Raw genomic sequence first — 46,881 nt, forward strand, 5'->3', positions numbered from 1 at the left:
AAGAGCATACTGAGCGGCTGCTGCCGTGTCAGTGAGGTCGCATTATAGAGATATAGATCACATTGGCAAGCGTTAATTACAATAAATATTAAAAAAACAGAATGAGATCAAAAAGCGAACAATCTAGGTGTATACCAGACAAAAACAAATGAAACCCGTTAATAATCAGTTTAAATGCTGTCTATTACTACAAAAGAGTATTCAGTAAACAAAAATAAGAGACATTTTTAAATTATCGGTATTAACGAATAAGAAGAAAGTTATTTTCAACATCAGAAAAAAATCTAGGAGGAATTAGGAATTAGGAATTAGGAATTAGGAATTAGGAATTAGGAATTAGGAATTAGGAATTAGGAATTAGGAATTATTCAGATGATAATTAAGAGCAATAAAAAAGCCAGAGCGTGAGCTCTGGCTTCTAATACTATTCTTCGTCAGCAGCTTCAACAGCTGGACGATCTACTAGTTCGATGTAAGCCATAGGAGCTTTATCGCCAGTACGTAGACCACATTTTAAGATTCGAGTATAACCGCCTGAACGGTTTTCGAAACGTGGGCCTAATTCTTTAAATAGTTTACCTACAACTTCATCGCTGCGGGTACGAGCAAATGCTAGACGACGGTTAGCTACGCTATCCGTTTTAGCAAGTGTAATTAGAGGCTCAACTACACGACGTAATTCTTTAGCTTTAGGCAGAGTCGTTTTAATGATCTCGTGGCTAACTAAAGAACATGCCATATTACGGAACATAGCCTGACGGTGGCTACTGTTACGATTTAGTTGACGACCACTCTTACGATGGCGCATGAACTTATCCTTCTTACAAAAATCTTTTGACTAGTGTTTACTATTCGTCCGCAATACTTGCAGGCGGCCAGTTTTCTAGGCGCATACCTAGAGAAAGACCACGTGAAGCTAGAACATCTTTAATTTCAGTTAAAGATTTCTTACCAAGGTTAGGCGTTTTAAGTAACTCAACCTCAGTACGCTGAACAAGATCACCAATATAGTGAATCGCTTCTGCTTTTAGGCAGTTAGCTGAACGAACAGTAAGTTCTAAATCATCAACAGGACGTAGCAGTATCGGATCGAACTCTGGTTTCTCTTCTTTCTGCTCTGGTTCCGTTACATCACGAAGATCAACGAAAGCATCAAGCTGTTCAGCCAGAATTGTAGCAGAACGACGAATAGCTTCTTCAGGATCTAATGTTCCATCAGTTTCCATATCGATTACTAACTTATCAAGGTTAGTACGTTGCTCTACACGAGCAGATTCAACATTGTAAGCGATACGGCTTACAGGGCTGAATGCAGCATCAACAAGCAAACGACCGATAGGGCGCTCTTCATCATCAGCATGAACACGTGCAGAAGCAGGTACGTAACCACGACCTTTTGCAACACGAATACGCATACTGATATCTGCTTGACCGGTTAAATTACAAATCACGTGTTCTGGATTTATAATCTCAACATCACCATCATGTGTGATGTCACCTGCCAATACAGGACCTGTACCTGACTTAGTTAACGTTAATAGCGCTTCGTCTTTGCCTTCAAGTTTGATTGCAAGACCTTTCAAGTTAAGAAGAATTTCAAGAACATCTTCTTGAACACCTTCTTTACTACTGTACTCGTGGAGTACGCCATCGATCTCAACTTCTGTTACAGCACAACCTGGCATAGAAGAAAGTAGAATACGACGTAAAGCGTTACCAAGAGTGTGACCAAAGCCACGCTCTAACGGTTCAAGTGTTACCTTGGCACGTGTTGAGCTAATTTGCTCAATATCAACAAGTCTTGGTCTTAGAAATTCTGTTACAGAACCCTGCATGTATGTCCTCTCTTATGAAGTTAACCTTACTTAGAGTAAAGTTCAACAATAAGCTGTTCGTTGATGTCTGCAGACAGATCAGAACGTTCAGGAACACGTTTGAAAACGCCTTCAAGTGTCTTACTGTCAACTTCAACCCAAGATGCTTTCTCACGCTGCTCTGAAATTTCAAGAGCTGAAGCGATACGAGCTTGCTTCTTAGCCTTCTCGCGAATGCTAACTGTATCGTTAACTTTCACTTTGTAAGAAGGGATATTTACAACTTTACCGTTTACAACGATTGCTTTGTGGCTTACTAACTGGCGCGATTCCGCACGAGTTGAACCAAAGCCCATACGATAAACAACGTTATCTAGACGGCCTTCTAATAAAGCAAGTAGGTTTTCACCAGTGTTGCCTTTCAGACGAGCAGCTTCTTTATATAAGTTACGGAATTGCTTTTCAAGTACACCGTACATACGACGAACTTTTTGCTTTTCACGTAGTTGTAAACCGTAGTCAGATAGACGAGGTTTACGAGCACCGTGTACACCAGGTGCGTTATCAATTTTACACTTAGATTCAATCGCACGTACGCCACTTTTCAAGAAAAGATCTGTACCTTCACGACGACTAAGCTTGAGCTTTGGGCCCAAATATCTAGCCATGTTCTTTCTCCAATATTCCTAAAAACGTTATACGCGACGCTTTTTAGGTGGACGACAACCATTGTGAGGGATTGGTGTAACATCAGTGATGTTAGTAATTTTATAACCAATCGCATTCAATGCACGAATAGAAGATTCACGACCAGGACCAGGGCCCTTAACCATAACTTCTAAGTTTTTCAGACCGTACTCTTTAGCCATTTCACCAGCACGCTCAGCAGCAACCTGCGCAGCGAATGGAGTTGACTTACGAGAACCACGGAAGCCTGAGCCGCCTGCAGTTGCCCAAGATAAAGCATTACCTTGGCGATCTGTGATTGTCACAATAGTGTTATTGAAAGAAGCATGAACGTGTGCAATACCGTCAGCAACTTGCTTTTTAACGCGCTTACGAGCGCGAGTTGGGGTTTTAGCCATTACTCGTCAGCTCCTATTTCTTGATAGCTTTACGCGGACCTTTACGGGTGCGCGCATTTGTTTTAGTGCGTTGACCACGTAGAGGTAAGCTGCGACGGTGACGAATACCACGGTAACAACCGAGGTCCATCAGACGCTTGATATTCATACTTACTTCACGACGTAGGTCACCTTCTACAGTGTATTTACCTACTTCTTCGCGAAGAAGTTCTAGTTGAGCTTCTTCTAGCTCTCTGATCTTAGCTGTTTCAGCGATACCAGTTGCAGCACAGATTGCTTTCGCACGTGTTGCACCAATACCGAAAACACCAGTCAGGGCAATGACTGTATGCTTTTGATCAGGAATGTTAATGCCGGCTATACGGGCCACTATACCACTCCACTTAAGGGTTTAAAAAAAAATTTTGCTCTCTTCGAAAAGCCCGTAAGGATACTCAGAAGAGAGATGTATTGCAATAGAAACTTGGGAATAGATTAACAAATCTAGCCCAAGCTTCTAAAACTGTTTAACCTTGGCGTTGTTTATGCTTTGGTTCAACACAGATTATACGAATTACACCGTGACGTTTGATCACTTTGCAATTACGACAAATCTTTTTAACAGATGCACGAACTTTCATTTCTTACTCCGTAACTGTTATAGGACATGCTCAAACTAATTTAGCGACCGTAGCCTTTTAAATTAGCTTTCTTAAGTACGTCACCATATTGATGAGACATCATATGGGTCTGAACTTGAGCCATAAAGTCCATGATTACCACAACCATAATAAGTAATGACGTTCCACCGAAATAGAACTGCACACCCATAGCTTGTGTCATGAACAATGGTACAAGACAAATGAATGTAATATACAAAGAACCCGCTAGAGTTAATCGTGACATTACTTTGTCTATATACCTTGAAGTTTGTTCGCCTGGTCTAATACCTGGGATGAACGCCCCGCTCTTCTTCAAGTTATCTGCCGTTTCACGTGGGTTAAATACCAACGCAGTATAGAAGAAACAGAAGAAGATAATTGCTGCTGCATAAAGCATTACATACAAAGGTTGTCCTGGCTGTAGAGCCAAGGAAATGTCAGTAAGAAAAGATAAACCTTCATTCTGACCGAACCATTGTGCAAGCGTTCCAGGAAACAAAATTATACTCGAAGCAAAAATAGCTGGAATAACACCGGCCATATTAAGCTTTAACGGTAAATGCGTGCTTTGAGCTGCAAAAACACGTCGTCCTTGTTGGCGTTTTGCGTAGTTTACCACAATTCTACGCTGACCGCGCTCTACAAATACAACAAAGTATGTAACAGCAAAAACAACACCAGCTAACACTAACAATAACAGACCGTGAAGGTTACCATCGATAACCTGCTCAACCGTTTGTCCGATAGCTGGCGGCATACCAGCAACAATACCTGCAAAAATTAATATTGAGATACCATTACCAATACCGCGTTCGGTAATTTGTTCACCTAACCACATTAAGAACATAGTACCAGTTACTAAACTTACTACTGCAGTAAAGTAAAAACTTAACCCTGGATTGTGGACAAGTCCATCAACCATGTTAGGTAAGCCTTTTGCAATACCAATAGCTTGGAAAGTACCTAAGAACAATGTTCCATAACGGGTATACTGGCTAATTTTACGTCGTCCTGCATCGCCGTCTTTTTTCAATTCGGCAAGTGTAGGATTAACAACAGTTAATAACTGAATGATAATAGAGGCCGAAATATACGGCATAATACCCAACGCAAAAATAGACGCTCGCTCAAGCGCACCACCAGAGAACATGTTAAACATTTCTAAGATGGTACCCTTTTGCGAATCAAACAGCGTAGCAAGTACAGAGGCATCAATACCAGGAATAGGAACAAAAGATCCTGCGCGGAAGACAATAATTGCCCCTAACACGAACCATAAACGACTTTTCAATTCTGATAAGCCACCTTGCGATTTATTCGTATCCAATCCTGGTTTTTTAGCCATTTGTACTATCCTTCGATTTGACCGCCTGCAGCAACAATCGCTTCAACAGCACCTTTCGTAGCTTTAATGCCACGAATAGTAACTGGTCGAGTGATTTCACCAGATAAAACAACTTTAACAAACTGGATGTTTTTAGTAACAAGACCAGCTGCTTTAAGCGTGTTTAAATCAACAACATCACCTTCAACTTTAGCGATTTCATTTAAACGTACTTCAGCTGTTACTAGCTGCTTACGTGAAGTGAAACCGAATTTAGGTAGACGTTGTTTCAAAGGCATTTGACCGCCTTCAAAACCAGGTCGAATACCGCCGCCTGAGCGAGATTTTTGACCTTTGTGACCACGACCACAAGTTTTGCCTAGACCAGAACCGATACCGCGGCCTACACGTTTAGCGCTTGGCTTAGAACCAGCTGCTGGAGATAAAGTATTTAAAAACATTACGCTTCCTCCACTTTAATCATGTAAGCTACTTTATTAATCATACCACGTACACATGCTGTATCTTCCAATTCAACAGTGTGGTTGATTTTACGAAGGCCTAAACCAACAAGTGTCGCACGGTGTTTAGGTAAACGACCGATTGCACTTTTAGTTTGAGTTACTTTAATTTTAGCCATGGTTTATTACCCCAGAATTTCTTTAACAGGTAGACCACGTTTAGCTGCGATTTGTTCTGGTGATGACATACCAGTAAGCGCGCCAATTGTAGCTCGTACAACGTTAATTGGGTTAGTAGAACCGTAACATTTAGAAAGTACGTCATGGATGCCTACAACTTCTAGTACTGCACGCATTGCACCGCCGGCAATGATACCTGTACCAGCTGATGCTGGACGCATGAATACTTTAGAACCAGAATGACGACCCTTAACTGGATGTTGAAGAGTCACACCATTTAGCTCAATGCTTACGATATTGCGTTTCGCTTTTTCCATTGCTTTTTGAATAGCAGCTGGAACTTCACGTGCTTTACCATAACCAAAACCAACGCGACCGTTACCGTCACCCACTACTGTAAGAGCAGTGAAACTGAAGATACGACCACCTTTAACAACTTTTGAAACACGGTTTACTGCAATTAATTTCTCTTGCAGATCACCGGTTTGGTTTTCAACTTTAGACATTTCCTACTCCTGCCTTAGAACTGAAGGCCAGCTTCACGAGCGGCGTCAGCTAGTGCTGCAACACGACCGTGATATTGGAAACCTGAACGATCGAAAGCAATTTTAGTAACGCCTTTTTCGATAGCTCGCTCAGCAATCAGTTTACCGATTACTTTAGCTGCTTCAACGTTACCACCATAGCTGATCATTTCACGAACTGCTTTTTCTGTTGTTGTAGCAGAAACCAATACTTCCGCATTCGGTGTAATAACCTGTGCATAAGTATGGCTTGGAGTGCGATTAACCACTAAACGTGTAGCACCCAATTCTTGCATTTTCTTACGTGCGCGAGTTGCGCGACGAAGACGTGCAGATTTCTTATCCATAGTATTACCCTACTTTTTCTTGGCTTCTTTACGACGCACAACTTCATCAGAATAACGAACACCTTTACCTTTATAAGGTTCAGGCGGACGGAATGCACGAATGTTAGCTGCAACTTGACCAACAGACTGTTTGTCAGCGCCAGTAATAACAATTTCAGTTTGGCTTGGGCAAACTGCAGTAATACCTTCTGGAAGGTTATAAACTACAGGATGTGAGAAACCTAACGTTAGGTTCACATCAGAACCTTTAACGTTTGCACGGTAACCAACACCATTTAGTTGAAGAGTTTTAGTAAAACCTTCAGCTACACCTTTAACCATGTTATTAACGTTAGCACGAGCTGTACCAGCTTGAGCCCAAGCATCTTTTACGCCTTCAACAGGACCAAAAGATACTTTTTCATCAGCGATCGTAAGAACAACAGATGAATTAACAACAGCAGTTAAAGAGCCTTTAGCGCCTTTAACAGTGATTTCCTGACCATTTAGAGAGATCTCTACGCCTGCAGGGATGGCAACGGGTGCTTTAGCAACACGAGACATATATAACCCCTTAAGAAACGTAGCAGATGATCTCGCCACCGATGCCAGCTTTACGAGCTGCACGGTCAGACATCATGCCTTTAGAAGTAGAAACGATAGCAACACCTAAGCCACCCATCACTTTTGGAAGATCATTACTTCCTTTGTAGATGCGTAAACCTGGGCGACTAACGCGCTCAATTTTTTCGATTACGTTTTTGCCTTCGAAATACTTCAAAGACACTTCAAGTTCAGCTTTCACTTCACCTGAAACAGCGTAACCATTAATGTAACCTTCTTCTTTAAGCACAGCTGCTAATGCAACTTTTTGCTTAGAACAAGGCATTTTAACTGCAACCTTAGAGGCTGACTGACCGTTACGGATGCGTGTTAGCATATCCGCAATAGGATCTTGCATGCTCATTTTCGTATACTCCCGAAATTAGTGACTTACCAACTAGCCTTTTTAAGACCTGGAACTTCACCACGCATCATGTGCTCACGTAGTTTGATACGGCTTAAGCCGAACTTACGTAGGTAGCCATGAGGGCGGCCAGTGATGTTACAGCGATTACGCTGACGACTTTCACTAGAATCACGAGGTAACGATTGCAATTTAAGAACTGCATTCCAACGATCTTCGTCTGAAGTATTTACACCAGAGATGATTGCTTTTAATTCAGCACGTTTCTCAGCGTATTTTTTTACTAGCTTCGCGCGTTTTACGTCGCGCGCTTTCATTGATTGCTTAGCCATGACCCTACCTTACTTACGGAATGGGAAATTAAAGGCAGTCAGCAGAGCGTGACCTTCTTCATCAGATTTCGCAGTAGTAGTGATAGTAATATCCATACCACGAATTTTATCGATTTTATCGTAATCGATTTCTGGGAAGATGATTTGCTCGCGAACACCCATACTATAGTTACCACGACCATCGAACGATTTAGGGTTCAGGCCACGGAAATCGCGGATACGTGGAATTGAGATGCCGATTAGGCGCTCAAAGAATTCCCACATACGCTCACCACGTAGGGTAACTTTACAACCAATAGGATATCCTTCACGGATCTTAAAGCCAGCAACGGATTTACGAGCTTTAGTAATCAATGGTTTTTGACCAGAAATTGCAGCCATATCAGCAGCAGCATTTTCTAATACTTTTTTATCATTGATTGCTTCGCCCACACCCATGTTAAGGGTGATCTTTTCAATCCGAGGGACTTGCATGATAGATTTATAGCCGAACTTAGTTTTAAGTTCAGACGCTACCGTCTCTTTGTAGTATTCATGCAGTTTCGCCACAGTTAACTCCAATTAAACAAGTTCATTAGTAGATTTGAAGAAACGAACTTTTTTGCCGTCTTCAAATCGGAAACCGACACGATCAGCCTTGCTTGTTGCAGGGTTGAATAGTGCCACGTTTGATGCGTCTAAAGCTGCTTCTTTCTCAACAATACCGCCAGCTACACCCAATTGTGGGTTTGGCTTTTGGTGTTTCTTGATAAGATTAACGCCTTCAACGAATATTTTACCGTCTGCTCTTACTTCAGTAACTTTGCCTTGTTTACCAGCATCTTTACCTGCAACAACGATAACTTCATCATTTTTTAAAATTTTAGCTGCCATTTTTCGTTCCTTTATAGTACTTCTGGTGCCAGAGATACGATTTTCATGAACTGATCAGTACGTAGTTCACGAGTAACTGGGCCAAAGATACGAGTACCGATCGGCGCGCCGTTAGCATTAAGCATAACAGCTGCGTTACGGTCGAAACGGATAGCTGCACCGTCTGTACGACGGATTGCTGACCTAGTACGCACAACCACTGCGTTTAGAACATCACCTTTTTTTACTTTACCGCGAGGAATTGCTTCCTTCACTGTAACTTTGATGATGTCACCAACACGTGCATAGCGGCGGTGCGAACCACCTAGGACCTTGATACACTGAACGCGACGTGCGCCTGAGTTATCGGCTACGTCCAACGTAGACTGCATTTGGATCATTATTAGTGCTCCGCAATAATTCCACTTAGTCCAACATGAACTAAACGGCTCCCCTCTATCTCAAGAGGTGGCGCATTATAACACCACGGCTTTGAAAAAAGCAACGGGAATCGACTAAAAAACAAACGACCCCATAAGAGGAGCCGTTATATATAATGTAGAACTCAGTATAAACTTAAAATTAAGCTTTTACTAATACTTCTACTAATGTCCAAGTTTTAAGCTTAGACACTGGACGAGTTTCACGAATAGTTACAACATCATTTAGTTGACATTCGTTGTTCTCATCATGTGCGTGTAGTTTAGTAGTACGCTTGATGAACTTACCGTATAACGGATGTTTCACTTTACGTTCTACTGCAACAACGATAGTTTTATCACCTTTGTTGCTAACAACACGACCCTGTACAGTACGAATAGTGCTCATATTATACACCCGCCTTTTCGTTCAGGATGGTCTTAACACGCGCGATATCGCGACGTACATTTTTGATTAAATGCGTTTGTGCTAGTTGGCCAGTACTTAACTGCATACGTAAGTTAAATTGCTCACGTAGTAGGTTAAGTAACTCAGCGTTTAGCTCTTCAACATTTTTTTGTTTAAGTTCGCTAGCGTTCATTACATTACCGTCTTAGTTACGAAAGTTGTAGAAATTGGAAGTTTCGCATCAGCTAGGCTGAATGCTTCACGTGCCAATTCTTCAGGAACTCCAGCCATTTCATAAAGGATTTTGCCAGGTTGTACTTGGCAAACCCAATATTCAACGCTACCTTTACCTTTACCTTGACGTACTTCAAGCGGCTTTTGTGTAATCGGCTTGTCTGGGAACACACGGATCCAGATTTGACCTTGACGCTTAACGTGACGAGTCATAGCACGACGTGCTGCTTCGATTTGACGAGCAGTAATTCGACCACGACCAGTAGCTTTAAGACCGAATTCGCCGAAAGTTACGTTTCCGCCTTTTGCAAGACCGCGGTTACGGCCTTTATGCATTTTGCGGAACTTCATGCGTTTTGGTTGCAACATATCAGAGTCTCCTATTTAGCAGCTTTAGGGCCACGACTGCGACGTTTAGGCTTCGAAGGTGCTTCAACTTCTTGAGTAAGTGGTAACTTACCTAGAACTTCACCTTTAAAGATCCAAACTTTCACACCAATGATGCCGTAAGTTGTAAGAGCTTCTGCAGTTGAGTAATCGATATCTGCACGAAGTGTATGTAGAGGCACACGGCCTTCACGATACCATTCAGCACGAGCGATTTCTGCGCCGCCTAAACGACCGCTAACTTGAACTTTAATACCCTTAGCACCTAAACGCATTGCATTTTGTACTGCACGCTTCATAGCGCGACGGAACATAACACGACGTTCAAGTTGAGAAGCGATACCTTCAGCTACTAATTTAGCATCTAGTTCAGGCTTACGGATTTCTGCGATATTGATTTGTGCAGAAGTACCAGTCATCTTAGCGATAGCATTACGTAGTTTTTCTACGTCTTCGCCTTTCTTACCGATAACAACACCAGGACGAGCAGTGTGAATAGTCACACGGATGCTTTTCGCTGGACGTTCGATAACGATACGTGAAACAGATGCATTTTTCAGTTTCTTAGTAAGGAACTGACGTACTTCGAAATCACCGTACAAATTGTCGGCGAAGTCTTTAGTATTCGCAAACCAAGTAGAGTTAAACTGCTTGGTGATACCTAGGCGAATACCATTTGGATGAACTTTCTGACCCATTGTTTTCTCCTAGTCTCTTAGCGTGTTGCTACAACAATTGTGATGTGGCTAGTACGCTTCAAGATGCGATCTGCACGACCTTTAGCACGTGGCATGATACGCTTCATAGTAGGACCGGCGTCAACAAACGCTGTAGCTACTACTAACTCATCAATATCCGCACCTTCGTTGTGTTCAGCGTTTGCGATAGCTGACTCAAGAACTTTTTTAACTTGTACAGCAGCTTTTTTAGTGCTGAAAGTTAAAACTTCAAGAGCTTTATCCACTGGTAAACCACGAATAAGGTCAATGACCAAACGTGCTTTCTGTGGAGAGCCTGAGGCGAAACGGTGTTTAGCTAATGCTTCCATCTAATTTCTCCTAACGCTTTTTAGCTTTCTTATCTGCAGCATGGCCGCGATAAGTACGAGTCGGTGCGAATTCGCCTAACTTATGACCAATCATTTCGTCAGTAACGAAAACTGGTACATGTTGACGACCATTATGGACAGCGATGGTCAGACCAATCATATTTGGAATGATCATAGAACGACGGGACCAAGTCTTAACTGGTTTTTTTTCCCCGCTTTCCACCGCTTTCTCTACCTTCTTCAGCAAGTGTAGGTCTATGAAAGGACCCTTCTTGAGAGAACGTGGCATGGTGATACCTCTATAAAATTACTTGTTGCGACGACGTACGATAAGTTTATCAGTACGCTTGTTCTTACGAGTTTTGTAACCCTTAGTTGGCATACCCCAAGGTGATACCGGATGACGGCCACCAGAAGTACGACCTTCACCACCACCGTGTGGGTGATCAACAGGGTTCATTACAACACCACGTACTGTTGGGCGAACACCGCGCCAGCGGCTAGCACCAGCTTTACCAAGTTGGCGAAGCATGTGTTCTGCGTTACCAACTTCACCAATCGTTGCACGACAATCAACTAATACTTTACGCATTTCGCCAGAGCGAAGACGTAGAGTAACGTATGAGTTATCACGAGCAATGATTTGTACGTATGTACCAGCAGAACGTGCAATTTGAGCACCTTTACCTGGCTTCATTTCCACAGCGTGTACAGTTGTACCTACTGGGATGTTACGCATTGGTAATGTGTTACCAGCTTTAATAGCTGCATCAACACCAGAAACAATAGTATCACCAGCTTGCATACCTTTAGCAGCTAGAACGTAACGACGTTCACCATCTGCGTAAAGAGCAAGTGCAATGTTTGCAGAACGGTTTGGATCATATTCCAAACGCTCAACAGTTGCAGGGATACCATCTTTATCATTACGTTTTAAGTCAATGATACGGTAATGTTGCTTATGACCGCCGCCGTGATGACGAACAGTAATACGACCGTTATTATTACGGCCACCAGATTTAGATTTTTTCTCTAAAAGTGGAGCATGTGGTTTGCCTTTATGCAAATCCGGGTTCACTACCTTAACAAGGTGGCGACGACCTGGAGAAGTAGGCTTACACTTAACAATAGCCATTATTCAGAATCCCCTTGATTATTCAGCACTGCCGAAATCGATGTCAGCGCCGTCAGCTAGAGTAACGTAAGCTTTTTTGATGTCTGAACGACGGCCAAAACGAGCGCCAGTGCGCTTAGTTTTACCTTTCAGTACCAATGTGCTTACATTTTTAACTTCAACTTCAAAAAGTTTTGCAATAGCTGCTTTAATTTCAGCTTTAGTTGCATCTAGTGCAACCTTGAAAACGATTGTGTTGTTGTTTTCAGCAGACATAGTGCTCTTTTCAGAGATATGTGGCGCTAGGATAACTTTCAATAAACGTTCTTCACTGATCATTTTAAGTTCTCCTCAATCTGCTTAACTGCAGCAGCAGTCATAACAACTTTGTTGAATGCGATAAGGCTAACTGGATCAATACCAGCAACATCACGAACATCAACTTTGTAAAGGTTACGAGCAGCTAAGAATAAGTTCTCATCAACTTCAGCACCTACGATTAGAACGTCGTTCAGATCGAAGTCTTTCAGTTTAGCAACTAATTCTTTAGTCTTAGGTGTTTCAACAGCGAACTGCTCAACAACAATAAGACGCTCTTGACGTACCAATTCAGAAAGGATGCTTTTGATCGCTCCACGGTACATCTTAGTGTTAACTTTTTGGCTGTGGTCCTGTGGACGCGCAGCAAAAGTTACACCACCTTTACGCCAGATCGGGCTGCTTGCAGTACCTGCACGAGCACGACCAGTACCTTTTTGACGCCATGGTTTTTTACCACCACCTGCAACGTCAGAACGGTTTTTCTGTGCACGAGTACCTTGACGCGCGCCAGCAGCATACGCTGTAACTACCTGGTGAACCAGAGCTTCATTAAACTCACGTCCGAAGGTAGTTTCTGAAACTTCAAGAGCACCTTGTGCGTCTTTCAATATCAATTCCATTACTAATTCCTCGGATTAAGCTTTAACAGCTGGTTTGATAATTACGTTGCCGTTGATCGCACCTGGAATAGCACCTTTAACAAGTACTAGGTTACGTTCACTATCAACACGTACCACATCTAGAGACATGATCGTAACACGCTCAGCTCCCATGTGACCTGCCATTTTCTTGCCTTTAAATACGCGACCTGGAGTTTGGCATTGGCCAATTGAACCCGGTGCACGGTGAGCAAGAGAGTTACCGTGAGTAGCATCTTGCATAGCAAAGTTCCAACGTTTAATAACGCCTGCGAAACCTTTACCTTTAGATGTACCTGTAACGTCTACTTTAGTCGTTTCAGCAAAAATGTCTACGTTTAGCTCAGCGCCAACTTCAACAGATTCACCTTCGCCTGTTTCCAGACGGAATTCCCAAAGGCCACGACCAGCTTCAACTTTAGCTTTAGCGAAATGACCCGCTTCTGGCTTGTTTACTCTGCTAGCTTTTTTCGTGCCAGTGGTCACTTGAAGTGCGCGGTAACCGTCAATTTCAAGTGTTTTAACTTGAGTAACGCGGTTAGGCTCACATTCAATAACGGATACTGGGATAGATACGCCATCTTCAGTGAAGATACGTGTCATACCAACTTTACGTCCGATTAGACCAATCATTATAATAACCTCAATATAAATCGTTGTTTTAGAACTTACTAGCCAAGGCTGATTTGAACATCAACACCAGCAGCTAGATCTAAACGCATAAGAGCGTCAACGGTTTTTTCTGTTGGCTCAACGATGTCAACCAGGCGCTTGTGAGTACGAATTTCGTACTGGTCACGCGCATCTTTGTTAACGTGCGGAGAAGTAAGCACTGTGAAACGCTCTTTGCGAGTTGGTAGTGGAATAGGACCACGTACTTGCGCGCCAGTGCGTTTTGCAGTTTCAACGATTTCCGCTGTAGACTGATCGATAAGACGATGATCGAACGCTTTTAAGCGGATACGGATTCTTTGGTTCTGCATTAGACCAGAGCTCCAATAAAGTTAAACACACAAAAAAATTCGACAACTCACATCTAGATAACTAGATTGCGAGAGCGATATCTTTAACTCGATGACTCCCCTATCGGGAGTCTTGATGCCTGACCATTAATACTTTAACTCAAGGTTAAGGTAATAACATAATGATTCAGGTTCCTGCCTAAGCAAGTGGAACGTATTATACATGACCTCTTGCCATTAGCAAGAAAAAGATCAACATAACGAATTTAATCATTAAATCGACGTCATTAAGTCATAAAGTGTTGAATCATCATTTAGGATGCTCACACAGTTAACCGTTACCGTAATTTGTCGACACATTATATAGAGAGTAAAGATTAAGTTCAAGTTTCTTTACCAACATTATTGAAACCAAAAAAAGCACCCTGCTAGGGTGCTTTAGGTCATCTAAAATAAAATTAAGACGCAAGTTTTCCGATTTTACTTTATTGTTTGACTAACAACATTTAACTTAAACTCTAACGCAACTTCATCACACGCATGCTGACGTGGACAAATATCACAATCTTTCAATACTTTTTCTGGCAGCATTGATTTACTGGTTGAGCTAAAGCCCATCTTCATAAAGAACTCTGGCACACGTGTTAATACAAACACTTTTTTGATAGCCATCTGCTCAGCTTTACGCAACATGTATTCGACAACCGCTTTACCCTGCCCGCCACCTTGATAGCCAGGTTCGATGCCCAATGAACGGATCTCAGCAAGCCCAGTATCGTAAACATAGATAGACGCACAGCCTGTCACCTGATTATGTTTCTCAGTCACCGCAAAGGTACCTACCGCTTTTACTAGATCAGAGCGGTTACGCGGTAAATTCTCTCCAATATTCGCCCAATAATTTACCATACGTTCTATATCATCTAGATCCGTCAAACGAGCAGCTCGAATATTAATACCTGATGTATCACGTTCTTCTAAACGTTTTTCCGCATTAGTTAAGGCAAATTCTACCTGCACTGGGGATACTCCACCCTGTGCTTTACGTTTTGCTAACGTTTCATCAAGTGACAAGTGATGATAAACATCATTTTCAATCAGTTCATCGAACGCTTTAAATTCCGCTAAGCTTAATTCCTCTAATGGCACGCCCTTTTGGATTGCAGCAACAACAGCTTCACCTACAATATGGTGTGAATCACGGAAAGGTACACCTTTAGCAACAAGGTAATCAGCCAATTCAGTCGCGTTCGAATAACCACCTAGCGCTGCTTCTTTGGTTCTTTCTTCATTGATCTTCATACCTACCAGTGACATAGCTGCCATCTCTAGGCAATCACTCCAAGTATCAAGCGCATCAAACAAGCCTTCTTTATCTTCTTGCATATCTTTGTTATATGCCAATGGTAAGGCTTTGAGTGTCATCAGCATGGCACTCAAAGATCCAAATACACGGCCTGTTTTACCACGAATGAGTTCAAGTGCATCTGGGTTTTTCTTTTGTGGCATCAAAGAAGAGCCAGATGTCACCGCATCCGCCAACTCAATAAAGTTAGATTCACCCGAGTTGTAGAAAATCAAATCTTCTGCCAGACGCGATAAATGGATCATTGACATACTTGCCGTACTCATCAATTCCATTACATGGTCACGGTCAGAAACTGAATCGAGACTGTTTAGTGTCGCGCTAGCAAAACCAAGTGAATGTGCTAATTCAGTTCTATCCATTGGATAAGCGGTACCCGCAAGTGCTCCAGAACCTAATGGACAGGTATCAAGACGTTTTAAACAATCCGTTAAACGACTAAAATCACGTTCTAGCATTTCAACATAGGCTAAGCACCAATGTGAAAACGTCACTGGCTGTGCACGTTGTAAATGGGTGTAACCCGGCAGTACAGTATGTTGATGTTCACGTGCAAGCGATACCAGTTGCTGCTGCGTTTTATCCAGCTGCATTAGTAATTGCTCACCTTGCTGTTTACACCAAAGTTTTAGATCGGTTGCAACCTGATCATTACGACTGCGGCCTGTATGTAGCTTTTTACCCAGATCACCCACTTTAGCAATTAACTGCGTTTCCACCCAACTGTGAATGTCTTCAGCATCACTTTGCAGAATTTGTTCTGGGTTTTCTAATACCGTCAATTTAAGATCGTTTAACGCACCCTCAATCGCGAGTTGCTCATCTAAGGTTAAAATCCCCACACTAACCAAAGCTTTTGACCATGCCACTGAACCTGTGATGTCTTGTTCAGCTAAACGATAGTCAAACCGCAGTGAATCGTTAAATGTTTTAAATCTTGCATCAGCTGCTTGACTGAATCTACCGCCCCATAGTGCCATGGTTACATCCTTATTCTTTCTTATATTTTTATATTGGAAGTATGTATATTCGAAGTAGAGGGCGTTCAACACCCTCAAATAGCGTTACTTAGATGCTAAAGCTTTAATACGACTAGACAACGAATATAAGCGAATGAAACCTTCCGCATGGCTTTGGTCATAAACATTATCATCACCAAATGTAGCAAACTCTTCACTATAAAGACTATTTGGCGATTGTTTCTGCACAGCTTGCACTGAACCTTTATACATTTTCACGATCACTTCACCGTTCATTTCTTCTGCTAATGTACCTGCTGCAGCAAGCAATGACGCACATAAAGGGGTGAACCAGCGACCGTCATAAACAAGATGTGAGAATTCAGCGGCAACAGTATGTTTCCATTTACGTGTTGTTTTATCTAACACTAACTCTTCAATACCACGTAACGCTTCAACCATAACAGTACCACCTGGTGTTTCATAACAACCACGTGACTTCATACCGACTAAACGGTTTTCAACAATATCAACACGACCAACACCATGTGCAGCGGCTTTTTCATTTAGATACATCAGAGTTTGATACGGTGACATTGCTTCACCATTAACAGCGGTGATCTCACCTTTAACAACTGATAGCGTTAAAAATTCAGGTTTATTCGGTGCATCAATTGGATCAACAGTCATGGTCCAAACTTGTTTTGTTGGTTGATTCCATGGGTCTTCTAATTCGCCACCCTCATGGGAAATGTGCCAAGCATTAGCATCACGGCTGTAAATTTTAGTCGCTGATGCAGCAGTAGGAATGTCACGTTCAGCTAAGTATTCAAGTAGAGATTCACGGCTGGTTAAGTCCCAGATACGCCAAGGCGCAATCACCGTTAGTTCTGGTGCAAGTGCAGCAAAACAAGATTCAAAACGGATCTGATCATTACCTTTACCTGTACATCCATGACAAAGTGCATCAGCACCAACTTTACGGGCAATTTCAACTTGTGCTTTAGCAATGATTGGACGAGCCATTGACGTACCTAAAAGATAAGTACCTTCGTAAACGGCACCTGTCTTAAGCGTTGGGTAGATATAGTCAGAGACTAATTCATCCTTTAGATCAACGACGTAACATTCAGATGCACCCGAAGCCAATGCTTTAGCTTCAATGCCCTCAAGTTCTTCAGCACCCTGACCTACATCAGCAACAAACGCGACAATCTCACAATTGTCATAGTTTTCTTGTAACCAAGGTAAAATAACTGAAGTGTCTAAACCACCAGAATACGCTACTACTACTTTCTTAACTGTTTGTGTCATTTTCATTTTCCTTAATATGTTACTTCAGCAATGTCAGTAAAACTGCATTTTGGGCATGCATTCTATTTTCGGCTTGATCAAAAATTAGCGATTGTTCGCCATCCATCACTTCCGATGTTATCTCTAACTCACGATGAGCGGGCTGACAATGCAATACATGTTTAATTCCTGTGCGAATCAGTAATTCTTTGTTTATCTGATACGGCATGTATTTTTCTTTTACTTGTTCCAATGGAGTATCATCCCCCATAGAGACCCAAGTATCACCATAAATAACATCATAATCAACGATGTCATCAAGGTTATCTGTTACATTTATTTTACCACCGCTAATGTTAGCTAACTCCATGGCTTGCTTAACAATTTGAGCGTCAGGACTACTGCCTCGTGGACATACAGCTGTCACTTCAGCACCCAAGATAGCACCGGTTAGCATTAATGAATGCGTCACGTTATTACCTTCGCCGATATAGGCTAGTTTTACTTTCGAAACATCTTCATAGTGTTCCGAGATTGTTAAGAAATCAGCCAATGCTTGGCAAGGGTGATATAAATCGCAAAGTGAATTAACAACGGGTACGCTGCCATGCTCCACTAATCCTTCTAATGTTTTATGACTCATAACGCGGGCTACAATAGCATCCGCCCAACGAGAGATATTCGCAGCAAAGTCTTTTACTGTCTCACGCTCACCAATTGCACCATTTTGTGCATCAAGATAAACCGCATGACCACCTAATTTATGAATGCCGATATCAAATGTTACGCGTGTTCGTAGTGACTGCTTTTCATAAATGGTTACAACGCTTTTACCCGCTAATGCTTGTGAGTACTCTGCCGGATTGGCTTTCACTGCTTTAGCCAATGCTAATAAGTCAAGGATCTGTTGTTTACTTAAATCTTTAACTGATAATAAATTTTCCATGATCGAACTCCGTTAACTGATCAATATTAGCTAGAAACTTTCGTTCCCTCTGCTTCACCATTTAATAACGCCACTAACCGCTCAGGCACTTTCCAACTCGCTAATTTGATATCGCGATTTAAAGATGCTGCCGCCTTTAATGCCGCTTTCACTTTTACTTCCATACCGCCATGAATCACACCAGCAGTAATAAGTTCATCTGCATAGCTGCTGTTCATCTCAGTAATTAACTGCATATCCGCGTCTAAAATACCGGCCACATCAGATAACATGACTAAATCAGCATCAAGCGTTTCACAAATAGCCGTTGCAGCTTGATCTGCATTCACATTTAATAACTGTCCCTTTGCATCAATACCAATAGAACTAATAATCGGTAAAAAACCACTACTGAGTAACGCAGCTAATAATGTTGGGTCACCCGCTTCACACTCTCCGACAGCACCAAGTCCTGCTTTTGATTGTGTTACCGTTGAGATACCGCCATCAGCAAGACTTAAACCAACGACTTTAGCCCCCGACTTCAAACCCTGTGCCATTAATACTTTATTTGCCGTACCTGCTAACGCGCCGGTGATATAACCAATATCTGTAAATGGAGTAACACGTAAACCGTTCTTTTTCTCGCTAACGATATCCATCTTTGCTAGTAAATCGTCAACAAAGCAGCCACCGCCATGCACCAAAATAAGAGGACGTGACGATGCTGACTTATATTCACTCAACGCCGAAAACAACTGTTCAAGTGCCGTTTCGTTTTCAAGTAATGCGCCGCCAAGTTTTAATACTAATGGAGTTGTCACTGTTATATTCCTTATACTAATGACGTTGTCATCGCGAAACCAAAACGAATATTGATACACTGTATTGCTTGTGCAGCGGCACCTTTTAATAAGTTATCAATCGCAGAAACCACAATAAGGTCTTGCCCTTGTTGCTGCCACGCTAAATCACAATAAGCGGTTTTCTCAACTGCTTTAATACTTGGCCAGCCGCTTGGTAATAACCGCACCATAGGTTGATCTTGATACGCCTCTTGATAAGCTGCTGTCACTTGTTCTGGTGTAACACCAGCTGCAAGTTTGACGTTAATCGTTGCTAAGATTCCGCGTTTAAAACAGCCTAAGTGGGGTGTAAAAATAACGTCATGACCTAAATGTGAACTTATTTCAGGTTGATGACGATGGTTGAACACACCGTAAGGTGCATGGCTTACTTCGCAAAATGCTGAACCTAACGCCGCTTTACGACCTGCGCCACTCACGCCACTAACGGCATTAATGATTGGTTTTTGATCCTCTGCAATCAAGCCATGTTTAGCTAACGGTTTTAATGCTGATAACGATGCGGTTGGATAACAACCCGGCACCGCAATTAAGTTTGCTTCTGCAATATCAGCACTCGCCCATTCAGCTAAACCATAAACAGCACTCTTTAATTCTTTATCGAAGTTATGTTTAAAACCGTAATAATTTTCATAAAAAGCAGGGTCGTTAACTCTAAATGCACCGGACAAATCAAATACCACCGCATCCTGCGCTAAAAACTCAGCGGCAATATCATGGCTAACTTCATGTGCAGTTGCTAAAACAACAATATCAACATCGTCGCAAATATTTTTTATATTGCTAACAGCTAATGGTTCAATTGTTTGGTCAACAACACCTAATAAATGACCATATAATGAAGAAAATGATTTTCCTGCATCCAAACTGTGTTCTGAAACATACAAGCCTGCTAATTCAAGTTCTGGATGTTTAGTAATGTAATGGGCTAGCTCAGCACCGGTATACCCGGTAGCACCGACTAAAATTGTTTTTAACATGTTTGACTTCCGTGTTTGCTAAATTGTAAAACGACGGGCAACTTCGCCCTTTCCAATCGCACTTGCTTGCATAAATGAAGCTGTGCTAATGCATTTTAAATACTGTCTCGTCAAAACGATGAAAAACGATTCATTATCTAACCCATACGTTGTAAAGTAAGGATGATTAGAGAATAAAACAGATTACATTTTTATGCAACTTTATTGCATAAAAAAACAATCATTCATTACAGGATCGTAATATGCAATTACCCAAATTCACTGAACTTTATAAATCACTTATCCTAACACCTTCAATTAGTTCATTAGAAAAAGAGTTAGATATCAGTAATAAACCTATTATTGAGCTACTCGCTGGCTGGTTCACCGAACTTGGTTTTAGCATCAATATCACCAGCGTACCTGACACGAATGGTAAATTTAATCTAGTCGCGACCTATGGCAAAGGTGATGGTGGATTATTATTGGCTGGACACACAGATACCGTTCCGTTTGATGAAGGTTTATGGACCAAAGATCCGTTCCAATTAACTGAAAAAGACGATAAATGGTATGGCTTAGGTACGATTGATATGAAAGGTTTTTTTGCCTTTGTGCTCGAAGCATGTAAAAACATTGATTTAACTAAGTTAGATAAACCATTACGCATTCTTGCCACTGCTGATGAAGAGACCACGATGGCAGGAGCAAGAGCAATTGCGGCCGCGCAAAGTTTTCGACCTGATTATGCAGTCATTGGTGAGCCAACCGGTATGGTTCCCGTATTTATGCACAAAGGTCATATGTCAGAAGCAATACGTATTACCGGACGCAGCGGTCACTCTTCAGATCCCGCTAATGGAGTCAATGCCATTGAGATCATGCATCAAGTAACAGGGCAGTTATTGCAACTGCAACGTAAATTAAAAGAACAATATGCCTGCGATCATTTTGTTATTCCACAACCCACACTTAATTTTGGCCATGTACACGGTGGTGACAGCCCAAACCGCATCTGTGGCAGTTGTGAATTACACATCGACATGCGCCCTATTCCAGGCGTAAGTCCCGATGAACTGTTCATGCTGCTTAACCAAGCATTACTACCAATCCAAAAGCAATGGCCTGGTGCTGTAGATGTTTACCATCTGCATGAACCGATCCCAGCTTATGCGTGCGATGCTGATTCAACGTTGATTAAATTAGCTGAAAAACTCACAGGTGAAGACGTTATACCTGTGAATTATTGTACCGAAGCACCATTTATTCAACAACTTGGATGTGACACTATCGTCATGGGGCCAGGGAGTATTAATCAAGCCCATCAACCTGATGAATATTTAGATTTATCCGCAATTAAACCAACACAGGCGATTATCCAAAAACTGATTGAAGAAACATGTAAAAACTAACTAAAGAATTATCATTTTGTAGTAAAATTACACCCGATATCACAATTAATCGCATTAATTACACGATTTCATTGACGAATGTCACTAAATATAGTTATTTTACACACATAACGATAATAGTTGTTGCCGTATTACATCACTGAATTGAAGGATTATGTATGTCAGATAAATATGCAGCGTTACGAAGTAATGTCGGCTTATTGGGCCAAGTACTAGGGAATACAATCAAGGATCATCTTGGAGAAGAGTTCTTAGATAAGATTGAAACCATTCGTCAACTAGCAAAATCATCCCGTGCAGGTAATGATAAAGACCGTGCACAATTACTCACCGTACTGCGTAGCCTCTCTGATGATGAGCTATTACCAGTAGCGCGTGCATTTAGCCAATTCTTAAATCTGGCTAACATTGCTGAGCAGTTCCACACCACTTCACGTAATTGTGCAGATAACACTTGCGTGCCAGACTCTATCGATGAACTCTTTGCTAAACTAAATAACTCTGAAATCAGTGAAGAAGATGTACTTTCTGCGGTTAAAAACCTTAAGATCGATTTAGTACTGACTGCTCATCCAACTGAAATTACCCGTCGTACCCTAATCCATAAGCATGGCGCGATTAATAAATGCCTTAGCCAGTTAGAACTTACTGAATTAAGCAGCAAAGAACGTGATGTCTTCATGACGCGTATCGAACAATTGGTATCACAAGCTTGGCACACCAACGAGATCAGAACAGTACGCCCAACGCCTGTCGATGAAGCTAAATGGGGCTTTGCAGTAGTAGAAAATTCATTATGGGATGCAGTACCAAATTTCTTACGCAGTCTTGATAAACGCTTACAAGACCGCTTAGATTACCAATTACCTATTGACGCTTCACCCGTTAAATTTACCTCTTGGATGGGCGGAGATCGCGACGGTAATCCGTTTGTGACTTCAACGGTCACCGAAGAAGTACTATTAACCAGTCGCTGGATGGCGATTCACTTGTTCCTTAAAGATGTAAAGCATCTCACCAGTGAATTATCAATGAATGACTGTAATGACACATTACGTGCATTCGTCGGTGAAAGTCATGAACCATACCGTGTGTTACTGAAAAAGTTACGTAGTGAGTTAACAGAAACATTAGCGAGCTTAACTGCACAGTTAAAAGGCGAATACACAGAAAGCCGTGACATCATCACCACAACAGCACAGTTACGTGAGCCATTGTTAGCTTGCTATAACTCACTTAATGCCTGTGGTATGCGCGTTATTGCCCAAGGTGCATTACTCGATACTATTCGCCGCGTTGAATGTTTCGGTGTGAGTTTAGTAAAACTTGATATCCGCCAAGACAGTGATCGTCATACAGATGTGATCGCCGAAGTAACCCGTTACTTGGGTCTTGGAGACTACGCACAATGGAGCGAACAAGATAAACAAGCGTTCTTATTACAAGAGCTTAATAACAAGCGCCCCCTGATCCCACAATGCTGGCAACCGTCTGCTGATGTGAAAGAAGTACTTGATACTTGTCACACTGTGGCAAAACAAGATCCAGAAGCACTGGGCATTTACATCATTTCAATGGCACGTAAAGCCTCTGATGTATTAGCAGTGCAATTACTATTAAAAGAAACAGGTTGTCCATTCCGTCTACCTGTTGCGCCATTATTCGAAACATTAGACGATTTAAATAACGCAGGAACAGTAACAGCAAGTCTGTTAGCGATTGATTGGTATAAAAACTACATCAATGGTCATCAGTACATCATGATCGGTTATTCTGATTCTGCAAAAGATGCTGGTGTAATTGCCGCGTCTTGGGCGCAATATCGCTCGCAGGAAGCCTTAGTTAATATTTGTGAGCAAGAAGAAATTAAGCTGACTTTATTCCATGGACGTGGTGGTAGCATCGGTCGTGGTGGTGCGCCTGCACATGCAGCTTTATTATCACAACCTCCGGGGTCACTAAAAGGTGGTTTACGCGTAACAGAGCAAGGTGAAATGATCCGCTTTAAGTTTGGTCTTGCCAATGTTGCAGAACAAAGCTTAAACCTCTACACCAGTGCAATTTTAGAAGCTAATTTACTACCGCCGCCAGCACCAGAACAAGCTTGGCGTGATGCAATGGATCAAATGTCTGCGGATTCATGTGAAGAATATCGCTCATATATCCAGGGTCATGAAAAATTCGTACCTTATTTCCGCTCTGCAACGCCTGAGTTAGAATTAGGTAAACTGCCACTCGGTAGCCGTCCAGCAAAACGTAAACCAAACGGTGGTGTAGAAAGCTTACGTGCCATCCCTTGGATCTTTGCATGGACACAAAACCGCTTGATGTTACCCGCTTGGTTAGGTTGTACCGCAGCATTCAAAAACATGCTCGATTCAGGTCAGCGTGAGACACTGCAAGAAATGCAGCAACAATGGCCGTTCTTTAATACTCGTATTGAAATGTTCGAAATGGTATTTTTGAAAGCTGATGCTTGGTTAGCGGAATATTATGACCAATGTCTAGTGACTGAAGATTTATGGCATTTAGGTAAAGAACTACGTGCAAGTTTGGCATTAGCAACTGAATTGATCTTAGGTTTAACACCTGACACGCAATTACTTGATGCCCAACCTTGGAGTAAAAAGTCAATTGAGTTACGTAACCCGTATACAGATCCCCTGAACATCCTACAAGCAGAGCTATTAAGCCGCGCACGTAGCTGTGAAGAAGTGAATCCTGATATCGAACAAGCCTTAATGGTAAGTATCGCTGGTGTTGCAGCAGGTATGCGTAATACCGGTTAACTTTCAATTTAGTTATCAGCTAATGAGTAGATAATAAAATGCCGACATCATCGTCGGCATTTTTAATTCTCATATAAGCTCACAGCAGTATCGTTTACTACCTTGGACGTACACCCAGAGTATGACAAATAGCATACGTTAAATCAGCGCGGTTTAACGTATAGAAATGAAAGTCCTTCACCCCTTCGCGCGACAATACTTTCACTTGATCAATAGCGATACTTGCGCCAACCAGATTACGTGTAGCTTGATCATTATCTAAACCTTCAAACTGGCTGTGCATCCAATTAGGCACTTTTACATTGGTCAGTTTTGAAAACTTACATAAGGTTTTATAATTTGATACCGGTAAAATACCCGGCACGATCTCTTTATTAATACCGACTGCCGCACAACGGTCTCGGAAGCGTAAAAAACTCTCAGTATCAAAAAAGAACTGTGAAATAGCACGATCAGCACCGGCATCAATCTTATCTTTTAGCGCGAGCAAATCTGCTTGCGCATTTTTTGCTTCCGGGTGAACTTCTGGATAGGCAGCAACTGAAATATCAAAATCATTTACCTCTTTTAATAAAGCAACTAAGTCAGCCGCATACATATCAGGCTGATTCAATCCAGTTGGTAAATCACCACGTAAAGCCACGATATTACGAATACCGTTATCCCAATAATCCTTTGCAATCTGCTTTAATTCTTGGCGATTAGCGTCAATACAAGTGAGGTGTGGCGCAGCAACTAAACCCGTTTCATGCTTAATTTGTTTGATAATGTCATGAGTACGATCACGTGTACCGGAATTTGCACCGTATGTCACTGACACAAATTTAGGGTCTAACGCTTTGAGGCGATTAATCGATTCCCATAAGGTAGACGTCATTGCTTCAGAGTTTGGCGGGAAAAATTCAAATGAAACGTTAATATCACGTCCCAATTCAGAAACGCTTTGATTTAATACTTCAATATTTTGTGCATTGTGAAAACTCATACTCATATCCCTTAAGATGCTTAGACGTCCATACCGCTATACGTCTTAATAATCACAAGTTTGATGGATAAAGTCAACGCACATAATTCATCTTAAACATGAATTATATGCGCATTGGTTTTCGACAGGCGAAAATGTAAAAATTAACGTGCGAACAGCTTACATAATTGGAACAGGTCTGATTGAATAGCACCCGCAGTAACATCTCTACCAGCACCAGGACCTTGGATCACTAATGGGTTATGACGATACCAATGGCTATTAATTGAAAAAATATTATCGCACGGTAATAAGTTCGCAAATGGATGGGTTGGTTCTAAGAACTCTAACCCAACCTGCGCCCCTTCTTTGCGACTAAAACTAGCGACATAGCGTAATACTAAGCCCTGCTTTTTAGCTTTATTAAACATACGCAATATTTTTTCATCTAGTTCTTCGCAATGCTCTAGAAACTCATCAACTTTAAATTCCATTAGAGCTTTAGATACCAATGACTCTAATTTTATATCACTAAGCTCCATGTCATAACCCGCTTCACGGCTTAAGATAAGCAGTTTTCGCTGCACGTCCTTACCCGATAAATCTTCACGAGGGTCAGGTTCCGTTAGCCCTTGATGCCAAGCTTGTTCCACTAATTCCGAGAACGCAATTTCACCATTATATTGTTGAAACAACCAAGATAAGGTACCAGAGAAAATACCGCTAACAGCAGTCACTTGATCACCACTGTGTTGCAGCATCCCCATAGATGATTGGATCGGTAATCCAGCACCGACCGTGGCATTATATAACCAGTAGCTTTCATTATCACTAAAGCTTTGCTTAACCCGATTATAAAACTCACTACTCGCTGCGCCTGCGAATTTATTTGCGGAAATCAGGTGGAAACCATGTTGAGCAAATTCAGGATAATAATAGCTGATGGCTTCACTGGCCGTAATATCGATAATCACCAATTCATCAAACGGGTGCAGTGCGAGGTTAGATAATAACTGTTCCCAGACAAACGATTCAGGTTGAAAATTATCAAGTACTGTCACAGCATCCAGACCATTGAAATCTAATACCCCGCCCTGTGAACCATACACACCGCATAAGCACAGTTCGACATTTTGTTGCTCAGGTACTTTATGCATTTGCTCCGCAAACAAAGATAGCCAACCGGCACCGATATTTCCTTTACCAAACAGCACAACACCAATGCGCCTTGGCTGCTTAAATAACGCTGTATGCAGCTCTTTCAATAACGGCTCTAACACCACTTTCTGCAGAACGGCACTGATACTTAAATGGTTTTCACCTGTCTGTACAAATATCAGAGTGTGCTCTGAAATTAATTGATAAAACAGATGTGATTGCAAAGCATTATCCGTTACACCAGAACCCACTAACGCCACCATACAAAAACCACTTACATGCTCAACGGCCATTACGTTAGATTGTTGCTGTTTATATATTGCTAATGCAGCAAGTACAAACTCAACAATTTCAGCAGTATAACCTAATCTAACTATATGATCCGTCGGACGCCGTTTAATACAGATTGGTGATAGTTGCTGCTGCGCTAACAATGTAATTAACTGATTATATTGTTGTTGGTAATCAACAACATGATTAAACTCAACATCCACTAAATGCAAGTCATCAATCGAGGTAACAATTTTCGCCCCTTTACCTTTTGGTAAACGACGGTGGATCTGGGTTGAACCTTCATCAGGAGTATAACTGCAGCGTAACTGAACATGCTGTTTACTCTCGGCAACAGGTTGTAGTGTACGCGCATGTAATACGGGTGAACCTAAACGTGCTAGCTCAGCGGCTTCATCAAGTGATAACTTGGTTTGCAGTTCAGCATCTTTTACGCGACGAGGATCGGCACTAAATATCCCCGCAACATCACTCCAAATGGTGGTTTGCTCAGCATCCACTAACGCAGCTAACAATGTCGCAGAATAATCAGAGCCATTGCGCCCTAATGTCACAGTACGCTGTTGTGTATCAGCAGCAATAAAACCGGTCACAACAACGCGATTATTCAGCGTCGCTAAACACGATGCTAACTTGTGGCGAGACACAATTTCATCAACCACAGGTTGCGCAGCTAATTCAGTGGTTAAAAATAAGCGAGAATCTAAATCATTGGCTGGTAGCTCACTTTGACTCAGCAAAGCCGCTAATAATCGTGCAGACCACATCTCTCCATGCGCTAAAATTTGACTTTTAACATACACATCAAGGCTAGTTTCTAATAGATGGCCTATGGTATGAATATCATCTTGTAGTGCAGAAGTGAGTTGTGCACATAAGTCACCTTCTAATAGTTCTGCAATTAACTTAATTTGATACTCGCTCGTCGCAATAAGACGCTCCGACGCAGCTTGATCACCATCTTCGGCCAATTGTAATAACTCTAATAATTGGTTGGTGGTCTTACCCGCGGCAGAAACTACAATAAGATCGCGTGCTTTGGTGTGTTGACTAATGATCGTCAATACTCGACGATAACAGGTAGCATCAGCTAAACTACTGCCACCAAATTTATGAATACTGCGCTTAATTGCGTCCATGCGTTCTCCCGAACTTAATATCGAATTAATGTATTACCAGTAACTAAAAACATACACCATTAGCCTACAACAGGTCAATAGACGTCTAGAGCTCTTTACATACTGATTGCCAATAATCAAATTCAAAGGTAGACTTATTACTTATTCATAAATAATAATTTACGCAAAGGTCAAAAATGACGAAGTGGAACGGCGAGTATATTAGCCCCTATGCAGAACATGGGAAAAAGAGTGAGCAGGTTAAGAAAATTACTGTTTCAATTCCTTTGAAAGTATTGAAAGTACTGACAGATGAAAGAACTCGCCGTCAGATTAATAATCAACGCCATGCAACCAACAGTGAGTTATTGTGTGAGGCATTTTTACATGCTTACACAGGTCAACCGTTACCAGCGGACGAAGATTTAACAAAAGACAAACCAGACAGTATCCCTGAAGAAGCTCGAGCACAGATGTTAACACTCGGTATTAATATTGATGATTATTTAGAACAAGATGATTAATAGATAAATAGTAGCGAAGCAGTTATAAAAAAGGCACTCCTTTATGAAAGGAGTGCCTTTTTTGATTTCAACAGTCTGTATTCCAGATCTCAATGCAGTCTATTAATAAATTCAAAGCCAGAATATAGTAATTAAGCCCTAAAAACTAAAAGGTGCAGCACGGCCTCTTTTCTTTTCCACTTTTTTAGGCTCCGCCACTTTTGCTGTTTGCGTTTGTTTTTCTGCAGCTTTTTTCTTTTTCTTCTTTTCAGGCTGCTCCCAAGTATCCGCTGCAATACTTTCAACCACAGGCTTAGCAGCAGCAACTTCTTCTACGCTATTCTCTACAACCTGTAGATCAGATTCATCAGTTTCAACATCAGTGCTTGTCATTGCATCATTAGCAATGAAATCGTCTTCAGTCAGTTCATGTTCTGCCATGTATGCAGCCACAGAGTCTGACTCTAAAGCAGCCGGGTCAACAAATTCATCTTCAGGAAAATTTTCGCCATCATCAGTTTCCGCGTAATCAGCGTCATCATATGATGCCAACTCTTCAGCAGACATAACCTGATACGCTTCGCCATCAAAACCGATGATGTCACCAAACATAATTTTTTTACGTTTACGAGTTTCAACTTCACCGTTTACATACACATAACCGTTAGCAATATGGTTTTTTGCTTCACTGCCCGAGGTCACTAGGTTCTCAATTTTTAAAATTTTATATAATTCAATTGGTTCTTCAGAAACAACAACAGGGATGACTTCAATTTCGTATTCTTCAGACATGGAAACCTTAAATGTGGGCAATATAGCGGCTCTTTATACAAGTATAAGCGCAAAAATGCAAACGCCAAGGAAAGACCTTGGCGTTTGTTAGAATTATCTAATAAATTTACAGCATGTAATTTTCAGGTAATTCTATACGTGATACACCCGTTTCAACCGCTGCTAGTGCAACAGCGCGTGCAACGCGTGGTAATAAGCGTGGATCCATTGGTTTTGGAATAATGTACTCTTTACCAAACTCTAATGATGTTGCACCAGACGCAGCTAATACTGACTGTGGCACTTCTTCTTTGGCAATTTCACGAATTGCATGTACTGCCGCCACTTTCATTGCTTCATTAATCACACTTGCGCGTGCATCTAATGCACCACGGAAAATGAATGGGAAGCACAATACATTATTAACTTGGTTTGGATAATCAGAACGACCAGTTGCCATGATCAAATCTTGACGTGCCGCATGCGCTAACTCAGGTTTAATCTCTGGATCAGGATTCGAACATGCAAAAATAATTGGATTATCAGCCATCAATTTCACATCGTCAGCAGCCAATACGTTTGGACCTGATACACCAACAAATACGTCGGCGCCGTTAATCGCATCTTGTAACGTACGCTTATCGGTATTATTAGCAAAATGCTGTTTATATTCGTTAATGTCATCACGACGAGTGTGAATCACACCTTTACGGTCTAACATGTAGATTTTTTCACGTTGTGCACCACATGAAATTAATAATTCCATACAAGCGATCGCTGCTGCGCCAGCGCCCATACAAACAATAACAGCTTCCGCGATGTTTTTACCTTGAATGTCTAGCGCGTTAATCATACCTGCAGCTGTTACGATTGCGGTGCCGTGCTGATCGTCATGGAATACCGGGATCTGACAACGCGAAATTAACGCTTTTTCAATTTCAAAGCATTCTGGCGCCTTAATATCTTCGAGATTAATACCACCGAATGTATCGGCAATATTGGCAACTGTATCAATAAATTCTTCTGTCGTACGGTGTTTCACTTCAATATCAATCGAATCGATATCTGCAAAGCGCTTAAATAGTAGTGCTTTACCTTCCATTACCGGCTTTGAAGCCAGTGGACCTAAATTACCGAGACCTAAAATCGCAGTACCATTAGTGATCACCGCCACTAAGTTGCCTTTGGCCGTATATTTATAAGCATCATCAGGGTTAGCAGCAATTTCACGCACTGGTTCTGCGACACCTGGACTATATGCTAAAGAAAGATCATCAGCGGTTTCTGCTGACGTAGTAAGTTGAATAGCAATTTTGCCTGGTTTAGGGTTCGCATGGTAATCCAATGCTTGCTGTCTAAGGTCTGACATACACAATATCCTGAATGAAATGAATGCACATAACTCACCCCCCTTAATTCAAGAATAACAAGGTGTGAGAAACAACGTTGGGGGAATTAAAATAATAATCGAATGTAACGCCAAATATTTAACTTTAATTTAACACAGGTCACTTTTATTTTACACTGAGCTAAATGAGCTAATAATATTGTTACCATGATTCTACATTAATTTAAGTTGTTTATTCTACCTTTACACTGGTACGAAGTGTTTATTTTTATATAATTTGCGAACTTTAGAAGAACATTTTTATCCAAACGAAAGCACTTAAGTTAAATCTAAGTTTGATAAATGTTTCAAACTGTTTTTCAGGTATAAAAAAAGGCACCCTAAGGTACCTTTTTGATTCACTACAACAAATTGTATAAATACAATTCTTATTTTGCAGCAAGAGCGCCAAAACGCTTGTTGAACTTATCAACACGACCGCCAGTATCAACATTACGTTGCTTACCAGTGTAGAATGGGTGACAGTTTGAACATACGTCTAGCGTGATGTTTTTACCGCGAGTTGAACCAACAGCGAAAATGTTACCGCATGAACATTTTGCTTCCATAGAAGCATATTCTGGGTGGATACCTTGTTTCATAGAAACCTCAATTTAGTTATGTCGCCATCTGAAACACTGCCAGACACCACATAAAGTTATAGAATTTTTAGGCTGCGAATAATATAGGATCTTGCCCCTAAATATCAATAGCTGATGCATAAATAAACCACAATTAGAAGATTAAACAGAAAATATCAAGACATTACCTAGTTAACAGCCGTAAACTGTTTGCCGAAATACAGATTTAGCCCGTAAAAGAGAGTTGAGTAAATGCCAGTTGTCGCCGTTGCCGTTCCCATACATTTAAGCAGAACTTTTGATTATACCTATTCTGATAATGAACATATTCAGCCAGGTATGCGTGTCTGTGTTCCCTTTATGAATAAGCAATTAGTAGGTATAACACTGGAAACCAAAAACGGCAGTGAATTTCCGCTCGAAAAACTAAAGCCAATCATTAATGTACTCGATGACAACGCTATTTTATCAACTGACATGCTGGCATTTTTTAGTTGGTGCGCTGATTATTACCACTACCCGATTGGTGAAGTGATCGCACAAGCCTTACCGGTATTATTACGTAAATTAGAGTCTGCAAAATTAAACAGCTATACATTCTGGCAATTAACCGATAACGCGCATGAATTAACAGCTCAAGAATTAAATCGTTTAACACCGGCTCAATTACAAACCATCAAGTTACTGGCTGAAACAGGACTAACCCAATCACACTTAAAGTTAGCCAATATAAAATCAACGACCATCAAAGCATTGCAAGACAAAGGGCTAATTAGCCAAGAATACATAGAGGTCCAAGATAACGATGCTCAACACTGGCGCCAGAATCTCGTTATTAGTGATAATCGCCCCTCCCTCAATACCGAGCAAGCGATCACCATTGCGGCGATTGATATTAATCACTTTGCCACTTACCTGCTTGATGGTGTTACTGGTAGTGGTAAAACCGAAGTCTATCTGAATGTCATAGAGAAAGTATTAAAGACTGGTAAACAAGCGCTGGTATTAGTCCCTGAAATAGGTCTCACACCACAGACTATTTCACGCTTCAAACGTCGTTTCAACGTACCTATTGTCGCGTTACACTCAGGTTTAAATGACGCTGAACGTCGTGAGGCTTGGCTTGAAGCACAAGCAGGTGTTGCAGGTATTGTCATTGGTACACGATCTGCAATATTTACCCCCATGCATGATTTAGGGGTGATCATTATTGATGAAGAACATGATGGGTCGTTGAAACAGCAAGAAACATTTCGTTATCATGCGCGAGACTTGGCCATCGTCAGAGCCCAGCGTAATAACATTGCCGTGGTATTAGGTTCAGCAACCCCTGCTTTAGAAACCCTACACAATGCCATGACAGGTAAATATAGTCACTTGCAGCTAACCCAACGCGCTGGTAATGCTCAGATGCCGAACCATCACCTCATCGACATCAAAAACCAGTCCTTAGACTCTGGCCTCTCTGCTGAGTTCATCGCATTAATGGCAACCCATTTAGCCGCAGGTAATCAAGTCCTGCTATTTCTGAACCGCCGTGGTTATGCGCCAGCAGTCATGTGCCATACCTGTGGTTCAATGGCTGAATGTCAGCGCTGTAATACCTATTACACCTACCATCAATCACGTAATATATTGCACTGTCATCATTGCGATGAACAATTTCCAAAACCACGTCGTTGCCCAAGTTGTGATTCCAATGAGATAATCACAGCTGGTTTTGGTACTGAACAGTTAGAAACTATGCTCAATAATCACTTTCCACAATACCCGATTATTCGTATTGATCGGGATAGTACCAGCCGCAAAGGCAGTTTAGAAAAATCATTAGAAGCCGTGCGCAAGCGAGAGTTCCGGATTTTGATCGGGACCCAAATGCTCGCCAAAGGTCATCATTTTCCAGATGTCACCTTGGTAGGACTCATTGATGTAGATAGCGCCCTGTTTAGCAGTGATTTTCGTGCCCCTGAAAAACTCGCGCAACTGCTTGTGCAAGTATCAGGTCGTGCCGGGCGTGCAGCCAAACAAGGGGAAGTGGCGATTCAGACCCATCATCCTGAACACGAACTTATTCAAGACCTAATCAATAACGGGTACAGTCATTTTGCCCAAACAGCATTACACGCCCGTTCTATGGCCAATTTACCGCCTTATAGCTTTCAAGCTTTATTCCGTGCCGAAGCTCATCAGTTTAGTGATGCCAACGCCTTTTTAGTCGAAATAAAACAGCTTGTTCAAGAGTATAACCACAACTCACAACTGCTTTGTTTAGGTCCGATGCCTGCCCCAATGGAGAAACGTGCGGGTAAGTACCGTTTACAATTATTGCTGCAAAGTCCACAGCGTCAGCACATCACTCATCTATTACGCCAAATAATGCCCAAAATAGAAGCATTAAAGTCTGCACGTAAAGCCCGTTGGTCATTAGACGTAGATCCAACTGAAATGTTGTAATGATATCGGCATTTATCCATTGATTAGCTAGTCAAATGCCCCTAATCACGCTAAAATGATCGGTCTATTTCACTCATCATTGCTAGTTAAGAGAATCCATGAAAGAGCATATTATACAGCTGCTAGAGCAGACAGTTACGATCTTAAAAGAACAACAAATCATTCCTGCAGATGCACAACCTCGCATTGCAGTAGATCGTACCCGCGACAAAGCTCATGGTGATTTAGCAACAAATTTAGCAATGATGATGGCAAAACCTGCGAAGAAGAATCCGCGTGAATTAGCACAATTAATCATTGATAATCTGCCAGAATCAGACTTAGTAAACCGTACTGAAATCGCAGGACCAGGTTTCATCAACATTTTCTTAAACCAAAACTGGTTAGCGCAACAGATTGATATCGCGCTTGAAGACGATAACCTTTCAGTGCAAAAAACAACAACACCAGATAACGTCGTTGTTGATTTATCATCACCAAATTTAGCCAAAGAAATGCACGTAGGTCACTTACGCTCATCAATCATCGGTGATTCTGTAGCACGTACATTAGAACTACTTGGTCATAACGTTATCCGTCAAAACCACGTAGGCGATTGGGGTACTCAATTCGGTATGCTCCTAGCATACATGGAAGAAAAACGAGCTGAAGATGCAGAAATCAGTATGCAACTTTCAGATCTAGAAGTCTTCTACCGCGCAGCAAAAGGCCGTTTCGACGAGTCAGAAGATTTTGCAACACGCGCTCGCGAAATGGTAGTAATGCTGCAATCAGGCGATGAAGAATGCAATAAGTTATGGCAAGAATTCAATGATGTATCACTTGCACATTGTCATGACATCTACAAACGTCTAAACGTGAAATTAACCCGTGAAGACGTGCGTGGCGAAAGCTTCTACAACAGCGACCTACATAACGTTGTTAACGAACTTGAAGCACAAGATCTACTCACAGAGTCAAACGGCGCTAAATGCGTATTCTTGGATGAATTCAAAAATAAAGACGGTGATCCACTACCTGTAATCATTCAGAAAAATGGCGGTGGTTTCCTATATGCGACAACAGATCTTGCAGCAATGCGCTTCCGTCAACAGAAACTGAATGCTAACCGTATTATGTATTTTGTTGACCAACGTCAAGCCCTACATTTCCAGCAAGTATTCTTTGTAGTACAAAAAGCCGGTTTCGTTAAACCAGAAACATCGTTAGAACACCTTGGTTTTGGTACCATGAACGGTGCAGATGGTCGCCCATTCAAAACCCGTTCAGGTGGTACTGTTAAGCTAGTTGATCTGTTAACAGAAGCAGAAGAGCGCGCTTATATACTCGTAAAATCGAAAAACCCAAACCTTGCAGAAGATGAACTTAAACACATCGCACGTGTTGTTGGTATTTCATCGGTTAAATACGCAGATTTATCTAAGAACCGTAGCAGTGACTACATTTTCAACTTTGACTCAATGTTAAGTTTTGAAGGTAATACGGCCCCTTACCTACTTTACGCTTGTACGCGTGTTGGTAGTATCTTCAATAAAGTCGATGCCGAAACAGTCGAAAAATTAGCTACAGCGAAGGTACAACTGAACGAAGATAAAGAGCAAGAGCTAGCCGGTAAACTTATTCAGTTTAACGAAATTGTTCATCAAGTAGCAAAACGTGCGACACCAAACACGTTATGTACTTACCTGTTTGAATTAGCGGGTGTATTCTCAAGTTTCTATGAAGCTTGCCCGATCTTAAGTACTGAAGACGAAGATGTTAAACTAAGCCGCTTAAAACTGGCGCAGTTAACGGCTAAAACACTTAAACAAGGCCTGGATCTTCTGGGTATTGAAACTTTGGAACGCATGTAAATTATGGCTCGTAAGGATTACGCCGGGCATGCCCCAAAGCCGAGAAAGAAGCGTAGTGCTAAAAAAGCACCACCTGCTAAAAAGAAACGCCCAGTGTTGGCTATCTTGCTGTTCTTATTGCTTGCGATTGGCTTGGGCTATTTTTTAGCTCAAATCAGTGGCACCGCAGAAAAATCGGTTTCAAAACCGGTAAAACAAACACAACCGAAAAAGCTAAAGGTAAAACCATTACCCGAAAAGCCAAAGGAAGTGTGGCAATACCCACAAGACTTACAAGAAAAAGAAGTCATTGTCGAAGTACCGCCACAGCAAGACACCGGTATTCGTTATCAAATGCAATGTGGTTCGTTCCGTCAACAATCACAAGCTGAAGCGATGAAAGCAACAATAGCCTTCCAAGGCTACACAGCCAACGTTCGCCACACAGGTAATTGGTATCGCGTGGTTTTAGGTCCTTACGAACGTAAACGTACAGCAGAAAAAGAGCGCCACCAAATTAAACGCGCAGGTGTCACAACTTGTGAAATTTGGCAGTGGAAGCCTTGAAAAACTAAATAGATATACCCACCTTAGTTTGTATATTGTAATGAAATCGCTTCATATCATATGAGGCGATTTTTTTACCTAGCATTTTTTACCTAACATAATAAAGCGTAGCTAGCTGCAACCAGCTGCGCTTAATTTAGAGTGGAGTTTATCGTGACTACTATTGTATCTGTACGCCGTGAAGGCAAAGTCGTAATGGCCGGAGACGGGCAAGTTTCTCTTGGCAACACGGTAATGAAAGGCAACGCAAAAAAAGTACGTCGTTTATACAACGGCCAAGTTATCGCAGGTTTCGCCGGTGGTACTGCTGACGCATTTACCCTAATCGAACGTTTTGAAGCTAAATTACAAGCTCACCAAGGTAACCTAGAGCGTGCCGCTGTAGAGCTTGCTAAAGATTGGCGCACCGACAAAATGTTACGTAACTTAGAAGCCTTACTGGCTGTAGCAGATAAAAAAAGTTCTTTCATCATCACAGGTAATGGCGACGTAGTGCAACCAGAGAATGATATTATTGCTATCGGATCTGGTGGTAATTTTGCCCAAGCATCAGCAATGGCATTATTAGAGAACACCGAGTTAGACGCTGAACAGATCGCTAAGAAATCCCTGACTATTGCAGGTAATATCTGTGTATTCACAAACGGTTTCCATACAGTTGAAACTATCGATTACTAAATTTTACCGAATTAAAGGAAATTTATTATGTCGTCAATGACACCAAGAGAAATCGTTTCTGAATTAGATCGTCATATTATCGGTCAACAAAATGCCAAGCGAGCCGTAGCAATTGCCCTACGTAACCGCTGGCGCCGCATGCAGTTAGATCAAGAACTTCGCCAAGAAGTATCACCAAAAAACATTTTGATGATCGGTCCAACGGGTGTCGGTAAAACAGAGATCGCACGTCGTTTAGCCAAACTAGCCAACGCCCCTTTTATCAAAGTGGAAGCTACTAAATTTACTGAAATTGGTTATGTCGGTAAAGAAGTTGAGCAAATCATCAAAGACCTAACCGATGTTGCAGTTAAACTGACACGCGAACAAGAAATGAAAAAATACCATGTTCGCGCAGAAGAAAATGCCGAAGATCGCGTATTAGATGCCTTACTACCAAACCCACGTAACAACTGGGGCGAAGAAGAAAAAGCCAGTAATGATAATACCCGTCAGATCTTCCGCAAAAAATTACGCGAAGGTAAATTAGACGACAAAGAAATTGATATTGAAATCGCCGCACCACAAATGGGCGTTGAGATAATGGCGCCTCCAGGTATGGAAGAAATGACCAATCAATTACAAGGTATGTTCCAAAATTTATCAGGCGGTTCAACGACTAAAACACGTAAGATGAAAGTAAAAGAAGCTTTCAAACAACTTGTTGAAGACGAAGCAGCAAAACTGGTTAACCCTGAAGAATTAAAAGAAAAAGCAATTTATGCCGTAGAGAATAACGGTATCGTATTCCTTGATGAAATCGATAAGATCTGTAAACGCAGCGATTCAAATGATGGGGGTGTATCACGCGAAGGTGTACAACGTGATTTATTACCGCTTATCGAAGGTTCAACAGTAACAACCAAACACGGTATGGTGAAAACAGATCACATCTTATTTATTGCATCAGGTGCTTTCCAAGTAGCAAAACCGTCAGACCTGATCCCTGAATTACAAGGTCGTCTACCTATTCGAGTTGAATTGGATGCACTTAAAGCAGAAGATTTTGTGCGAATCCTAACCGAGCCAAACGCATCATTAACAGAACAATACATTGCGATGCTAAAAACTGAAGGTGTGGATGTTAACTTCACTCAAGAAGGTATTGATGGTATCGCCAATGCAGCGTGGAACGTCAACGAAAAAACCGAAAATATCGGTGCTCGTCGTTTACACACAGTGATGGAACGCTTAATGGAAGAAATTTCATTCGATGCATCAGATAAAAATGGCGAAAAGCTTGTAGTTGATGGTGATTATGTAGGTAAATACCTAAACGAACTAGTCGAAGATGAAGATCTAAGTCGTTATATTCTTTAATTTATTCATAATGGTGCACTGTAATTAAACTAAAGAAAAAGGCGCTTATCATAGCGCCTTTTTCTCATTCAATACTGTGTTTAGCGACGATGCAACAATGCACTCTGGTTAGCCTCTATCGGCTTAATCTTTTCTGAATTCTGACACCAATGACAACGAATCCGTCGTAGTGAGTTTAGTTTCTTTTTCAGTTTAGATCGCTTCATTGGCAGCCCTCTCATTATCAAAATATGATCAGTATTCTCAGTCCAAATAAGATTAGTTCAGCTTTTCTAAAATACCAACAGCTCCACAGTACAATTCATGCAATTTAACCCATTATAGATAAAACACAACCTCCCTTCTTCCCTGCTCATCTCTTATTGCCTCATTCAAATATCGAATGAAATAATTCCCAATCAAAATATCAGACACTCACCACAAAATAACTGATTATCCATATACAGTTTTAATAATAAATATATTTACGAGCAGTTATGTCGCAATTTTACCCATCAAATTATGATAGGCTAAAGAAAGACTCTCACAAATAAAATTACTAAGAAGCTTCTGCAACCTATGTCCACTAAATATCCATGTGTCGAATTTGATAATCCATATAATTTAACCACTGAATCACAACTTGCAGATAAGTATCATGATGAAATATCGCAATTTTGGGATGCTACGATCGTAGAGCATTCACTACAAGGCGTTGATAACATTACTTTACGTTATGTATCGGCAATCATGAATAAAACAGGCCCAGCAATTGTACTCTTAGGTGGTCGTTCAGAGTCTTATCAAAAGTTTCGGGAATTAATCTTTGATCTGTGCCAACAAGGCTACTCAGTATATTGCTTAGATCACCGCGGACAAGGCATGTCAGATCGCCTACTTAAAAATCCCCACAAAGGCCATGTTGAAAATTTCCGTGATTACGTGACTGACTTAAGGCTATTCATTGACAAAGTAATAAGCCCAAGTAAACATAATAAACGATATTTACTTTGTCACTCTATGGGCGGCGCAATTGCGAGTTTATATTTACAAAGTTACCATCACGACTTTGATGCAGCAGTGCTAGCATCACCTATGTTTGGCATTAACTTTGGTCAGATTCCTCGTCCTATTGCCAACGTTTATAGCCGTGCTATGCATATTGTAAATAAAATTATTCATACAGAATCTTTTTATGCGCCAGGTAAAGGGGACTTTACACACTCACCATTTGAAAATAATCAGCTAACACAAAGCCCGTTACGATTTGATATTTTCCGCCGTAGCTACGGTTTTTACCCGCAAACCCAATTAGGTGGTCCTACAATTAATTGGCTACAACAAAGCATTAAAGCCTGTCGTCGTGCAATTCAGTATGCAGGAAACATTAAAACGCCTACATTGATCTTACAAGCAGGTGGTGATGAAGTGGTACTTGCTGAAGCACAGCAGCAGTTCTGTCGGGCATTAAGCCATGAAAATAATCGACACCAACCAGCAGAGCCAGTTTTAATTCCTGGCGCTGCACACGAATTATTCTTAGAAACGGATATTTTTAGGATCCCTGCGCTAACAGTAGCATTAAATTATTTTGCCAAACATTAAGCTCATTACTACGGACAGTAATCATGATAGAACTATTTTAGATATATAAAATAAAGTAAATATTGAGGTTAAGATGTATAAAGTTATCGTTTCTGATTTAGATGGTACGTTGCTGACGCCTGCACACATAGTCTCAGAACAAACCAAAATCACGATTCACAAGCTACTTAAGCAAGGTAAAAAATTTATCATTGCCACTGGCCGTCACAATGTCGACGTTGAAGCTATTAGAAAAACTATCGATGCTGAAATTTATCTCATTACCTCCAATGGTGCGAGAGTTCACAACGACAAAGGTGAACTGATTTACAGTAAAAATGTGCCGACTGATATAGCACAAATAATTGCTGAAATTGATTTACCGGATACGATCCAAGCCAATATTTACCGCGATGATGAATGGTTTGTAAATAAACCTAATCCAGAAATCCTCAACTTTAGTCAGGATTCTACTTTTAGCTACCAGGTCGTTGACCTATCCAAATTAGAAAAGACTGGTATCGCAAAATTCTTTTTCTGCGGTCCCCATGAAGATCTAGTGACGCTAGCAGCACAGATAAACGAACAATACAGTACAAAACTCAATGTTTCATTCTCGCTACCCGAATGCCTAGAAGTAATGGACATCAAAGTCAATAAAGCTGAAGCCCTTACTGAAGTACTTAAAATAAAAGGCTTCACAATGGCAGAAACAATTGCTTTTGGCGATGGTATGAATGATTTAGAGATGCTACAAGCCGTTGATAAAGGCTTAATAATGGGAAATGCTTCAACCATGCTGAAAGCAGCCCTACCCAATTTTGAACTGATAGGTCATTCAGCAGAAGACGGTGTAGCCCACTATATTGAAAAAAACATATTGTAGTTAATAATAGCTAACTGCATAATAAATTAGGATTAGTTACCAAGAAAGGAATTCTCGGTAACTAACTAGTAGCTAACAATTTAATAATCTCTCGATATCAAGGATGAATTATGCTTCGAGTTATGACCTACCTCTGCCTATTTATAATCACAGGCTGTGCACAACAGCACCACCTAATTATAATGAACAGTCCTTATTCGCTAAACGCCAGCAAACAGTATACGCCAAAGCGAACACTCAGCTCACTGTCGTCAATATCAGAGCTTCACAAGGTACAAAATACCCCAATCATCCCAGAAAAATACGCTAATTTCAGTGGCGTAGTGACAATCACAGCTAACCAACGCACAATACGCTTATGCCACAATGACGCAATATTTAACCTTCAACCCAACAATCATTTATTAGCCCAAATTAAGCGCTTAAATCAAAGTAATGCCTATATCGAATTTGAAGGGCAAATAAACCAATCACTACAATCTCATCATCAACGTGCAGAAATCACTATTGAACAACTGCATTATTTATCCAATCAAAATAATAATACTTGTCGTATGACAACCTCAGCACCCAATTTTGAAGTCATCGGTACAGAACAGAACTGGGTTGGTTACGGTCAAGACAATATATTCAGATTCGTCATTAAAGATTTAAACAGTAAATGGTCAATTAATAAAAGTGTTATCACAAAAGGCTTAAAGGCATTTGTCGAAACACAAGATAGTGATGGAAAGCAGCTAAATATATCCTTCACAGGTAACGGTTGTATCGATAACAATAATAATTACTGGCAGTACGAAACCAAATTACTTATAAATAAAAAACAAATAAAAGGCTGTGGTAAATATCCTAATCATCAAGAAAATACACAAGCATGGATTGGTAATTACCATTACAAAAACAGTAATGTCACGATTGAACTCGAACTTGCAGAGTATCATCAAGCTAACGTAAAATATCACTATCGCAATGGCACAACCCAACATAGTCGTGGTTATTGGCATTTTTATGGTTCATCAGGTCTAAAACTATTACTCACTCAACATCAAGGTAAAAAAGCCAATGTTGTCTACCACTTCAGACGTGATGGAGTCAGGTTACAAGCAAGCCAACAATGGCGGGATAACACAAAATATAGCTTTAATGGGGCAATACTGACACTGGACAGAATGGACGATAAGATTGAATCATTTACTACAATAGGACTTATACCGAGAGTCCGACACTTCCAATCTAAAACTATTCCCTCTCCAACCGTAAGTACTTCCGCAATCAACAAGGCCGTCAAACGCTATTTTGCGATGCATAAGACCAAAACAGATAAATCAAAATACTGGTTTAGTGAATATGACTTAAATGGTAACGGTAACAAAGACTTATTAGTCATGATCGACTGGTGTAAAAAGGATGGTTGTGTTTTATTAGTATTCGAGAATAAATTAAACCGTTATAAGTTTGTCAGTCGTATCGCACAAGTCCAGGCACCAATCCAGATAAGTAAGACTCAACAGCATCAATGGCAAAGTTTGTTAATTAAAAAGAATCAAAACTGGCAGCAACTAGACTTTGATGGGATCAGCTATCCAGCCAAAGTCACTAATGGTAAACCGGCAAAAATAGACCAATTTACACAAATACTGCTAATGACCAACTCACTAACTGCGGATAATAGCATTTATATAAAATAAACATCGATACGATATAACAAACTTATATTCACAACATAATTAGAATAGATGGTTAATTTTCGTAAGGACATGAAAGTTAACTTATAATTTCTAAATGACATGATATACATTAACCTATTATATTCTTTTACTTATATAGGTTTAATGTGTCTGATTTTACTTACCCCACTACCAATAAAGGTTTTGCATTAAAATTAATTGATGATCGCCAAGCATTATCATCTCAACGGATCGAGTTAAAAGAAAAGCCACTGCCTAAACTAAAATCAGGGCAGGTATTAATAAAAATGTTAGCTGCGCCAGTCAATCCATCCGATCTAGTATACTTATTAGGTCGGTATGGCATCGCGCCCGTTGATTCTGCATTTGTTGGATTCGAAGGTTGCGGTGTTGTCGTAAAAGCCAATGCTGGATTATACGGTAAATGGCTGGAAGGCAAGCGGGTATCATTGTCTGCAGTACCAGGCCTAGATGGTGTATGGGCTGAATATGCTATTACGAGTGCCAACTACTGCCTACCGATAAGAAAAGACATTAGCGATGAGCAAGCATCTACTATTATCGTTAATCCATTAACATCTATTTGTATGATTGATCGCGCCATCGAACTCGGAGCTAAAGCAGTAATAATTAATGCGGCAGCCAGCCAAGTCGGTAAAGGAGCTATTCGTTATGCCAAAATGCATAACCTAAAAACCATAGCGACAGTTCGCAGTGTCTCAAATGTCAATGTATTAGAAAAGTTAGGGGCAGATTGCGTATTGTTAACCACTGCCGACGATTATAAGCAACAGTTAACCGATGCTTGTCAGCGTATAAAGCCAACCGTGCTATTAGACGCAGTTGCTGCACTGGATACACCGCAAATACTTCACGCAATGCCAAAACGATCAACAGCAATCGTTTATGGACGATTAACCGAAAATCATGATCCAATTGGTGGTCAATTTGGTGTATCAGATGTTATCTTTAAAGATATAAAAATAGAGGGATTTTGGCTGGCGAATTATTTCGCGAAATCAAAACCATGGCATATTTATGCACTAAGCAAAAAAGTTCAGAAGCTATTCGCAGAAGGGGTTTTTCAGACAGATATCTATGGCACTTTTAACTTTGATACCTTCTCGAGCGCACTTGATCATTACGCGAATAATAAAAGTGACGGTAAAGTCATCCTAAAGTTCACATAGCTTTAACTAATTAAATAAAAACACCAAAATTTGATAATGTGATTAACACCATCACATTATCAAATTGTAAACCAGCAAAGCTAAGAATAGTATAACAACTGCAGCCTATTGAATTTAAAAAACCTTCTCGCTTTTATACTACATAGTCCTGTTTAATTATTTAAAGCAATCATACAAACTGACCACAACTCCAGCCAGAAGACCAAGCCCACTGAAAGTTATAACCACCTAACCAACCACTTACATCCACGACTTCGCCAATAAAGTATAAACCAGCGGCTTTTTTGGCTTCCATGGTTTTCGATGAAAGCTCATTGGTATCTACACCACCTAAGGTGACTTCAGCAGTACGATAACCCTCTGTCCCGTTCGGTTTTATTTTCCAGTTATGCAGGAGTGTTGAAATGTCATTAAGCTCTTTATGCTGTAACTGCTTCAGCGTACATTCAGGTAATAATCCATCAGCATAGAATATCTCAACAAGACGTTTAGGTATGACGCGCGCTAATGCTGTCTTTAATGCTTGATTAGGGCTCGACTCAGTCATTCTCGCTAAAGTGTCGGTTATTTCAGTATCTGGCAATAAGTTAATGCTAATCGCTTCACCTGTATTCCAGTAAGATGATACTTGCAGTACTGATGGTCCAGACAGCCCACGGTGGGTAAACAACAAAGCTTCTTTGAAGCTAATACCCGATTCTGTGGTGATACGCGCAGGTAGGCTGACACCTGACAAATCAGCATACTTGTCTTTATCGTGCTGCTGTAGAGTAAATGGAACCAGACCCGCTTTGGTCGTATTTACTTTTAAACCAAACTGCTCTGCAATTTTATAACCATAAGGCGTAGCGCCAAGTTTTGGCATAGACAGACCACCCGTTGCTACAACCACTGATTCGCAATTTAGAGCACCTTGACTGGTTTGCAAATGAAAACGACCGTCATCTGCTTTTTCAATGGATAGTATTTCAGTTCGCAATTGGATCTTAACACCTGCCCAATCGCATTCGGTATGCAACATATCAACAATATCTTTTGCTGAATCGTCACAGAATAATTGCCCATGTTCACGCTCATGGTAAGCAACACCATGGCGCTCGACCATATCAATGAAGTTCCACGCGGTATAACGACTTAATGCGGATTTGACGAAATGCGGATTAGCGCAAATAAATGCATCGGTAGAAAGCTCGTTATTTGTAAAATTACAACGACCACCGCCACTAATTAAAACTTTACGGCCCGCTTTCTTAGCATTATCGAGAACCAATACAGAGCGACCTCGGTAACCAGCACTTGCCGCACACATCAATCCAGCAGCACCTGCACCAATTACTATCACATCACAACTTTGGCTCATCGAAGACCTCTAATTTAACTAGAATACAAAAATGGAGCCGCAGAATAGCATTAATTATCCAGATACCCAAACGACTTCAGTCAGTATATAGAGAGATTAATTATTGCTGGTTAATACGCTCTTCGACTTCAGGCTCTAAGTAAGCCATTTCATCAAGATCTGCCGCCCATTCGTGCTTTTCAGCTAACAAACGTAACATACGAATCGCGGTTACTTGTACGATAGCAACTTCAGACCACATCGATTTGTTTAGACAACGCCAATGATCAGCATCAATACATTTCGGGTTATTAAGTTGTTCACTGCAAGTATCACAAATTAAAATGCAATCATCATAATCTGGCGTTGTCGGTATAGGCGCGACTTCGAAAATATTTAGTTTCACACCCGATGCATCACATGTTTCGCAATGCGAACGTGCACGTCGTGCTAAATTTTTACCGAATGCATTTAATTCATCTTTTCTATGTTGATGTTTATCTAGCCCTTTAGCCATATGCTATTTAAATTCCTATATATATAAACTGTGTTGAAAATACGTCTATTTGTTGGTAATAGCAAATACTAGCTACAATAAAACCCCCGATAAGATGACATTCATATATAAATACTTCATTGATGTTGAGTGCGTTGGTATAATTAACTTACACGGATAGCATTTTAGTAAAGGAATAACGAATGATCCCAATCAATAAACCTATCAACCCAAATTTTTCATCAGGGCCTTGTAGTAAACGCCCTGGCTATGAGTTAGCAAAGCTGGACATAACCACACTTGGCCGCTCACACCGTTCTAATATTGGTAAAACTGCACTACAGCAAGCTATTAAACAAACCAAAGAACTCTTAAAAATCCCTGATGACTATCGCATCGCGATTGTCCCGGCTTCTGATACCGGCGCGATGGAGATGATGCTGTGGTCGTTACTAGGAACCAAACCGGTTGATGTTTGCTACTGGGAATCGTTTGGTAAAGGCTGGTTCAGCGATATTAAAAATGAGCTACAAATTAGCAATGTTAATGCAATAACCGCTGATTATGGTCAACTCCCTGATTTAACAACAACGAATCCAGAGCATGATATTGTCTTTACTTGGAATGGCACGACATCTGGCGTTAAAGTGCCGAATGCTGACTGGATCAGTGACCAACGCACAGGTTTAACAATTTGTGACGCCACCTCAGCTGTATTCGCTATGCCAATGGCATGGGATAAACTCGATGTAACCACATTCAGTTGGCAAAAGGTCTTAGGTGGGGAAGGTGCTCATGGCATGATCGTACTGAGCCCTGCTGCGGTTGAACGTTTAGAGTCTTATACACCACCTTGGCCATTACCTAAGATTTTTCGTTTAACTAAAAATGGTAAATTGATTGAAGGGATCTTTACAGGCGCAACCATTAACACCCCATCAATGCTATGCGTAGCTGATTATTTAGATGCATTAAACTGGGTAGATGCAATAGGTGGTATTAACGTAGCAATTAGCCGTTCTGAGAACAATTTAGCAATTTTGGCCAACTTTGTTGACCAACATGAATGGATTGATTTTCTTGCAGAACGAGCTGAGTATAGATCGAATACCAGTGTATGCTTACGTTTAACGCTAAGTGATGCTCAACTAAAGGCATACAGTAAACTATTAGCTCAGCAACAAGTTGCTTATGATATTAACTCATATAAAGATGCGCCGTCAGGGCTCCGTATTTGGTGTGGAGCTACGGTAGAATCACATGATCTCGAGTTACTATTACCTTGGCTCGTTTGGGCTTATGAAAGCGTTCTAAATAAAGAATAAAAACGTTACGATTTACGCATCGTAATATACACAAAACCAGCCTAAGCTGGTTTTTTATCGATCGTTGACTTAAATATCAGACACAAAAAAGCCGATATCATTATTGATATCGGCTCTCTCTAAT

Annotated in this window: 53 protein-coding genes; 13 read left to right on the forward strand and 40 right to left on the reverse strand. The window is 41.0% G+C overall.

What is annotated here, in order from left to right; all coding sequences use genetic code 11:
* Positions 1-424 precede the first annotated feature (424 nt).
* The 33 genes from rplQ to argC form a co-directional block, all read right to left on the reverse strand.
* Complete coding sequence (gene rplQ, locus BT797_RS12925; protein ID WP_019442281.1) at positions 425-808, reverse strand: 50S ribosomal protein L17; 384 nt, start codon at positions 806-808, stop codon at positions 425-427.
* A gap of 40 nt (positions 809-848) precedes the next feature.
* Complete coding sequence (locus tag BT797_RS12930) at positions 849-1,835, reverse strand: DNA-directed RNA polymerase subunit alpha (protein ID WP_045112202.1); 987 nt, start codon at positions 1,833-1,835, stop codon at positions 849-851.
* Between the two features lie 26 nt (positions 1,836-1,861).
* Complete coding sequence (gene rpsD, locus BT797_RS12935; RefSeq protein ID WP_045112203.1) at positions 1,862-2,482, reverse strand: 30S ribosomal protein S4; 621 nt, start codon at positions 2,480-2,482, stop codon at positions 1,862-1,864.
* 27 nt (positions 2,483-2,509) lie between these two features.
* Positions 2,510-2,899 (reverse strand): 30S ribosomal protein S11, encoded by a 390-nt coding sequence (rpsK, locus tag BT797_RS12940; protein ID WP_017223604.1) that lies wholly within the window; start codon positions 2,897-2,899, stop codon positions 2,510-2,512.
* A gap of 13 nt (positions 2,900-2,912) precedes the next feature.
* On the reverse strand, positions 2,913-3,269 hold the full coding sequence (gene rpsM, locus BT797_RS12945; RefSeq protein WP_045112204.1) for a 30S ribosomal protein S13: 357 nt from the start codon (positions 3,267-3,269) through the stop codon (positions 2,913-2,915).
* Between the two features lie 136 nt (positions 3,270-3,405).
* A complete protein-coding gene (gene rpmJ / locus BT797_RS12950; protein WP_045112205.1) occupies positions 3,406-3,519 on the reverse strand; it encodes a 50S ribosomal protein L36 in 114 nt (37 codons plus the stop codon).
* Between the two features lie 40 nt (positions 3,520-3,559).
* Positions 3,560-4,885 (reverse strand): preprotein translocase subunit SecY, encoded by a 1,326-nt coding sequence (secY, locus tag BT797_RS12955; protein WP_045112206.1) that lies wholly within the window; start codon positions 4,883-4,885, stop codon positions 3,560-3,562.
* A 5-nt stretch (positions 4,886-4,890) separates the two neighbouring features.
* On the reverse strand, positions 4,891-5,325 hold the full coding sequence (gene rplO, locus BT797_RS12960) for a 50S ribosomal protein L15 (RefSeq protein ID WP_045112207.1): 435 nt from the start codon (positions 5,323-5,325) through the stop codon (positions 4,891-4,893).
* Positions 5,325-5,504, reverse strand: coding sequence for a 50S ribosomal protein L30 (gene rpmD / locus BT797_RS12965; protein ID WP_045112208.1), 180 nt, complete (start codon positions 5,502-5,504; stop codon positions 5,325-5,327). The genes rplO and rpmD overlap by 1 nt, the downstream gene beginning before the upstream one ends.
* A gap of 6 nt (positions 5,505-5,510) precedes the next feature.
* A complete protein-coding gene (rpsE, locus tag BT797_RS12970) occupies positions 5,511-6,011 on the reverse strand; it encodes a 30S ribosomal protein S5 (protein ID WP_017223599.1) in 501 nt (166 codons plus the stop codon).
* A 14-nt stretch (positions 6,012-6,025) separates the two neighbouring features.
* Complete coding sequence (gene rplR / locus BT797_RS12975; protein ID WP_045112209.1) at positions 6,026-6,376, reverse strand: 50S ribosomal protein L18; 351 nt, start codon at positions 6,374-6,376, stop codon at positions 6,026-6,028.
* 9 nt (positions 6,377-6,385) lie between these two features.
* The gene (gene rplF, locus BT797_RS12980; RefSeq protein ID WP_045112210.1) at positions 6,386-6,919 is read right to left on the reverse strand and encodes a 50S ribosomal protein L6; all 534 of its coding nucleotides are present in this window, start codon (positions 6,917-6,919) and stop codon (positions 6,386-6,388) included.
* Positions 6,920-6,929: 10 nt separating this feature from the next.
* Entirely contained in the window at positions 6,930-7,322 is a 393-nt protein-coding gene (rpsH, locus tag BT797_RS12985) for a 30S ribosomal protein S8 (protein ID WP_045112211.1), read from the reverse strand.
* Between the two features lie 26 nt (positions 7,323-7,348).
* Complete coding sequence (gene rpsN / locus BT797_RS12990; protein WP_045112212.1) at positions 7,349-7,654, reverse strand: 30S ribosomal protein S14; 306 nt, start codon at positions 7,652-7,654, stop codon at positions 7,349-7,351.
* Between the two features lie 9 nt (positions 7,655-7,663).
* Entirely contained in the window at positions 7,664-8,203 is a 540-nt protein-coding gene (gene rplE, locus BT797_RS12995; protein ID WP_045112213.1) for a 50S ribosomal protein L5, read from the reverse strand.
* Positions 8,204-8,215: 12 nt separating this feature from the next.
* Complete coding sequence (gene rplX / locus BT797_RS13000; RefSeq protein WP_045112214.1) at positions 8,216-8,527, reverse strand: 50S ribosomal protein L24; 312 nt, start codon at positions 8,525-8,527, stop codon at positions 8,216-8,218.
* A gap of 11 nt (positions 8,528-8,538) precedes the next feature.
* Positions 8,539-8,907: a 50S ribosomal protein L14 gene (rplN, locus tag BT797_RS13005; RefSeq protein ID WP_019442269.1), complete on the reverse strand. Its 369-nt coding sequence runs from the start codon at positions 8,905-8,907 to the stop codon at positions 8,539-8,541.
* A 181-nt stretch (positions 8,908-9,088) separates the two neighbouring features.
* Entirely contained in the window at positions 9,089-9,334 is a 246-nt protein-coding gene (gene rpsQ / locus BT797_RS13010; protein ID WP_045112215.1) for a 30S ribosomal protein S17, read from the reverse strand.
* Position 9,335: 1 nt separating this feature from the next.
* Positions 9,336-9,527, reverse strand: a complete 192-nt coding sequence (rpmC, locus tag BT797_RS13015) for a 50S ribosomal protein L29 (protein WP_006034643.1) — start codon at positions 9,525-9,527, stop codon at positions 9,336-9,338.
* The gene (gene rplP, locus BT797_RS13020) at positions 9,527-9,937 is read right to left on the reverse strand and encodes a 50S ribosomal protein L16 (RefSeq protein WP_019442267.1); all 411 of its coding nucleotides are present in this window, start codon (positions 9,935-9,937) and stop codon (positions 9,527-9,529) included. Before rplP ends, rpmC begins: the two co-directional genes overlap by 1 nt.
* An 11-nt stretch (positions 9,938-9,948) precedes the next feature.
* Positions 9,949-10,653, reverse strand: a complete 705-nt coding sequence (rpsC, locus tag BT797_RS13025; protein ID WP_019442266.1) for a 30S ribosomal protein S3 — start codon at positions 10,651-10,653, stop codon at positions 9,949-9,951.
* A 17-nt stretch (positions 10,654-10,670) separates the two neighbouring features.
* Positions 10,671-11,003 carry a 50S ribosomal protein L22 gene (gene rplV, locus BT797_RS13030; protein ID WP_045112216.1) on the reverse strand — a complete coding sequence of 111 codons (333 nt, stop codon included), beginning with the start codon at positions 11,001-11,003 and terminating at the stop codon, positions 10,671-10,673.
* A 10-nt stretch (positions 11,004-11,013) separates the two neighbouring features.
* Positions 11,014-11,292: a 30S ribosomal protein S19 gene (gene rpsS, locus BT797_RS13035; protein WP_019442264.1), complete on the reverse strand. Its 279-nt coding sequence runs from the start codon at positions 11,290-11,292 to the stop codon at positions 11,014-11,016.
* A gap of 18 nt (positions 11,293-11,310) precedes the next feature.
* On the reverse strand, positions 11,311-12,138 hold the full coding sequence (gene rplB, locus BT797_RS13040) for a 50S ribosomal protein L2 (RefSeq protein ID WP_045112217.1): 828 nt from the start codon (positions 12,136-12,138) through the stop codon (positions 11,311-11,313).
* A gap of 18 nt (positions 12,139-12,156) precedes the next feature.
* Positions 12,157-12,456 carry a 50S ribosomal protein L23 gene (rplW, locus tag BT797_RS13045; protein ID WP_019442262.1) on the reverse strand — a complete coding sequence of 100 codons (300 nt, stop codon included), beginning with the start codon at positions 12,454-12,456 and terminating at the stop codon, positions 12,157-12,159.
* Entirely contained in the window at positions 12,453-13,058 is a 606-nt protein-coding gene (gene rplD, locus BT797_RS13050; RefSeq protein WP_019442261.1) for a 50S ribosomal protein L4, read from the reverse strand. The genes rplW and rplD overlap by 4 nt, the downstream gene beginning before the upstream one ends.
* A 15-nt stretch (positions 13,059-13,073) precedes the next feature.
* On the reverse strand, positions 13,074-13,712 hold the full coding sequence (gene rplC / locus BT797_RS13055; protein WP_211705493.1) for a 50S ribosomal protein L3: 639 nt from the start codon (positions 13,710-13,712) through the stop codon (positions 13,074-13,076).
* Positions 13,713-13,747: 35 nt separating this feature from the next.
* Entirely contained in the window at positions 13,748-14,059 is a 312-nt protein-coding gene (rpsJ, locus tag BT797_RS13060; protein ID WP_017223583.1) for a 30S ribosomal protein S10, read from the reverse strand.
* A 459-nt stretch (positions 14,060-14,518) separates the two neighbouring features.
* Positions 14,519-16,384 (reverse strand): argininosuccinate lyase, encoded by a 1,866-nt coding sequence (gene argH / locus BT797_RS13065; protein WP_045112219.1) that lies wholly within the window; start codon positions 16,382-16,384, stop codon positions 14,519-14,521.
* An 84-nt stretch (positions 16,385-16,468) separates the two neighbouring features.
* Positions 16,469-17,677, reverse strand: coding sequence for an argininosuccinate synthase (locus BT797_RS13070; RefSeq protein WP_045112220.1), 1,209 nt, complete (start codon positions 17,675-17,677; stop codon positions 16,469-16,471).
* Positions 17,678-17,696: 19 nt separating this feature from the next.
* Positions 17,697-18,602, reverse strand: coding sequence for an ornithine carbamoyltransferase (locus BT797_RS13075; RefSeq protein ID WP_045112221.1), 906 nt, complete (start codon positions 18,600-18,602; stop codon positions 17,697-17,699).
* Between the two features lie 26 nt (positions 18,603-18,628).
* Complete coding sequence (gene argB / locus BT797_RS13080) at positions 18,629-19,405, reverse strand: acetylglutamate kinase (RefSeq protein WP_045112222.1); 777 nt, start codon at positions 19,403-19,405, stop codon at positions 18,629-18,631.
* An 11-nt stretch (positions 19,406-19,416) separates the two neighbouring features.
* Complete coding sequence (argC, locus tag BT797_RS13085) at positions 19,417-20,427, reverse strand: N-acetyl-gamma-glutamyl-phosphate reductase (protein WP_045112223.1); 1,011 nt, start codon at positions 20,425-20,427, stop codon at positions 19,417-19,419.
* Positions 20,428-20,669: 242 nt separating this feature from the next.
* On the opposite strand from argC, the gene argE reads away from it, so the two are divergent.
* The gene (gene argE / locus BT797_RS13090) at positions 20,670-21,818 is read left to right on the forward strand and encodes an acetylornithine deacetylase (RefSeq protein ID WP_045112224.1); all 1,149 of its coding nucleotides are present in this window, start codon (positions 20,670-20,672) and stop codon (positions 21,816-21,818) included.
* Between the two features lie 158 nt (positions 21,819-21,976).
* Positions 21,977-24,607 (forward strand): phosphoenolpyruvate carboxylase, encoded by a 2,631-nt coding sequence (ppc, locus tag BT797_RS13095; RefSeq protein WP_045112225.1) that lies wholly within the window; start codon positions 21,977-21,979, stop codon positions 24,605-24,607.
* A 97-nt stretch (positions 24,608-24,704) separates the two neighbouring features.
* Here the strand turns inward: ppc and metF are convergent, their stop codons facing one another.
* Positions 24,705-25,592, reverse strand: a complete 888-nt coding sequence (gene metF, locus BT797_RS13100) for a methylenetetrahydrofolate reductase (protein WP_045112226.1) — start codon at positions 25,590-25,592, stop codon at positions 24,705-24,707.
* A 143-nt stretch (positions 25,593-25,735) separates the two neighbouring features.
* Entirely contained in the window at positions 25,736-28,159 is a 2,424-nt protein-coding gene (locus BT797_RS13105) for a bifunctional aspartate kinase/homoserine dehydrogenase II (protein ID WP_045112227.1), read from the reverse strand.
* Between the two features lie 176 nt (positions 28,160-28,335).
* Between BT797_RS13105 and metJ the strand changes: the two genes are divergently transcribed.
* The gene (gene metJ, locus BT797_RS13110; RefSeq protein WP_045112228.1) at positions 28,336-28,662 is read left to right on the forward strand and encodes a met regulon transcriptional regulator MetJ; all 327 of its coding nucleotides are present in this window, start codon (positions 28,336-28,338) and stop codon (positions 28,660-28,662) included.
* A 138-nt stretch (positions 28,663-28,800) separates the two neighbouring features.
* On the opposite strand, the gene BT797_RS13115 is transcribed toward metJ, so the two are convergent.
* The 3 genes from BT797_RS13115 to rpmE form a co-directional block, all read right to left on the reverse strand.
* The gene (locus BT797_RS13115) at positions 28,801-29,433 is read right to left on the reverse strand and encodes an RNA-binding S4 domain-containing protein (protein ID WP_045112229.1); all 633 of its coding nucleotides are present in this window, start codon (positions 29,431-29,433) and stop codon (positions 28,801-28,803) included.
* 106 nt (positions 29,434-29,539) lie between these two features.
* Complete coding sequence (locus tag BT797_RS13120; RefSeq protein WP_075472323.1) at positions 29,540-30,781, reverse strand: malic enzyme-like NAD(P)-binding protein; 1,242 nt, start codon at positions 30,779-30,781, stop codon at positions 29,540-29,542.
* Between the two features lie 407 nt (positions 30,782-31,188).
* On the reverse strand, positions 31,189-31,401 hold the full coding sequence (rpmE, locus tag BT797_RS13125; RefSeq protein ID WP_045112231.1) for a 50S ribosomal protein L31: 213 nt from the start codon (positions 31,399-31,401) through the stop codon (positions 31,189-31,191).
* 231 nt (positions 31,402-31,632) lie between these two features.
* On the opposite strand from rpmE, the gene priA reads away from it, so the two are divergent.
* The 9 genes from priA (at position 31,633) to BT797_RS13170 (ending at position 43,597) form a co-directional block, all read left to right on the forward strand.
* Positions 31,633-33,834 (forward strand): primosomal protein N', encoded by a 2,202-nt coding sequence (gene priA, locus BT797_RS13130; RefSeq protein WP_045112232.1) that lies wholly within the window; start codon positions 31,633-31,635, stop codon positions 33,832-33,834.
* 98 nt (positions 33,835-33,932) lie between these two features.
* Positions 33,933-35,687: an arginine--tRNA ligase gene (gene argS, locus BT797_RS13135; RefSeq protein WP_045112233.1), complete on the forward strand. Its 1,755-nt coding sequence runs from the start codon at positions 33,933-33,935 to the stop codon at positions 35,685-35,687.
* Positions 35,688-35,690: 3 nt separating this feature from the next.
* On the forward strand, positions 35,691-36,233 hold the full coding sequence (locus BT797_RS13140; protein ID WP_045112234.1) for an SPOR domain-containing protein: 543 nt from the start codon (positions 35,691-35,693) through the stop codon (positions 36,231-36,233).
* Between the two features lie 153 nt (positions 36,234-36,386).
* Positions 36,387-36,911 carry an ATP-dependent protease subunit HslV gene (gene hslV, locus BT797_RS13145; RefSeq protein WP_045112235.1) on the forward strand — a complete coding sequence of 175 codons (525 nt, stop codon included), beginning with the start codon at positions 36,387-36,389 and terminating at the stop codon, positions 36,909-36,911.
* A 27-nt stretch (positions 36,912-36,938) separates the two neighbouring features.
* Positions 36,939-38,270 carry an ATP-dependent protease ATPase subunit HslU gene (gene hslU, locus BT797_RS13150; RefSeq protein ID WP_045112236.1) on the forward strand — a complete coding sequence of 444 codons (1,332 nt, stop codon included), beginning with the start codon at positions 36,939-36,941 and terminating at the stop codon, positions 38,268-38,270.
* Positions 38,271-38,828: 558 nt separating this feature from the next.
* Positions 38,829-39,854: an alpha/beta fold hydrolase gene (locus BT797_RS13155; RefSeq protein WP_045112237.1), complete on the forward strand. Its 1,026-nt coding sequence runs from the start codon at positions 38,829-38,831 to the stop codon at positions 39,852-39,854.
* Positions 39,855-39,927: 73 nt separating this feature from the next.
* A complete protein-coding gene (locus BT797_RS13160; RefSeq protein ID WP_045112238.1) occupies positions 39,928-40,719 on the forward strand; it encodes a Cof-type HAD-IIB family hydrolase in 792 nt (263 codons plus the stop codon).
* 110 nt (positions 40,720-40,829) lie between these two features.
* Complete coding sequence (locus BT797_RS13165; protein ID WP_075472325.1) at positions 40,830-42,407, forward strand: hypothetical protein; 1,578 nt, start codon at positions 40,830-40,832, stop codon at positions 42,405-42,407.
* 146 nt (positions 42,408-42,553) lie between these two features.
* Entirely contained in the window at positions 42,554-43,597 is a 1,044-nt protein-coding gene (locus tag BT797_RS13170; protein ID WP_052678405.1) for a zinc-binding dehydrogenase, read from the forward strand.
* Between the two features lie 169 nt (positions 43,598-43,766).
* Here the strand turns inward: BT797_RS13170 and BT797_RS13175 are convergent, their stop codons facing one another.
* Both BT797_RS13175 and BT797_RS13180 read right to left on the reverse strand, forming a co-directional pair.
* Positions 43,767-44,957: a BaiN/RdsA family NAD(P)/FAD-dependent oxidoreductase gene (locus tag BT797_RS13175; protein WP_075472327.1), complete on the reverse strand. Its 1,191-nt coding sequence runs from the start codon at positions 44,955-44,957 to the stop codon at positions 43,767-43,769.
* 100 nt (positions 44,958-45,057) lie between these two features.
* Complete coding sequence (locus BT797_RS13180; RefSeq protein ID WP_045112241.1) at positions 45,058-45,453, reverse strand: PhnA protein; 396 nt, start codon at positions 45,451-45,453, stop codon at positions 45,058-45,060.
* A 182-nt stretch (positions 45,454-45,635) separates the two neighbouring features.
* Here BT797_RS13180 and BT797_RS13185 point away from each other — a divergent pair, with 182 nt between their 5' ends.
* Positions 45,636-46,757 (forward strand): phosphoserine transaminase, encoded by a 1,122-nt coding sequence (locus BT797_RS13185; RefSeq protein WP_045112242.1) that lies wholly within the window; start codon positions 45,636-45,638, stop codon positions 46,755-46,757.
* Positions 46,758-46,881: the final 124 nt, after the last annotated feature.

The organism is Moritella viscosa (assembly GCF_900120065.1).
Classification (GTDB): Bacteria; Pseudomonadota; Gammaproteobacteria; order Enterobacterales; family Moritellaceae; genus Moritella; species Moritella viscosa.

Excerpts from the sequence above, each read along its gene's own strand:
- metJ (WP_045112228.1), top strand. The coding sequence starts at position 28,336 with ATGACGAAGTGGAACGGCGAGTATATTAGCCCCTATGCAGAACATGGG.
- rplF (WP_045112210.1), bottom strand. The coding sequence starts at position 6,919 with ATGTCTCGTGTTGCTAAAGCACCCGTTGCCATCCCTGCAGGCGTAGAG.
- BT797_RS13140 (WP_045112234.1), top strand. The coding sequence starts at position 35,691 with ATGGCTCGTAAGGATTACGCCGGGCATGCCCCAAAGCCGAGAAAGAAG.
- BT797_RS13115 (WP_045112229.1), bottom strand. The coding sequence starts at position 29,433 with ATGTCTGAAGAATACGAAATTGAAGTCATCCCTGTTGTTGTTTCTGAA.
- rpsE (WP_017223599.1), bottom strand. The coding sequence starts at position 6,011 with ATGTCTAAAGTTGAAAACCAAACCGGTGATCTGCAAGAGAAATTAATT.
- rpmC (WP_006034643.1), bottom strand. The coding sequence starts at position 9,527 with ATGAACGCTAGCGAACTTAAACAAAAAAATGTTGAAGAGCTAAACGCT.
- rplQ (WP_019442281.1), bottom strand. The coding sequence starts at position 808 with ATGCGCCATCGTAAGAGTGGTCGTCAACTAAATCGTAACAGTAGCCAC.
- BT797_RS13155 (WP_045112237.1), top strand. The coding sequence starts at position 38,829 with ATGTCCACTAAATATCCATGTGTCGAATTTGATAATCCATATAATTTA.
- rpsJ (WP_017223583.1), bottom strand. The coding sequence starts at position 14,059 with ATGCAGAACCAAAGAATCCGTATCCGCTTAAAAGCGTTCGATCATCGT.
- BT797_RS13160 (WP_045112238.1), top strand. The coding sequence starts at position 39,928 with ATGTATAAAGTTATCGTTTCTGATTTAGATGGTACGTTGCTGACGCCT.
- BT797_RS13105 (WP_045112227.1), bottom strand. The coding sequence starts at position 28,159 with ATGGACGCAATTAAGCGCAGTATTCATAAATTTGGTGGCAGTAGTTTA.
- rplO (WP_045112207.1), bottom strand. The coding sequence starts at position 5,325 with ATGTTTTTAAATACTTTATCTCCAGCAGCTGGTTCTAAGCCAAGCGCT.
- rplD (WP_019442261.1), bottom strand. The coding sequence starts at position 13,058 with ATGGAATTGATATTGAAAGACGCACAAGGTGCTCTTGAAGTTTCAGAA.
- rplB (WP_045112217.1), bottom strand. The coding sequence starts at position 12,138 with ATGGCTATTGTTAAGTGTAAGCCTACTTCTCCAGGTCGTCGCCACCTT.
- hslU (WP_045112236.1), top strand. The coding sequence starts at position 36,939 with ATGTCGTCAATGACACCAAGAGAAATCGTTTCTGAATTAGATCGTCAT.
- argC (WP_045112223.1), bottom strand. The coding sequence starts at position 20,427 with ATGTTAAAAACAATTTTAGTCGGTGCTACCGGGTATACCGGTGCTGAG.
- argE (WP_045112224.1), top strand. The coding sequence starts at position 20,670 with ATGCAATTACCCAAATTCACTGAACTTTATAAATCACTTATCCTAACA.
- argH (WP_045112219.1), bottom strand. The coding sequence starts at position 16,384 with ATGGCACTATGGGGCGGTAGATTCAGTCAAGCAGCTGATGCAAGATTT.
- BT797_RS13165 (WP_075472325.1), top strand. The coding sequence starts at position 40,830 with ATGCTTCGAGTTATGACCTACCTCTGCCTATTTATAATCACAGGCTGT.
- rpsN (WP_045112212.1), bottom strand. The coding sequence starts at position 7,654 with ATGGCTAAGCAATCAATGAAAGCGCGCGACGTAAAACGCGCGAAGCTA.
- rpmD (WP_045112208.1), bottom strand. The coding sequence starts at position 5,504 with ATGGCTAAAATTAAAGTAACTCAAACTAAAAGTGCAATCGGTCGTTTA.
- priA (WP_045112232.1), top strand. The coding sequence starts at position 31,633 with ATGCCAGTTGTCGCCGTTGCCGTTCCCATACATTTAAGCAGAACTTTT.
- rplV (WP_045112216.1), bottom strand. The coding sequence starts at position 11,003 with ATGGAAGCATTAGCTAAACACCGTTTCGCCTCAGGCTCTCCACAGAAA.
- rplN (WP_019442269.1), bottom strand. The coding sequence starts at position 8,907 with ATGATCCAAATGCAGTCTACGTTGGACGTAGCCGATAACTCAGGCGCA.
- rplR (WP_045112209.1), bottom strand. The coding sequence starts at position 6,376 with ATGGATAAGAAATCTGCACGTCTTCGTCGCGCAACTCGCGCACGTAAG.
- secY (WP_045112206.1), bottom strand. The coding sequence starts at position 4,885 with ATGGCTAAAAAACCAGGATTGGATACGAATAAATCGCAAGGTGGCTTA.
- rpsD (WP_045112203.1), bottom strand. The coding sequence starts at position 2,482 with ATGGCTAGATATTTGGGCCCAAAGCTCAAGCTTAGTCGTCGTGAAGGT.
- ppc (WP_045112225.1), top strand. The coding sequence starts at position 21,977 with ATGTCAGATAAATATGCAGCGTTACGAAGTAATGTCGGCTTATTGGGC.
- BT797_RS13175 (WP_075472327.1), bottom strand. The coding sequence starts at position 44,957 with ATGAGCCAAAGTTGTGATGTGATAGTAATTGGTGCAGGTGCTGCTGGA.
- BT797_RS12930 (WP_045112202.1), bottom strand. The coding sequence starts at position 1,835 with ATGCAGGGTTCTGTAACAGAATTTCTAAGACCAAGACTTGTTGATATT.
- rpsH (WP_045112211.1), bottom strand. The coding sequence starts at position 7,322 with ATGAGCATGCAAGATCCTATTGCGGATATGCTAACACGCATCCGTAAC.
- BT797_RS13120 (WP_075472323.1), bottom strand. The coding sequence starts at position 30,781 with ATGTCAGACCTTAGACAGCAAGCATTGGATTACCATGCGAACCCTAAA.
- rpmE (WP_045112231.1), bottom strand. The coding sequence starts at position 31,401 with ATGAAACAAGGTATCCACCCAGAATATGCTTCTATGGAAGCAAAATGT.
- rplW (WP_019442262.1), bottom strand. The coding sequence starts at position 12,456 with ATGATCAGTGAAGAACGTTTATTGAAAGTTATCCTAGCGCCACATATC.
- BT797_RS13075 (WP_045112221.1), bottom strand. The coding sequence starts at position 18,602 with ATGGAAAATTTATTATCAGTTAAAGATTTAAGTAAACAACAGATCCTT.
- rpsK (WP_017223604.1), bottom strand. The coding sequence starts at position 2,899 with ATGGCTAAAACCCCAACTCGCGCTCGTAAGCGCGTTAAAAAGCAAGTT.
- BT797_RS13180 (WP_045112241.1), bottom strand. The coding sequence starts at position 45,453 with ATGGCTAAAGGGCTAGATAAACATCAACATAGAAAAGATGAATTAAAT.
- rpsC (WP_019442266.1), bottom strand. The coding sequence starts at position 10,653 with ATGGGTCAGAAAGTTCATCCAAATGGTATTCGCCTAGGTATCACCAAG.
- rpmJ (WP_045112205.1), bottom strand. The coding sequence starts at position 3,519 with ATGAAAGTTCGTGCATCTGTTAAAAAGATTTGTCGTAATTGCAAAGTG.
- rpsQ (WP_045112215.1), bottom strand. The coding sequence starts at position 9,334 with ATGAGCACTATTCGTACTGTACAGGGTCGTGTTGTTAGCAACAAAGGT.
- rplX (WP_045112214.1), bottom strand. The coding sequence starts at position 8,527 with ATGGCAGCTAAAATTTTAAAAAATGATGAAGTTATCGTTGTTGCAGGT.
- BT797_RS13070 (WP_045112220.1), bottom strand. The coding sequence starts at position 17,677 with ATGACACAAACAGTTAAGAAAGTAGTAGTAGCGTATTCTGGTGGTTTA.
- BT797_RS13185 (WP_045112242.1), top strand. The coding sequence starts at position 45,636 with ATGATCCCAATCAATAAACCTATCAACCCAAATTTTTCATCAGGGCCT.
- metF (WP_045112226.1), bottom strand. The coding sequence starts at position 25,592 with ATGAGTTTTCACAATGCACAAAATATTGAAGTATTAAATCAAAGCGTT.
- rplP (WP_019442267.1), bottom strand. The coding sequence starts at position 9,937 with ATGTTGCAACCAAAACGCATGAAGTTCCGCAAAATGCATAAAGGCCGT.
- rpsS (WP_019442264.1), bottom strand. The coding sequence starts at position 11,292 with ATGCCACGTTCTCTCAAGAAGGGTCCTTTCATAGACCTACACTTGCTG.
- argS (WP_045112233.1), top strand. The coding sequence starts at position 33,933 with ATGAAAGAGCATATTATACAGCTGCTAGAGCAGACAGTTACGATCTTA.